The 40,631-nt window shown below is 34.6% G+C and carries 35 protein-coding genes; 4 read left to right on the plus strand and 31 right to left on the minus strand.

Annotation, left to right across the window (positions count from 1 at the left end; all coding sequences use genetic code 11):
* Positions 1–218 precede the first annotated feature (218 nt).
* The 22 genes from AACZ41_RS16560 to AACZ41_RS16665 all read right to left on the minus strand — a co-directional run bounded on the left by AACZ41_RS16560 (position 219) and on the right by AACZ41_RS16665 (position 24,943).
* Positions 219–1,244 carry an adenosine deaminase gene (locus AACZ41_RS16560; RefSeq protein ID WP_339629719.1) on the minus strand — a complete coding sequence of 342 codons (1,026 nt, stop codon included), beginning with the start codon at positions 1,242–1,244 and terminating at the stop codon, positions 219–221.
* Between the two features lie 113 nt (positions 1,245–1,357).
* Positions 1,358–1,741: a DUF3037 domain-containing protein gene (locus tag AACZ41_RS16565; protein WP_339629720.1), complete on the minus strand. Its 384-nt coding sequence runs from the start codon at positions 1,739–1,741 to the stop codon at positions 1,358–1,360.
* A complete protein-coding gene (locus tag AACZ41_RS16570; RefSeq protein ID WP_339629721.1) occupies positions 1,731–2,510 on the minus strand; it encodes a HipA family kinase in 780 nt (259 codons plus the stop codon). Before AACZ41_RS16570 ends, AACZ41_RS16565 begins: the two co-directional genes overlap by 11 nt.
* A 44-nt stretch (positions 2,511–2,554) precedes the next feature.
* A complete protein-coding gene (locus AACZ41_RS16575) occupies positions 2,555–2,890 on the minus strand; it encodes a hypothetical protein (RefSeq protein WP_339629722.1) in 336 nt (111 codons plus the stop codon).
* A 37-nt stretch (positions 2,891–2,927) separates the two neighbouring features.
* Entirely contained in the window at positions 2,928–3,608 is a 681-nt protein-coding gene (locus tag AACZ41_RS16580) for a hypothetical protein (RefSeq protein ID WP_339629723.1), read from the minus strand.
* A gap of 181 nt (positions 3,609–3,789) precedes the next feature.
* A complete protein-coding gene (arsB, locus tag AACZ41_RS16585) occupies positions 3,790–4,836 on the minus strand; it encodes an ACR3 family arsenite efflux transporter (protein WP_339629724.1) in 1,047 nt (348 codons plus the stop codon).
* A gap of 2 nt (positions 4,837–4,838) precedes the next feature.
* Entirely contained in the window at positions 4,839–5,471 is a 633-nt protein-coding gene (locus tag AACZ41_RS16590; protein WP_339629725.1) for a protein-tyrosine-phosphatase, read from the minus strand.
* A gap of 38 nt (positions 5,472–5,509) precedes the next feature.
* Positions 5,510–5,842, minus strand: coding sequence for a metalloregulator ArsR/SmtB family transcription factor (locus AACZ41_RS16595; RefSeq protein ID WP_339629726.1), 333 nt, complete (start codon positions 5,840–5,842; stop codon positions 5,510–5,512).
* A gap of 132 nt (positions 5,843–5,974) precedes the next feature.
* Positions 5,975–6,532 carry a GNAT family N-acetyltransferase gene (locus AACZ41_RS16600; protein ID WP_339629727.1) on the minus strand — a complete coding sequence of 186 codons (558 nt, stop codon included), beginning with the start codon at positions 6,530–6,532 and terminating at the stop codon, positions 5,975–5,977.
* Between the two features lie 15 nt (positions 6,533–6,547).
* Positions 6,548–7,504 carry an alpha/beta fold hydrolase gene (locus AACZ41_RS16605; RefSeq protein ID WP_339629728.1) on the minus strand — a complete coding sequence of 319 codons (957 nt, stop codon included), beginning with the start codon at positions 7,502–7,504 and terminating at the stop codon, positions 6,548–6,550.
* A gap of 688 nt (positions 7,505–8,192) precedes the next feature.
* Complete coding sequence (locus AACZ41_RS16610; RefSeq protein ID WP_339629729.1) at positions 8,193–9,473, minus strand: amidohydrolase family protein; 1,281 nt, start codon at positions 9,471–9,473, stop codon at positions 8,193–8,195.
* A gap of 85 nt (positions 9,474–9,558) precedes the next feature.
* Positions 9,559–10,191: a CatA-like O-acetyltransferase gene (locus AACZ41_RS16615; protein WP_339629730.1), complete on the minus strand. Its 633-nt coding sequence runs from the start codon at positions 10,189–10,191 to the stop codon at positions 9,559–9,561.
* A 221-nt stretch (positions 10,192–10,412) separates the two neighbouring features.
* Positions 10,413–11,279, minus strand: a complete 867-nt coding sequence (locus AACZ41_RS16620; RefSeq protein WP_339629731.1) for a DUF5694 domain-containing protein — start codon at positions 11,277–11,279, stop codon at positions 10,413–10,415.
* Between the two features lie 606 nt (positions 11,280–11,885).
* The gene (locus tag AACZ41_RS16625; protein WP_339629732.1) at positions 11,886–12,467 is read right to left on the minus strand and encodes a hypothetical protein; all 582 of its coding nucleotides are present in this window, start codon (positions 12,465–12,467) and stop codon (positions 11,886–11,888) included.
* Positions 12,468–12,684: 217 nt separating this feature from the next.
* Positions 12,685–13,839 (minus strand): hypothetical protein, encoded by a 1,155-nt coding sequence (locus AACZ41_RS16630; protein WP_339629733.1) that lies wholly within the window; start codon positions 13,837–13,839, stop codon positions 12,685–12,687.
* Between the two features lie 1,220 nt (positions 13,840–15,059).
* Entirely contained in the window at positions 15,060–17,027 is a 1,968-nt protein-coding gene (locus AACZ41_RS16635) for a heavy metal translocating P-type ATPase (RefSeq protein WP_339629734.1), read from the minus strand.
* Between the two features lie 44 nt (positions 17,028–17,071).
* Entirely contained in the window at positions 17,072–17,488 is a 417-nt protein-coding gene (locus tag AACZ41_RS16640) for a transcriptional repressor (RefSeq protein ID WP_339629735.1), read from the minus strand.
* Between the two features lie 393 nt (positions 17,489–17,881).
* Positions 17,882–18,853 carry a succinylglutamate desuccinylase/aspartoacylase family protein gene (locus AACZ41_RS16645; RefSeq protein ID WP_339629736.1) on the minus strand — a complete coding sequence of 324 codons (972 nt, stop codon included), beginning with the start codon at positions 18,851–18,853 and terminating at the stop codon, positions 17,882–17,884.
* A 248-nt stretch (positions 18,854–19,101) separates the two neighbouring features.
* Positions 19,102–20,121, minus strand: a complete 1,020-nt coding sequence (locus tag AACZ41_RS16650; protein ID WP_339629737.1) for a glycoside hydrolase family 43 protein — start codon at positions 20,119–20,121, stop codon at positions 19,102–19,104.
* A gap of 3 nt (positions 20,122–20,124) precedes the next feature.
* Complete coding sequence (locus AACZ41_RS16655) at positions 20,125–21,576, minus strand: glycoside-pentoside-hexuronide (GPH):cation symporter (protein ID WP_339629738.1); 1,452 nt, start codon at positions 21,574–21,576, stop codon at positions 20,125–20,127.
* A gap of 15 nt (positions 21,577–21,591) precedes the next feature.
* Positions 21,592–22,743: an endo-1,4-beta-xylanase gene (locus AACZ41_RS16660; RefSeq protein ID WP_339629739.1), complete on the minus strand. Its 1,152-nt coding sequence runs from the start codon at positions 22,741–22,743 to the stop codon at positions 21,592–21,594.
* Between the two features lie 25 nt (positions 22,744–22,768).
* Positions 22,769–24,943, minus strand: coding sequence for an alpha-glucuronidase family glycosyl hydrolase (locus AACZ41_RS16665; protein WP_339629740.1), 2,175 nt, complete (start codon positions 24,941–24,943; stop codon positions 22,769–22,771).
* Positions 24,944–25,451: 508 nt separating this feature from the next.
* On the opposite strand from AACZ41_RS16665, the gene AACZ41_RS16670 reads away from it, so the two are divergent.
* The gene (locus AACZ41_RS16670) at positions 25,452–26,207 is read left to right on the plus strand and encodes a sulfite exporter TauE/SafE family protein (RefSeq protein ID WP_339629741.1); all 756 of its coding nucleotides are present in this window, start codon (positions 25,452–25,454) and stop codon (positions 26,205–26,207) included.
* Positions 26,208–26,245: 38 nt separating this feature from the next.
* Positions 26,246–27,439, plus strand: coding sequence for a DegT/DnrJ/EryC1/StrS family aminotransferase (locus AACZ41_RS16675; protein ID WP_339629742.1), 1,194 nt, complete (start codon positions 26,246–26,248; stop codon positions 27,437–27,439).
* Between the two features lie 4 nt (positions 27,440–27,443).
* On the opposite strand, the gene ribB is transcribed toward AACZ41_RS16675, so the two are convergent.
* From ribB to AACZ41_RS16715, 8 genes are all read right to left on the minus strand, one after another.
* Positions 27,444–28,580 (minus strand): 3,4-dihydroxy-2-butanone-4-phosphate synthase, encoded by a 1,137-nt coding sequence (ribB, locus tag AACZ41_RS16680; RefSeq protein ID WP_339629743.1) that lies wholly within the window; start codon positions 28,578–28,580, stop codon positions 27,444–27,446.
* A 10-nt stretch (positions 28,581–28,590) separates the two neighbouring features.
* Complete coding sequence (locus AACZ41_RS16685; RefSeq protein ID WP_339629752.1) at positions 28,591–30,072, minus strand: LptF/LptG family permease; 1,482 nt, start codon at positions 30,070–30,072, stop codon at positions 28,591–28,593.
* A gap of 26 nt (positions 30,073–30,098) precedes the next feature.
* On the minus strand, positions 30,099–30,743 hold the full coding sequence (locus tag AACZ41_RS16690; RefSeq protein ID WP_339629753.1) for an outer membrane lipoprotein carrier protein LolA: 645 nt from the start codon (positions 30,741–30,743) through the stop codon (positions 30,099–30,101).
* Between the two features lie 13 nt (positions 30,744–30,756).
* Positions 30,757–33,120, minus strand: a complete 2,364-nt coding sequence (locus AACZ41_RS16695) for a DNA translocase FtsK 4TM domain-containing protein (RefSeq protein WP_339629744.1) — start codon at positions 33,118–33,120, stop codon at positions 30,757–30,759.
* Between the two features lie 63 nt (positions 33,121–33,183).
* The gene (locus AACZ41_RS16700; protein ID WP_339629745.1) at positions 33,184–33,549 is read right to left on the minus strand and encodes a diacylglycerol kinase family protein; all 366 of its coding nucleotides are present in this window, start codon (positions 33,547–33,549) and stop codon (positions 33,184–33,186) included.
* A 15-nt stretch (positions 33,550–33,564) separates the two neighbouring features.
* Complete coding sequence (gene tpx, locus AACZ41_RS16705; RefSeq protein ID WP_339629746.1) at positions 33,565–34,068, minus strand: thiol peroxidase; 504 nt, start codon at positions 34,066–34,068, stop codon at positions 33,565–33,567.
* Positions 34,069–34,509: 441 nt separating this feature from the next.
* Complete coding sequence (nhaC, locus tag AACZ41_RS16710) at positions 34,510–35,994, minus strand: Na+/H+ antiporter NhaC (RefSeq protein WP_339629747.1); 1,485 nt, start codon at positions 35,992–35,994, stop codon at positions 34,510–34,512.
* A gap of 74 nt (positions 35,995–36,068) precedes the next feature.
* Positions 36,069–37,289 carry an aminotransferase class I/II-fold pyridoxal phosphate-dependent enzyme gene (locus tag AACZ41_RS16715; RefSeq protein ID WP_339629748.1) on the minus strand — a complete coding sequence of 407 codons (1,221 nt, stop codon included), beginning with the start codon at positions 37,287–37,289 and terminating at the stop codon, positions 36,069–36,071.
* A gap of 150 nt (positions 37,290–37,439) precedes the next feature.
* On the opposite strand from AACZ41_RS16715, the gene AACZ41_RS16720 reads away from it, so the two are divergent.
* Both AACZ41_RS16720 and lpdA read left to right on the plus strand, forming a co-directional pair.
* Entirely contained in the window at positions 37,440–37,898 is a 459-nt protein-coding gene (locus tag AACZ41_RS16720; RefSeq protein WP_339629749.1) for an Lrp/AsnC family transcriptional regulator, read from the plus strand.
* A 48-nt stretch (positions 37,899–37,946) separates the two neighbouring features.
* Positions 37,947–39,353, plus strand: coding sequence for a dihydrolipoyl dehydrogenase (gene lpdA / locus AACZ41_RS16725; RefSeq protein ID WP_339629750.1), 1,407 nt, complete (start codon positions 37,947–37,949; stop codon positions 39,351–39,353).
* A 91-nt stretch (positions 39,354–39,444) separates the two neighbouring features.
* Here the strand turns inward: lpdA and AACZ41_RS16730 are convergent.
* A partial coding sequence (locus tag AACZ41_RS16730; RefSeq protein ID WP_339629751.1) for a heparan-alpha-glucosaminide N-acetyltransferase domain-containing protein occupies positions 39,445–40,631 on the minus strand: 1,187 nt, incomplete at its 5' end.

Below are 40,631 nucleotides of genomic sequence, written 5' to 3' on the forward strand. Positions count from 1 at the left end.
GAAAACTGTTGAGGGTCACACCTCCGGGGGTTCGAATCCCTCTTTCTCCGCAAAAAGTAAAGCTCAATATCGAAAGATATTGAGCTTTTTTTTATTTTATGACATTTTGAAAATATAGTTTTAGAAATGTGGGTAAACAGAGAACTTCAGGATTTTATAGTTAAATTGAAGTTTTTATTCCCTTAGCTAATTAGAGAATAAAAAGAAGGGTTAGGCTTTTAATTTTTCAATGAATTGAAATAATCTCTTACTTCTTTAATTCGTTTTTGTTTGGCATCAGTATTTAACCAACATGCTTCAAAAGCATTGATGGCCAATTGCATTAAATGGTCTTTATTTAAATTAAGGGCTTTTGCCGTCTCAAAATAATTCTCATTCATATAACCGCCAAAATATGCAGGATCATCTGAGTGAATGGTTGCTATAATTCCTTTTTCGAGCATTTTAGCAACAGGGTGCTCTTCCATATTCTGTATTACTTTTAAAGCCACATTACTAGTAGGGCAAAGCGTTAATGGAATTTTTTCTTCTACTAACCTTCGAACCAATTTTTCATCATCTAAACAGCGATTGCCGTGGTCTATGCGTACGACTTTTAATAAATCTAAGGCTTCCCAAATATATTCTACAGGGCCTTCTTCACCGGCGTGGGCTACTAATTTATATCCGTGTTCGGCAGATACTTTAAACACATTTACAAACTTATTGGGCGGATTACCCATTTCGGAGGAGTCTAAACCGACACCATCAATTAAATGCTTGAATGGGAGGGAAGCTTCTAATGTTTTAAATGCGGCTTCTTCACTTAAGTGTCGCAAATAAGACATAATAAGTTTACAGGAAATATTTAATTCTTTATTGGCTTTTTCTAAGGCCCTGTGAATTCCATTAAAAACAACTTCAAAAGCAATACCCCTATCGGTATGTGTTTGTGGGTCAAAAAATACTTCTACATGAACTACATTCTGGTTATGTACTTTGGTAAGGTATGCCCATGTTAAGTCGAAAAAATCTTGCTCGTGAATCAATACTTGGGCACCTGCATAGTAGATATCTAAAAACTCCTGAAGATTGTTGAATTTGTATGCTTTCTTTAACGACTGAATAGAATCATATTTTAAAGTAATATTGTTTCTTTCCGCTATTTTGAACATAAGTTCTGGTTCAAAGCTCCCTTCAATATGTAAGTGAAGTTCAGCTTTCGGAATTCCTTGAATAATTTCATTTAGTTCAGATGATTCCATTTTGTAATGTTTATAAAACTATTGTTTTTGCAAATTACATAGGACATCCGAATATCCTATCGTAATATGACCCGTTTTAAAATTTATATATCAGTAGAATATTTAATCATTTCTTATAAAACATACTTATTAAATATATCTTCCAATTCTTTTTTAGGTTCAAAGCTAAGTCCGGAACGAGTGGTTGAGCTTTGTATTATTGTACTTCTACAGGCTGTTAGCCATCCGAAGCGATCAGGTAAATCTAACTTGCCTATTGGTCCACCAGAAGCGTTTCCATCACAAATTAACTTCCACGCTTTTAAATAATCATTAATGATATCTTCTTCAATTTCTGGGGCAAAGGCTTTTAATTTGTCTGGATCAATTTGATATTTTATATCAAGAAATTTAATCCGCTTACAAAATAGAATAACGCCTACATTAAAGAATTCTTCACGTTCAACCTTTGGTACCAATCTAATTATGGCATACTTGAATGTGTATCTATCTTGCATCTTCAGCTTCTTTAACTAATATATCTATCATAGATAATTTAGTAGTTATAAATTGAATATACGCTGCTCTTTTTTCATCTGCATTCAAAATGTCCGATTCACTCATAAGCCAGTCTTCAGGAATTTTGTACACAATTTCGATAATCTTATCTGGTGTAATTAAATTTTGAATTTCTTTTGCTGCTTCGGGTAGGGCGGTTGCTTGTTGCAAAAGTACATGGTCTTTTATAAAGGGGAATGACCTCATAAGGTGACTCTCCCAAGTTTCCCAGTTATGGTGAAAATAGAAACTAGCGCCGTTATCGATCACCCAAAGTTCATTATGCCAGTAAAGTAAATTAGCATTCTTAGCTGTCCGGTCTATATTGCTGATAAGACTATCTAATACTACTATTTTTGATGCTATTAGTGCATCTATTTTTGAAATTAAAGGGTCGAATGTAATTGCGCCAGATAAAAAGTGTAATCCTAAATTTAGGCCAACACTAAACTTAAGTAAGTCTTGAATTTCTTCATCTGGTTCTGTATTGCGAAACGAATCATCTAGATTCATAAAAACCAACTCTGGAACTTTTAAACCAATGGCGCGTGCCAATTCTCCGCCAATAAATTCAGCAATAAGAGATTTTTTTCCTTGGCCAGATCCTCTAAATTTTAATACATATAAAAAGTCGTCGTCAGCTTTTACAATGGCAGGCATAGAACCTCCTTCTCTTAACGGTTGTAAATACTGAACAACATCAACTGTTCTAATATCAATTGTATTCATTTTGCTAAGATAGAGTTTGTAGCACTTTCATTAGGTGTTTGGGTTTAAATGACATTGGCAATTTCTTCAAGAAAGTAATGAGTTGCCCCAACTATAATAGCTAATCCGATAATAATAAATAAACGAATTAGTAGTGCTTTGCTATTATTTTTAAGTTTTGTATTTAAATAAAAAACATCCAATAAAATAAAAAGTGAGGCAATTATGCAACCTATAATAGCCCCTACATACACTAATACAAAATCATGTATGCCATTTAAAAATGTAAGACTGCTAGTATCGGATTTTGAACCAGGACCTAAAACTATGCGCATATGCAGAAACCCAAGAAGAATAGCAATGAGCAACCAACCAAAGTAATTTAGAATTCTTTTAGCCATAGGTAATCAAGCATACAATTAGTTATATTTTCTCTTGTTATTCAATTTCTTTTGGTAAAGGTGAAAGCATGATATGTGCTCTGTGTGTACCAGCATTCATAAGCCAAGGATGATTTGGTGCCGTAGGTGATTCGGGTATACCAATAGTTTCTGAAGTAGCCCAAGGAATATATGTTACATAACGCAATTGTGCGCCATCAACAGCTGCGGTTTCTGGGTCGTACATAGTATTTGGCCCGTAGTAGATATGTAGTGTGGAACCGGGAGTTATTTTAAGTTTTCCTGATTTCATTTCTTCTTCACGGATAGCAAAAATTTCTTCAGCAGATTTCCCCTCTGATCTTAATGCTCTTCCTCTCGCCATAAAGGGTTCTAGGTTTTTGTGATAACATGCGGCATTAAAGCCATCTTTTGTTGGGTCATCTGCAAGCACGATAAATTCATTATCACCCTCTCGCAACGTCACAAATTCACCCGCCATATTATAGCCGATAACTTTAGATGTTGACCTACTTTTTTCGGGAGCAGCCATTAATGAAGTAACAATTAGATCTTCATCGGTTTCAATAGCTTTTAAATTTTTATTGATGTCTTTTGATGCACTTTCTGTAGTAGGCTCTAAAGTTGAAGCTTCTTGTGTGGCATTTTTTGTTTTGTCCGAGGTGTTACAAGAAATCAGAATTGCCGTGAAAATGAATGCTGTAAGAATATGTTTCATAATTTGTGAATTTTTAATGTGTCTTTGTTAAGATAAGAAATATAGAAATGTAAAATGCTATTTTTATTCTTCCGTGCATTATACGGAAGCTATTTTCTTTATAGTATCTGGCAAAACCTGAACTCTAAAGCTATCTTTATCGTATCTTCATTAAAAACAGAAAAGCAATTACTATGTACATCTACCCACTTACTTTACCATAATATTTTTTCTTTAACCAAAAAGAAACCCGTACTAATAGTATTAATGCCGGTACTTCTACTAACGGACCAATAACTCCTGCAAAGGCCTGTCCTGAGTTTAATCCGAAAACAGCTATGGCAACGGCAATGGCCAATTCGAAATTATTACCTGCTGCCGTAAAAGCTACTGATGCGGTTTTGTCGTATGAGGCACCAGTTGCTTTAGTGAAGAAAAATCCAATGACGAACATTAACGTAAAGTAGATAAGTAAAGGCACTGCAATAATTAAAACGTCCATTGGTATTTGAACTATTAACTCTCCCTTTAATGAAAACATAACTACAATGGTAAATAACAGTGCAATCAATGTTATTGGCGAAATGGTAGATATGAATTTGTTGGTATACCAATCTTCGCCTTTTAGTTTAACCAAAATTAGTCTACTCAAAATTCCCATTACGAACGGAATACCTAAATAAATGGCTACACTTTCTGCTATAGTGCCAATAGATATATCTACAATAGCACCTTCAAACCCAAAGTAGGGTGGAAGCACTGTAATAAAAAGCCATGCATAAAAACTGTAAGCAAAGACTTGAAATATACTATTTAAGGCTACCAAGCCTGCGCCATATTCACTACTACCTTCGGCGAGGTCGTTCCAAACCAAGACCATTGCAATACATCGTGCTAGGCCAATTAAAATTAGGCCAACCATGTATTCAGGATAATCACGTAAAAATGTAATTGCCAAAATGAACATTAAAACGGGGCCAATTATCCAATTTAGGATAAGGGAAATAGAAAGGATTTTTGTGTTTCTGAAAACTTTTGGTAGTAGCGAATAATTTACTTTTGCCAAAGGCGGATACATCATTAAGATTAAACCAATGGCAATAGGAATGTTCGTAGTGCCACTACTAAATGAATTAATAATATCGGGGAATGTAGGTATGAAATAGCCAATCGCAACGCCAAATGCCATAGCTACAAATATCCAAAGTGTTAGATTTCTGTCAAGAAAACTTAATTTTTTTGATGCCATTTTTATAAGTTTATTTGAGAGAAAACGTAAAATAATTCCGTTGCAATTTGCAGACTTCTTTCTTTATATTTTTCTGATTGTTGTGGTGTGTTGTCAAAAGCTTTAGGATCTTCAAAAGTTATCGGAATCCTTTTTTCTGCACCAGGCACAAACGGGCAAGCTTCATTTGCCGAATCGCAAGTCATAATCGCTGCAAACTCAGATTTAGGATTAAAATCATCATCTAATTTTTTTGAAAATCCTATAATCGGATGCTCGTTATCAGCATATTTAATAGTGTATACGGGATTTTCATTTTTTGAAATAGTTTTTATCTGAAATCCTGAATTTCGTAGGGTTTCTGCAGCCATTGGAAAAAGTGCTGTAGCTTCTGTACCACCAGAATAGCAAAAGATATTTTTAATATGGAAATAATGAGCCATAGTTTGTGACCAGACTTGCGATAAATGACTTCTTCGTGAATTATGTGTACAGATGAAATTTATACGTATTTCTTGACTTGTAGCAGCTTTTGATTGTATAAAATCAATTAACGGTTGTAATATTTGTTTTCGTTCTTCAACAATGCTATCGATGTTTAATGAGCTAATTACCTTTTCGATTTCGGTAAATAATGTCGTTTTGGTTGTGGTCATATTTAATACAGGTTTATTGTGATTTTTAAAAAGAATTTTTAACAACAATTTTCATTCGTAGCTATATCTTGGTTAAGAAATTTCAACATGGTTTCTTTCATTTTTGTCCAATTTCCGGTGTGTATGCAGTAGCAAACGCTCGTACCTTCTACGTTACCTTTTATTAAACCTAAATGCCTTAATTCTTTTAAATGTTGTGATATGGTAGGCTGTGATAATCCGATTTCGTTAACTAGATCTCCACAAACACATGCGTTTATCTTAAATAAATGCTGTAAAATCGAAACTCTTGCAGGGTGCCCAAATACTTTTGCAAAAAGAGCAATTTCGTTTTGTTGGTCTGTAAACATTTCTGTTTTGGCTAATCCCATTTTGTTTAATATTAATTAATCGCAATGTAACGATTAAAGGATTTAGAATTCAAATTAAAGTTGAGATTTGTCTATTTAATTTTTAAAGGACTAGTGCAATTTTATAAGGTTAATTTTAGAGTGCAGATACTATTACAATTGTTTAATTCTTTTGTCAGTTTCTAGAATCGAATATTGAAAATTGTCTGACCAACCAGATTTTAAAGGTAATATTTGTCTAAGGCGGCCTTCTCTTACCATTCCTGATTTCTCTAAAACTTTAATAGATCCAATATTCTCTACAGCACACCCAGCTTCAATTCGATGTAGTTTAAGCGTATCGAAACCAAAATCTAATATTGCTTTTAAGGCTTCGGTAGCAAAACCTTTTCTCCAATAGTCTGAATGTATTTTATACCAAACTTCAGCTCTATTATATTTCTGATGACCGATTTTTAGTCCGAACAAACCCATGAATTTTCCATTCGATTTGTTGTCAATTGCAAACGTATAATTTTTTAGCTCTTGCAATTGATTCTCTTTTATCCAAGGTTCGATGTTAGCTTTGGTTTCTTCAATACTATTAGGAATACCCAATGCATTGTATTTGTCGGTTTCGGGCAAAGAATGCAGCGTATGGATTGAAGTTAAGTCGGCTATGTCAATCAATCGTAATCGTATTCTTTTAGTTTCTATTGCAGTCTTGTTCATTATAATTAACCCCTATTATTCGTTAAATCTATCTATAAAAGCAGTAAATGATTGAATAAAGTGCTTTCTAGGTTTTTCCATAAAAGCAGCATGGTCACCACCAGAAATTACTACCCAACTTTTATCGGCCGTCTTTAATCGCATGAATAATTTTGCTTGGTTTACTGTTGGGGCCAATGGGTCGAATTCTCCTTGAATAAGTAATATCGGTGTGGTAATTAATGCAGGGTCAATGCTATTATATTCACTTTCATGTCTCCAATCAACTCGTATGGGGTCATACGCTAAAGCCATCTTTACATAAGTATCTACTGCCTTTTTACTAATACTACCAGGTATAATAAAATCACTCGCTGCATTTTCTGCTGTATTTATACTTTTCAATAATTTCTTTTCACTTGTGTCTTCTGGTATTTTAGAATCTAAATCTTGCCAATACCCAAAAACCGTTAAGCTTGCTATATTTTTAGATTCTTTTTGAGTCGCAAGTAGCGATAATGTTGACCCCATTGACCAACCGAATAAATGAATCTTTGTCTTATTATTTTCTTCCGATATCCATTTTATAATATTCAGAATATCATTTGAAGCTATTTCTGGTGATGACCATTCTGTAGCATCTCTAGGTGTTTTTCCGTATCCGCGTAAATCAATGGCATAGGTTGAATATTCTTGTTCTACCAAACCATCCATTAAAGACAATTCTTCACCTTCTACCTGTAAATCAAAATCTGGAACACCGCTCCAAGTTCTACCATGAACAAAAAGAATATGTCCTTTAGGATTTTCAACTTTTTTCGCCCAAACCGCCATTGGGTGTCCGTTCGATAAAACGATGTGTTTTACTAAAGAATCTTTAACCGGAATAGCGGTTGTATGGCTTTTCTTAATGGGTTGATTGTCAGCTTTACAAACTATAGTCGTTACCAATAAAAGAACTAGTAAGCTTTGTTGTTTTATAAGATAGGTCATGAGATTACTATTTTAGATAAATGAAGGTAATGTTTAAACTTTTCGTTTCCGTCTTCCAACAAAGCTAAAGCTTATGGATTAATTTTATTTTTTGTCCAAAGCTAAATCCAAAAGGTTTAGTAACATCATAAATATGCACTGACTTTTTGGTTTTGCCCTAAAGTCCGCATTACGTTTAGGTTTGTTGTAAAACGTATTTTTTATAGGTTGTGAATCTGTCCTTTTAATTTTTTCCGATTGAAGGAACTAACTATTACTAAGTCTTGCTTATTTATTATTTTATATGCAATCACAGGTACGAGTAAAAATTCACCAATAATGAAAATCACATAAAGATTCCTACTTCCAGTAAATATTGGACTTATAAAAAATAACATAAGCGGTGTGACAAATAAGAAAAAAAGCCCAGCACCAATTTTCGCTAAATTCTAGTCTTTTGCGTTTAGTTTGTCCACGTGAAATTCCGTTGTTCGTCAGTAATTTTTACAAGTCAGTTTTTTATTCCCTCCGTCTTGCATTGTAAAATCCACTCGAGTATTCGTATTTGTTGAATATCCGAGTTCATTATTATATTTAGGATATTTTACGTAAACTTTCATCTATTTGAAACGGTCTTTTAATATGTATTACAATGGTTAGTATATGTCATGTTTCAATATGATTTATAGAATGTTAGTTTCCGTCTTTTCTATTTAATCGTCTTAATTATTTTCCCACCTTTCATTACAAATTCTACCCGAGTTAATTCAGTAATATCATCAATAGGATTTTTTTTTGTGGCTATAATATCTGCCAATTTACCGACCTTAATACTGCCAATTTCCTTATCCATCATAAGTAACTCTGCATTTACCTTAGTTCCCGCCAGTATTGCTTGGAGGGGGGTCATTCCTATTTGAGTAAGAAATTCGAATTCCTTGCCAGCAAAATTAGGCGGGAAGCCTACATTGTCTGAGCCAACCCCTACTTTCACACCTCTTTTTATCGCTTTCTCATACATTTTCGAAGAAGCTTGGCGATGCTTTTTGGTTAATTCATACATTTTTGCCTGCGCTTTACTGTTCTTCCAAGTTTCGAGACCATATTCACCAACACTCAAAGTAGGGATTAGAAAAGCGTCATGCTCTAAAAATAGATCAATGCTTTTATCGTTTAAGAAGGTGCCATGCTCTATGGATCTTGCTCCAAACTTAATGGCTTTATTGATACCTTCAGTAGCATGGGCGTGAGCCATGACAGGAACACCCCTTCTTTTTGCTTCCTCTATGGCTGCAATAATCTCTTCATCGCTAAATTGAACATTTTGTGGATTGTCCCCTTCAGACATAAAAGCACCCGTAATTAAAAGCTTGATCCAGTCGCTCCCAAATTTTATTTCGTTTCTAATAGCCTTTTGAATTTCGTCTTTACCATCAACAACTAGTCCATCAGCAATAACCGATTGTTCAGGTGCTATAAAATTGATATCTCCACCACCACCTGTAACGGATAAATAATGCCCTGCACCATATATTCTAGGGCCGTCAAATAGACCGGTGTTTATAGCATCTCTTATTTCAAAATGGGCATATTGTGTATCGGCATCACCAGCTACTCTTATTGAGGTCCAACCTTCGTCAAGCCAATTTTGAACTACTTTTAGCCCCCTGAGTGCATTAAAGGCCGATGAGCCTTTCACATGATTTACTTGGTAGTCGTCTCCATATATTAGGGGATGTACATGTGCATCAATTAATCCGGGCAATACTGTATATTCCGTTAAATCTATTATTTTGTAATCTGATTTTATAATATCCTTGGTGCCAATTTGCACGATTCTTTCTGCATCGACGATAATTACCATATTAGTATAAACCTTATTATCTTCAGCAGTTATAAGCTTGCCACAAATAATGGCGGTTTTATATTGAGCATTAAGTGCAAGTGAAAACAAAATTATTAAAAGTGTTGAGCTAAATACTTTTTTCATTTTTAATATTTTAATTTTAGGGTGAAGCTAATAGTCTGGTATACGAGCCGTTTTAATGGCTTATATACTTTTTAAGTTTGATTCTTTATAATTTAATATTAAGTTGATTTTGAAATTCACTTAAATATTTTGCTATATGAATACCATCAACTAATCCGTGATGGGCCTCTATTGAAATCGGTAACATTTTTTTTCCATCTCGAATTATAAATTTTCCAAACGTGATTTTTGGTACGGACTCTTTTTGATCAAAATTTGTAGGATGTAAAAATCCGCTAAATGAATTCCAAGGAAATGTTGAATGACGTATTAAATCTCTTTTAATATCATCATTATTTAGTCTTAAACCTGAACAGTTTTTTACTGCTAAAATTTCACTCTTTAATTCAGTATTGAAAGTTTCGAAATCAGAAGAAAAATTCACAAAACCAAAACCGAATGTTTCATCTTCTCTTCCTATTGTAATTCCTGCATGTATTTTTTCGAATTCTATTATTTCTTCATCTATGATTCTATATTTTAATTCATCTACAGAATTAACTGCAATCATTGATTTATGTAAATAATTTGCGAAAAATGACTCTCCATTTACTTTGGAATTCTTAAAGCATTGGTCACAATTTACCTCAGTAACTATTCCGAAAGTTGGACTTTTCATTTTTGAAAAAAAATCAAAATGCTCTTTTCTTTTCCATGCAGCTAAGTCAATTTTTTTCATTAAATTAATTTATCTCAGTTTTGGTTATAATTATTGACAACAATTGTATAAAGTTATTGGTAGCTATATTTCTATTTTACCACCAATTTAATAATTTCCTTTTTAAGTGATGTTTTACCTAGATGTTTTTGTTTAGGTAGGTTTAAGAGGTTGAATAATAAAGGTCAATAAATTATTGGTGAGATTTATTTATCGTAATTATAATGAGTTTGTTATATTTTTTATTTTAAGTACTTAAGAGTATTTACCATTTCAAATTTCGGACTTCGATTCATAAATTCACGTAACATTGCCGTATGGGCAGAACCCATTAAAACAAGAACCCTATCGTTCTTATTCATCTTAATTCGGTTTAAGTTAGAATATATTTTCATGTTGCGATGGTAAAACAAGGCTGCTTGATCAGCTCCTACAAAATTCTCATCTATACCAACGTAAAAAAGTTTGTCGGCGTTTGCGTTTAATGAATAATCTAACATTATCGGATTATTGATTAATGCTAATTTTTCTAAAAGAGATAAATTATCAAAATTGTTGTTTCGCTTTTCCATTTCTGGATATGCCTTTAATGGATTGTTGGTAATTTCTAAATAGGTTACTGGGTCAATTGCATTTGTTAATTCCGGGCTATTTTCGATATAATCTCCCACACTATAATTATAGCCCATATGATTATCGATGCCATATACTTTATGGAGTCCGCTCAATCTAGCAACATCAAAACCAACCATGCTCAATTCGCCATATTGGGTGTTAAGCTCACTAGGGTTTTTTGAAAAACCCTGATAGGCGGTATTTATTTCATTATCAATTTCAGGTAGGTATTCTAGACATATGATGGTGGGTTTGAAATTCGCCAATAGGATAGACAGTTGACGAATTTCTTCTTGCTCTTTAGCATTGTTTTCATCAAAATCTACCTTTGTAGCATCGCTAGTGGTACCAAAATGAAAAAAGCCGACATTTAATACTTGAATTTTATCTGTTTTTGTCGACTCTATGGCGGCAGTTTCTTTAGTAGTTTGGTTGCTGTTTTTATTGGTACAACCTAGTAAAACAATGGAAAGGATAATTAATAGTCTTCTCATATAAAACTGTATTTACTTTTAATTAGAATAATATAATTTAAGTGGTAACATTAAAGCTTCCCATAAAAATTGAGTAAATGTAGTAATTGGTTATAACTGTTTAATGAGCAAAATGATAATTATATGTTGAGTTACAGTTTTATTAATAAATGGTAATGGTGGTAAGTGCTGCACTTATAAAAAGGCCTATTTATTTCAGATAGGCCTAATTACAAACAACTTAAACTAAATAAAATTATTAGAACGATGTCTCCCATTCATTAGGGTAATAGATATAACTAAAGGTGTAACAGGGTGTGACATAGGAAAACACTTAGAGATGTTACATAATGGTCATCGCCAGAAATAGCTTTAAATGATATTATGAATATTTTAAATTGGATTTCGGAAGAAAATAATAAGTAGAAGGTTCATTTATTCGGTTGGTGAATGGGGTCAAAATTATCCCTACTGGTAACAAAAAAAAGCTAAAAAATATAGCGAACGAAGTTTTATTTTGTGTGCTAAATTTCATTTCACCAAGTAAGCCGGCATGCTTTCTAAACCTTTGTTGTATAACTGTGCCTATTTTCAATTAACCTAGTGCCCTAGATCTATATTTTTTGCTCAGATTAGTTTGTTTGATTCTTCATCATAAGTGCTGAATTCAATTTCTGTTCTTACCATATGTGTATAGAAATCAATCTCTTTTCTCTTTCTTCCTGAGTAATTTACTATTATGTCAAGCCCCGTCCAAAACATAAACCACCCGGCAGGCTCGAAAAGGATAAGTAGAACATGGGTATAATATGATTCTGATTTTAGAAATGAGATGTAACTGGCTATGATCATTAGTAAAATACCAACTGTTGTAAACAAGAAACCCTTTCGATTGGTATTTCTCTTTTCTTTGAGAAGCTTTTCATGGTTTTTTTGAAAGTAGTTATGAATGTGGTCAGAAATTACTTTTTCGTCTTGCTTGTTCCTAACGGATTCGGCTAGCAAGATTTTAAGTGTCATTTTCTTACGATATCGGTTCTTGGCAACTTTTCTAATTTGTAAAATAAAATCATCTGATACAGTGCGTTTCGAGTACGGCCTTGGATCAAAGTCAGAAAACATTTCATTGTAGGAGTCAAGCCATAAACTTATAGTTATGTGTTCGCTATTAGGTTCTTTAAAACTCGAACTTGTTGTTGAATTTATCATTTCTATTTAGTAATGTCATCATACTACGAGAACAAAATTATCTTTTTCAATGGCATTTCACGTCCTTATGCCACGGTAACTGTTATTTTGTGTTTCATATTGTAATGGGGTATAGATAAAATTTTTATAAATACTTGGACAGCAATAGATATAAAAAATCCGGTTCTTAAATAAGTGAACCGGATTTTTATTCTTTAGGTGTTTTTAATAGGGTAATTTATCCATTTGGTCCATTTCCATGATTTCCACCACCATTACCACCGTTTCCACCTCCACCGCCACTGTTTCCGCCTCCTTTGCCATTTTTTGGCACTAGTTGCACATCTATGTAGGTAAGGTTGTATTCATGAAGAATTAGAGCGGTGCCGCCTCCCAAATCAGGTTCTTCGGCCACTATAATTTGCTCCTCCTCCTCATTGAGAAGAATAATGGTATTGCTATCAAAAGAAGTATTCTTTGTTCCAGTGAAATTATTGTCCAGAACAAAAGTAAGCCTATAGGTGCCAGGCCCGTCCCCAATTTTTCTGGTCACCCAGTTGTAGCCATAAATTACTTTTCCCTGCACGTTGGTTTCTGCACTATACCCAGAGGGGCCGTCTACATTCTCCCATACACCGCCTTCAAATATTGGTAAACTAACGTCTCCTTCCCATTTAGAAAGATTGGAGTCCCATGTTAGATCCGGAGTTTCGTTTTCGGGTATTTCGTCAAGCTTCTGGATAACCATTTTAGCCATACCGGAATATACGGTTGCCAACTCTGATTCAATGGTGACGCCTACCGGTCCTTCAGGACCATTTTCAGTTTTGGCGCCCCAGACTTCGCTTAATCCAGATTGTGACTCATCCTCAATTTTCATTTCATAACCCAACATAGCGTTCGTCAACTCTTTGTATAAAACAACTTCTACCCTAATCTGGGCACCAAATGGCCAAGCCCTGGCTTCAAGGTTGTCACCCCAGTCTATACTGTTTATGTTGACTTCAAGAGCATCGATTGGATTGGTAGGAACGCCAGGAGTAGCTTGGGTGGGGTCAAATGATTCTGCTTGCCAAATATTGCCTGGATCGCCCTGTGTGTAATAGTCAAAAGTACCTCCTTCCGCATCTGTTGCGGTAAAATAAAATCCACCAAAGGATTCTTCTCCAAAAGTACCTGGTAGTGTTTTGGATATGCCATCAGACCAAATAACGGGAAAGGATAAGTTGTTGCCTACTTTTTCCGCAGTGGGCGGTTTGGCTTTGGCAGTAGTGCCGACCAAAGTGTTGGCCTCCATGTTTTTAAGATTGATATCTTCTTTTTCACACCCTGTGAAAAAGATTAAAAGTAATGCCAAATGGGCAATTCTTAAGGTTAAATTATAATTTTTCATCTTACAAATATTTTAAAGGTTATAAATTTTGCCCATAGCATTCAACTTAAAATATGATTGCATGTTAGGTTGGAGTATTTCCGTTCAATTTCTTGGGGTCAAGAAAACTAAGGACTTTGCCCCTCGAAATAGATCATTAGTTCTTTTTGGAAAAGGAGAAGGTCAAAGTTTTGTATCAACCTATTCAGAAATTCCAATTCCAATAAAAATAGACTTATGGTTAACATTAATAATTGAATTTTGTTTGTTGAATATTTGAAAATTAATGGATCGTATACTATCGTGGAATGACCTAGATCATTAGTACTTATTTTTGATACCATTGTTTTAATAAACCTATGAAGTAGGATACAAAGGGTCTTGAAAAGAATCATAATCTATCTAAGCTTACCAAAGGTTATTTTGGTGACAGCGGTAAAAAGAGTATCAACTTGGTCGTTTTATTCAAGCTTTGTTAGGTTACTTGAAGAACCTTATCAAGGATCGTAACCTTATGTATTATTATTCTATGAACTGGGATATCCTTTATTTCATAGGTTACGACATCGAAGAGGAACTACCGTTACAATGTACCCTGGACTGGATATTTTATCTTTATCCAGAGTCGGTTTTTATACAAGTGTTTAAAAAGGTTTTATAGATGTGCCTTTCTTAAAAAAAAACACCTCGGATAAAATACGTCAAGTGGAATTCCCGTTTTCTGAGGGTCTCAAAGTTTATTTTTATTGCATTACGGGATAAAGAAGTTCAAGTAAGAAAAACAAACAGGGGCGGTCATACGCAGAAGTGAATACGCATTTGTAATCTTGGCATTACATATTTAATTGGTTTTGTACACATGTGAAGGCAATATGTTATGGTCGGTTATTTTGTTGCTAGCTAGTATGCCAATTTTTTTATGTATACTGGTTTTGTCATGACCTTAAAACGCAAAAAGAAAAGGAAATGCGTTATTCCAATACTTGGCAAAGATGATTGTTGGTTTGTTTCTCCAGGGAAGCCAATAGGCAATATCTGGAAGATGCTGTACTTGAACAAAAGTAAGTAGTGCTCAATTCAATTAATAACGATAGTACCCTTATGATTTGCGGTTCTTTGGCCATGCAGCATAATGTTCTTAAAATTTCGGAGACAATTCTTCACGTAAATGGAAGCATCTCTTTTAATGGGTTTGAACAAAGCGAACAACTAAAAACAGATTGTTATTAGGTGAATAAGTCTTAGCGCCATTGCATTCTTTGTAATCTTACCGAATTTAAAATTGCCAATAGAGCGACGCCTACATCTGCGAAAACAGCTTCCCACATTGTAGACATTCCACCTGCCCCTAGAGCTAAAACGATTACTTTTACCCCGAATGCTAGGGCAATATTCTGCCATACAATTTTACGGGTCGATTTACCAATCTTAATAGCGATAGCAATTTTTGAGGGTTGATCCGTCTGTATGATTACATCTGCTGTTTCAATAGCTACATCACTACCTAAACCTCCCATGGCTATACCCACATCACTGGTAGCGAGTACGGGCGCATCATTAATGCCATCACCAATAAAAGCAATTTTTGTCTTTTGCTGTTTTTTTAGCTTTTCAACTTCTTTGAGTTTATCTTCTGGCAATAATCCGCCTTTAGCCCAGTCAATGCCCAATTGTTTTGCAACTTCTTTCGTAATGGAATCTTTGTCTCCAGAGAGCATAATAATTTTTGTGATTCCCGCAGCCCGTATTTCCTTTATAGCTTGGTAGGCATCATCTTTTAGTTCATCTGCAATTGTTACGTATCCAGCAAATTTTCCATCTATAGCAACTAAAACAATAGATTCTACAATGTTATCCGTATTTGATGGAACTTCAATCTGATTCGATATTAATAAGGCTTTGTTTCCTGCTAAAATAGTTTTACCGTTTACGATACCTTTCAATCCTTTTCCTGCAATTTCTGAAACATCCGTCGCCTTAAAACCCACACCTTCTGCCTTGTATTCTAAAATTGCTTTGGCGATTGGGTGGGTAGATTGCTTTTCAATGGCGATCAAGTACTTCATGAATTCAACTTCGGTAATGATCTGATCTGTAACAAGATCCTGGATCTTAAAAACACCTTTTGTTATGGTACCTGTCTTATCCATGACTACCGTATTTATTTTAGTCATGCTATCTAAAAACGAAGCGCCTTTAAACAGTATTCCGTTTCGAGATGCAGCTCCCAGTCCGCCAAAATAGCCTAATGGAATAGAAATGACCAATGCACATGGGCAAGAAATCACGAGGAATATCAGCGCTCTATACAACCATTCCCTAAATATATAATCATCAACGAAAAAGTAGGGAAGTAGTGTCAGTCCTATGGCAAGATATACTACTATAGGTGTGTAAATACGTGCAAACTTGCGAATGAACAGCTCAGTTTTTGATTTTCTTACTGTAGCATTTTGGACCAAATCTAGAATACGGGCAATAGAGCTATCCTTGAACTCTTTTGTAGTTTTTATTTCAATTACACTATCTAGATTTATACTTCCGGCAAATACCGATTCTCCTTTTTTAAGTGTATCCGGTTTACTTTCTCCAGTTAACGCTGCAGTGTTAAAAGAGCCTTTATCAGACAATAATATACCATCCAATGGTACTTTTTCACCAACGCGAACTTGAATTTTCTGACCTATTTCAACCGATTCTGGAACTGCCGAAATAAAATTGTTATTGTGAAAGACCAATGCTTCATTAGGCCGTACATCAAGTAAAGCCTTAATATTGCCTTTGGCCCGCTTAACTGCAGCACTTTGAAAAAGTTCACCAACTGCATAAAACAACATTACGGCAACACCTTCGGGATATTCACCTATTGCAAAGGCCCCTATGGTCGCTATACCCATTAAAAAGAACTCAGTAAAGAAATCTCCTTTTTTAATGCTTTCCCAGCCTTCTTTTATCACAGGAAATCCTACGGGAAAGTAAGCGGCTATATACCATATAATGCGTATCCATCCTTTGAAAAATGAGAATATCTCAAAATAATCTAATGAAATACCTATCAACAGTATTATGAAACTGAATATGGCAGGGAGGTAGGATTTTATATTTGATGTATTATCTGCGTGATCATGGTTATGACCATGATCATGGCTATGCCCGCCTGAATGTCGTGTTGTTTTAAGATCTCTAAGGTTTATTTTTTTCTTCTTCATAATTCTTGCAAGTTCGAAAAATTATGAATGCAACTGTAGTGCATTTAATGGTGAGTGCAGGTATCGCAGATACCCTTTATAACTAAATTTGCATCTTCGGCTATATACCCACTGGGTAAATTAATATGTGGAATTTTATGCTCGGTCAAGCAAACTGTTTTGTCGCAGTGGGTACAGTGAAAATGTAAGTGAAGATCCTGGTCGATTTCACAATTGCAACCAGGTTCGCACAGGGCAAATTTTGAGATATTGGTGCCATCGTCTATTTGGTGTACAATTCCTTTTTCATCGAATGTTTTAAGGGTACGGTAAAGAGTACTACGCTCAGCTTTTTCAAAAGCATTCTCTATGTCGGCCAATGCTACTGCAGTTTTTTTACCGACCATAAATTTATAGATAAGTATGCGCATTGCTGTAGGTCGTATGCTTTTATTATCTAATGTTTTCTCTATCTCGGTCATTCAAATAATAGGTTTAAAACAGCCTTAACGCTAAAGTAATCAATGTTGTAATGGATTTCAACTAGAGGAGATCTTTAACTTTGATTTATAAAAAATAGTAGTAGGAAAATTGTTGAAATTTTACTTTTGGCTGAAGGAAATATAAAAAATATTGTTAGAGGTATAAATATTTTGGTGTTCTTGGTTAGGTATTAGGTAGCCTGTGCTTTTTATGCTCCAATTTTTCAATTTTAATGCACTTTTAATTATCTATTTATGTCTAGTTTGGCTAATTGAATATTGATTATATAAATGTGATAAATATCCTTTAATCAGTGTAATAGCGGATTTTAATTGGTAATGATCTTTAATCTTCGTTGATGTTGATAAGTCGTTGTTCTGATGGCTAAAGGTTTATTCTATATCATGTGCTATATGAAAAATAGCATCACCTTGGTTTACAATGGGCGACTCATTGATACATATAATGTATCCAGAATCGCTGGCCTTCATTTTGCGTTCGAAATATCCGAATGGTCCCGAGATGTTACCCAATTCGGTACCTTTTTCAACTTTTTGGCCCACTTTTACAATAGGGTGAAACATGCCAGAGTGTTTCGCCCTTAACCATTTAGATGCATTTACCAATTTTGGTGTAATAGGCTTTGAATTCATTTGTTTTAGTTCTTTATCGAAATCACGCATGCCCAAATGATGCATTAAGCGTAATGCGCCAGCAATACCGGTATCTGTAATATCACCATTTATGTGAAGTGATTTTCCACCTTCATATAACAATACTTTCTTGTCAAGTTGATGTAAGGTCTCTCTAAACGATTTTTCTCTCCCAACAGATTTTACAATGAACTCTGCACCAAAAACTTTGGCTAAGGCAAGGCCATCTGAATCATTCTTGTCTATTCTGATTTGCGGTGCATTGAAACGACTGTCACCACCCGTATGGTAATCTATACAATAGTCGATAACCGGAGCGATATCTTTAACTAAGTAATATGCGAACCTACTAGCCAAAGAGCCTCGCAAGCTTCCTGGAAAAACCCTGTTTAGATCTCTTCCATCAGGAAATTGTCTTGTTTGATTCAGAAACCCAAAAATGTTTACTACAGGAATGCAGATAACCATTCCGTATTCTGGTTGGTTATACTTTTTAGATACCAATTGGCGTACTATTTCTACACCGTTGATTTCATTACCGTGAATTCCACCTGTTATTAATAGGGTAGGACCATCTTTTTTGCCACGTTGTACAATTACCGGTACTTCTATTTTAGTTCTTGTGTGTAGTTTGGCAATATCTAAATTGAGTTGAGCTCCTTTTCCTTTTTCAATGGTTTCGCCTAAAACTGTATATTTTTTATTCGACATTCTGTTATATGTAACTTATGAATTTCCTATTGTAAAACCTAAAGGGTTGCAATTTGTTATATTTCAAAGTATGAAATTACTACTTAAATCATTAGTACTTGAACAAAATATCTAGCAGTCAAGTCAAAAAGATTTCTAGCCTTATGTATTAGATTGAAATTACTTTTACCACAACGAAAAAACATGATAAAATGAAACCGAATTGAATCATTTTATCATGTTGAAAATTATCTTTTAGCTATCTTAAATTACAAACGATAGGGGGTTAATGTTTTTATATGGCCATCTTCTTGATGCTCAATTTCAGCCATTTTTACTGAGCGTAAATGTGTAACTCCTTTTGATAGACTACTGTCATGATAAAACAAATACCATTTGTTAGATACTTTACAAATGGAATGATGGGAGGTCCAACCAACCACAGGTTCTAAAATTCTACCACCGTATGTAAAAGGACCGTATGGATTATCTCCTATTGCATAGCAAATAAAATGAGTGTCGCCTGTGCTATAAGAAAAATAGTATTTACCGTTGTGTTTGTGCAACCATGAGGCTTCAAAAAATCTACGTTCATTATCACCTTCTAATATTAAGCTTCCATCTTCATCTATTATCTCGATTTCTTTTGGTTCCTCGGCAAATTCTAAAAGGTTATCTGTCAACTTAGCAACAATAGGTAGCAAGGCATTTTCTTCAGGTTTTGGTAGTTCATTTTCTGAATTATAAACGTTGTCTCTGTATTTTTGGAGCTGTCCGCCCCAAATACCACCAAAATACATGTAGTAGCTGCCATCCTCATCTTCATAAACAGCTGGGTCAATACTATAACTGCCCTTTATTGCTTCTGGTTGAGGCTTAAAAGGACCGGTAGGATTATCAGAAATAGCAACCCCAATTTGAAAAATGCCGTCAGCTTTCTTCGCAGGAAAATATAAATAGTACTTTCCATTTTTATGGGCCGCATCGGGCGCCCACATTTGTTTTTCTGCCCATGCAACATCATTCACATGTAATGCAACACCGTGATCAATAGCTTCGCTATTTACATTATCCATTGAAAGCACATGATAATCTTCCATAGCGAAGTGACTTCCTAAATCATCAAAAGGGATTTCTGATTCAATATCGTGAGATGGATATATATAAATTTTTCCATCGAAAAAATGGGCAGACGGATCCGCGGTATAAATATGGGATACTAAGGGTTTTGAAATCGCTTTATCATTTAAATTTTCAAAATCAATATGATCAATACTATCTTCTGGCATCGTTTAGGCTTTTCGTCTTGTTATTAAATCTTCTTCTATTTGGGTTTCCATTTTTTTATTGATTTCATAAAAAAACAATAAAGCAATCGCTAAGGCAAACGCAATTGCAGGGTAGATACTTACGAGTAACTTTGTACCTTCTATGGCGCTTTCTGGTTGTGTAACTATTTCTGATGTAGATAATTTCTTTGGAATGTAATTGTAGAGCCCTAAAATCCAAGTAACGAAAGAACTACCTATGGTAAGGCCCAACTTTAAGCCAATCATCATAGCTGAAAAAATTATAGCGGTGGCCCGTCTATTATTTTTCCATTCCGAATAATCTGCCACATCAGCAATCATGGCCCATAATAATGGGATGGTTATGCCATAGAAAAATCCGTGTAAAATTTGTGATAAAAACATTAGTTCAACAGAGGTAGGGGCAAAAAAATAAAATACGGCAATAAACAAAGTTGATACGAATAGTGCCCAACCAAAGACATCACGTTTACCAAATTTATCTGCTAAACCTTTAGATAAGGATATGCCAATAATCATGAAGATTATTCCGCCTGCATTAAAGAGTCCAAACCCTGCAGAGGTTGGGTTGTCACCGAAGAAATTAATGCCAATATTTTTTAGACCATTTAATATTGGGCCTATGAAGTCTGCCAAGCTCGAAGCTTCGACATAATTTTCAAAATAATATACATAGGAACCACCTTTCATTGCCAAGGTAATAAACACTAAAGTAGTCAGGACTAACATTATAATCCATGGTCTATTTTTAACCAAATCACCTAAATCTTCTTTAAAACTTGATTTTTGTTCTAACGTTGGAATAACTCTTTCTTTGGTCGTGAAAAATGTTATGAGGAGCATAACTGTACCGATAATAGCCAAATAAGTCATTACTATTTCTATACCAACGGCCTTATCACCACCACCTGCATATTCAATTATCGGCAACATAAATACTTGAACAAAGAATTGAGCGAACATAACGGCTACAAATCGGTATGAGGAAATACTATTGCGTTCTTTCATACTACCTGTAATAACGCCGCTTAATGCAGCATATGGCAGGTTGTTTGCCGCATATAATAATAGGAGCAATGTATATGTAATTGCAGCATATACCACTTTACCTGCATAATCGAAATTTGGCGTACTGAATGCGAGTAAGGCAACGATACCTAAGGGTATTGAGGTAAATAAAATCCAAGGTCTAAATTTGCCCCATTTACTTCTTGTTCTATCCGCTAGTGCCCCAATAATAGGATTGAAAGCAAAAGCTGCAATCATGCCTACTATGAAAATTATCAACGAGGCATCGTTGGTTTCAAGACCGTAGATATCGGTATAGAAATAGGCTAAATAAGTTACTAATGTTTGAAAAACTAGATTTGCAGATAAGTCTCCTAAAGAGTATCCGATTTTTTCTTTAAGAGAAACTATATGATTGTTGTTCATTTGAAATTAGTTGATTTAATTAAGGCTGTCATTAGCAATTTTCAAAACACTATAGTATGCTGCTTTTGGTTTGTATCGTCTATCAAATAATAAGGGGTAATTGGTTCTGTTTCTTATAGGCCAATTGTTGAGCCAAGATTGACCATCATTGACACCCCAAAAAGTAACTCTACTTATTTTGTCTTCGTGTTTCTTGAAAATTTGGAAGATATCTTGATATCGCTTTGCAAGTTGGTTGGAAATAGAATCTGGTAATTGGGTAGGGTACGGATTCATAAATTCGCTACCTTCAAAATTCTGATTTACTTCAGCTCCATGTAAATCCCATGGGTTCGGTATAACGGTAATGTCCAGTTCGGTAATCATAACCTGTAATCCTAAATCTGAATATGCTATTATACTTTCTTCTATTTCTTTCAATGATGGCCCTTCAAGATTCCAATGGCCCTGCATGCCAATGCCATCTATTTTCGTCCCATTTTCTTGTAACATTTTAACTAGCTTTATTGCTCCAGCTCTTTTTTCTGGATTAGCCATATTATAGTCATTGTAATAAAGCTCAACATTAGGGTCAGATTCTTGCGCCCATTTAAATGAATTTATCAAATAATCTGAACCAAGTTCCTCAAGAAACAAAGAATTGCGCAAGGTTCCATCTTCGTTCAAGGCTTCATTAACTACATCCCAACCATATATTTTACCTTTGTATCTAGATACAATTGTTTGTATGTGATTTTTTAAGCTTTCAGATAATGATTCTTTGCTTTCTATTTTAGATACCCATTCTGCCAATTGACTATGCCATACTAAATTATGGCCTATGAATAACAAATCATTTTTAGCGCTGAAATCAACATACTGATCTGCCATTTCGAAATTAAAAATCCCTTTTTCAGGCTCCATGTACATCCATTTCATGGAGTTTTCTGGCGTGATGGTGGTATATTCTCTCTTTACAAGTTGTTCGCCTATACTATCTTTCCCTAATATTAAATTATCATTTACTGCAGAACCAATTAAGAACTCTTTTTTAAATCCATTTTTTAGGGAAGGTTCTATATTTATATCTGCAACTTTATTTTGCTCGTTACAGCTAATGAGAATGATGAATAGTGTATTTAAAAATAAAAAATATTTTAGTAATCTTATTTTAATGAAAAAAATCATCTTTTATATAGATTTTGATTGTTGATTAATCCCATTGTGGACGAATACCGGGAGCAAATGGAAATTTAAGTGACTTGTAGTATTCTAAATTTTGGGTCGGTTTTTCAACACCTTCGGGCAATTCTTTTTGCGAAAATGTTTGAAAATATAATAAGCATGCATCTCGCCACCATTTAGCTTCCTTTAATTGAATTTGTAAAAGCATTTTCACTTCGTTATACTCACTTTCAGTTACATAAGGTTTTGCATCATCCCAAGTATAAATCATATTATTCACATCATTGACACCTTCTTGATATTTGAGAGCAATACCGTCCCATAAGGTATTTCCGTTCTGTAATTTATAGTCCCATGAAACATGATGAAACCAAAGTAGATATTCTTCGGGAATAGTGTTTACATCATTAAATGTTTTCTCTAAATATGTGGCGTATTGCTCAGTAGCATTACTGCCAGATGGTGTACGGTCAAAACCAATACCATTTGTATCTGCTTTATGATAGTAAACAGGATTCCAATCTGGTCTGCTTAAATTATCTACCCATGGACCAGGACCGTAATGATGGCCAGTGTCAAAAATATGATGTAAGCCTAAGGGGTTCATATAATTAACTACGGTCTCTCGAGAAGTAAGCATTAGTTTTTTTACTGGTTCAATAAAATTTTGATTATTACTATAGGTAGCTTTTAACCATTCATTAGCAATTTTTTCAGAACTTAAATAAGGATTCCATGCCAAACGACCAAAGCCGTACCAATTAGCTTGGGCAAAAGGATGTCCTGTCCAATTTAAATCAGTTCCAATATTGGCGACACCTGCTATACCAGTCAACGAATTACCATACAAACTTCCATCAATAACCTTTGATACTGTAGAACCTTTGCCTTTCTGATATGTATCTGAATCTAAGATTTCTTCAAAAAGTTTCGGCAAGAATACCAAATGGCTACTAAAGCCTAAATACTCTTGTGTAATTTGAAATTCCATTACTAATGGAGTTTTTTTCATAGCTCCGAACATGGGGTGAAATGGTTCTCGAGGTTGAAAATCTATTGCTCCGTTTTTTACCTGAACTAAAACATTGTCCATAAACTTACCATCATAAGGTAAGAATTCATCATAGGCCTGTTTTGCCCTATCGGTATCATCGTGCTCAGAATAAACGAAAGCTCTCCATATAACATTACCACCAAATGGTTTTAATGCAGTGGCCATCATATTAGCGCCATCTACATGATTGCGACCATAGTTTTGTGGTCCTGGTTGACCTTCTGAATTGGCTTTAACCAAAAATCCGCCAAAATCAGGAATTCGCTTATATATTTCAGCTGCTTTATCTGACCACCATTTTTGAACCTGTGGATTAAGTGGGTCGGCAGTTTCTAATTTGCCAATTTCGATAGGTGCAGAAAAGCGAGCAGTTAAATAGACTTTAATTCCATATCCTCTAAAAACGTCGGCTAGGGCTTCAACTTTTTCTAAATACATAGGTGTGAGCACTAAGGCATTGGCGTTTACATTAGTAAGAACTGTTGAATTAATGCCAATAGATGCATTTGCTCTTGCATAATCGATATAACGTTGATCAATATATTCTGGTAATTTTTGCCAATTCCATAAGGAAAAGCCTGCATAACCACGTTCTACACTACGATCAAGATTGTCCCAATGGTTCAACATTCTTAAATCTATTTTAGGACTGTCTACTAAGTCTATAGAATTTAATTTTTGATGTGTTTGCATTAAATGTAAAAACCGAAACGTAGCATACAGTATTCCTATATCTTTTTTTGCACTTATAAGCGTAATCGATTTTTTTTTATACGTCAATGATTTGATTAAAAATCCTTCGTCCGATAATACCTCAATATCTTTATGAATCAAATCTTTTAAATCTTTTGGTAGATTTTGATATACCTCAATAATTAGTGAGTTATCTGAACTTATGCTATTTGAGTACTGTACTTGCTTATTTAGCATTTGAGGTACCGCAAGGGAAAACTCTTTCTTTGTATTTTTTAAAATATCGCTAGCATCTTTAAAACATACTGAACTTACTATTTTGGCATAATCTCTACGTAATTCAGTATTTTCTATTTTATCATATTTCAACCAAAGCTTATAGCCATCTGCCTGCTGACCATGTAGCTTAGTGGCTATAAGTAGAAATAGGATTATGAATATGTTTATATGTTTCATGTTAGAGGTTTTTGTAAGCACAACACCTTTAAAAATAGGGTAATTCTATTGATATGTGTGCATTTAAATTAATGTACTAACCAATATCTATTGAAAAGAAAAGCGAAATTAATTTTTAAATTACCTGGAGTAATAAGGTTTTAATGACCTATAGCTCTATACGGTTATAAGGATGAATGGTAATTTTAGTTACTAAAACCCTTTCGTTAATTCCGAATTGTATAAAGTCTTTATTTTAGTCTGTGATTAAAAAAGTTTCATTTTCCCCGTCTTTATAATCCAAATAGTCTAAATAACGCAATGATATCGATGACACATTCATTTATTGTTTGTCAGAATAAGACCTACAAGTTAGCGGTTAAAATAGTGAAGGAGATATTTAATTTGGTATAATATGTTATTTATCAATGTCTTGGATAGATGTGTTATAAGTTAATTTTTAATCCGCCTTTATAATGAACTTCATTTTGTAATATTTCAATAGTGAATTTGTATTTACCTTTGTTCTATGGAAGAATGGTATGCCTATCCTTTATTGGTTGTCGTTGGCTTTATCGTTGGTTTTATTAATACCGTTGCAGGTGGTGGTTCTCTACTTTCATTACCTATTCTAATCTTTCTTGGATTACCATCAACTTTAGCAAATGGAACAAATAGGGTAGCGGTTATTTTTCAGACAGCTATAGCTACTGCTGGCTTTAAAAGCAAAGGAGTTTCAACGTTTCCATTTAATTTATACTTGGGTTGCTCTTCTTTTATTGGCTCTATAATTGGCGCCAATTTAGCAGTTGATATTAGTGGTGCTTTATTTAATCGAATATTAGCAGTTGTTATGATATGCGTAGTGCTAATTATAGCATTTGGTCCAAAAATAAGTACCAACGAGGTTCAGGAACGACTAACAGGAAAATATTTGTGGTTAGGTGTCATTGCGTTTTTCTTTATAGGAATTTATGGAGGTTTTATAAATGCGGGTATTGGTTTTATTATAATTCTATTTCTTCATTATATAAATAAGATGACGTTAGTACGTTCTAATGCCACCAAAGTAGCTGTTGTTTTTATGTACATGGTATCTGCTTTAGTAGTTTTTGCTTGGAATGACCAGGTGAATTGGAAAATCGGATTAATATTAGCTATTGGTAATGGAAGTGGTGCTTGGTTTGCTAGTCGAGTTTCAGTAAAAAGGGGAGATGGTTTTGTGAAAAAGTTTCTCATTGTTATGGTATCTATACTAGCAATAAAACTTTGGTTTTACCGATAATTTAAACAAGATTTGTATAACTATTAATACTAGAAAGAATGCCAGGATTTGAATTATTTGGTGAAAGTGAAAAAAGTCAAGTACAGGATGTATTAGATTCTGGTGTGCTCATGCGTTATGGTTTTGACGGTATTCGAAATAACCATTGGAAGGCTTTAGAGCTTGAAAATGCGTTGGCAAAGAGAATGGAGGTCGAACATGCGCAAGTGGTAAGTAGCGGTACTGCAGCGCTTACAGTGGCATTGGTAAGTGCAGGAGTAGGGGCAGGCGATGAAGTTATTATGCCAACATTTACATTTGTAGCAAGTTTTGAATCTATTTTAGCAATTGGCGCTGTACCAATTTTAGTTGATGTAGATGAAACGTTGACCTTAGACCCTTCTGCTGTGGAGCATGCTATTACTAATAAAACAAAAGTGGTTATGCCTGTTCATATGTGTGGTTCTATGGCAGACCTTAGAGCTTTAAAGTCTATATGTTATAAACATAACCTACTGTTATTAGAAGATGCCTGCCAAGCAATTGGCGGTAGTTTTGATGGAAAGCCTTTGGGCAGCTATGGTGATTTAGGATGTTTTTCTTTTGACTATGTAAAAACTATTACTTGTGGCGAAGGCGGAGCAATAATAACGAACAATGAAAAGTTTAAAATAAATGCAGATCATTATTCTGATCATGGTCACGACCACATAGGGAATAATAGAGGTACGGAAACTCATCCGTTTTTAGGTTATAATTTTAGAATATCTGAATTGAATGCAGCGGTCGGTTGTGCTCAAATTAAACGTTTAGATGATTTTGTGACTATTCAGAAAAACCATTATTCTAAATTAAGAAATAGTATAGATTCTCTTTCTAATATCACTTTTAGAAGAGTGCCTGATGGTGGTATAGAGAACTATTCATTTTTATCGTTTTTCTTACCAACAGAAGATTTAGCAAAAAAGGCCCACACGGCTTTAAGTGAAGATGGTGTTGATGCTTGCTTTTATTGGTATGATAATAATTGGCATTATTATAAAAAATGGGAGCATTTGACTAATATGAAATCCTTAGGAAAACTTCCACAGGAAGTTGTAAACCAATTACCAGACTATTCAAAATCAGATTTTTCTAAATCTGATGCATGGGTAGGTAGAACTATTTCATGCCTAATAAAACTTAGCTGGACGGATGAACAGGTTGCTGAACGTGGTATTAAAATGAAAGAAGTTTTATCAAAATTCGCATAGAATTTTAGTAGGCGACATTTTCTACAATTTCTAAACCATAACCTACAATACCAACACGTTTTGCTTGGGTGCTATTGGTCATGAGCTTCATTTTATGAATACCCAAATCATGCAATATTTGAGCTCCTATACCAAAGTCACGGTTATCCATTTCTATTTTAGGAGCTTTCATAACGCCTTCTTTTTGTAGCTCCTTAAGTTCTTTTAATCTCGAAAGAAGATTTAACGATTCAGAATCTTGATTGATAAACACTATAGCGCCTCTACCTTCTTGATTTATTTTTTTGAACATATCCTCTAGTTTCTCGTCAGGGTTATGTGTTAAGGTTCCTAAAATATCATTGTTGATAAGCGTAGAATTAATACGCGTTAAAATTTTATCTTCAGAAGACCATGAACCTTTGGTAAGGGCAATATGAACATGATTATTTGTAGTCTGTTTATAGGCTCGTAACCTGAAGTTCCCAAATCTTGTTACAATGTCAAAATCAGTTTCCTTTTTAATTAAACTATCATGTTCCATTCTATAGGCAACAAGATCTTCAATAGAAACAATTTTTAAATCAAATTTTTTAGCCACTTTCACCAATTGAGGAAGTCGTGCCATGCTACCATCTTCGTTCATGATTTCGACTATTATACCAGCAGGTTGTAATCCTGCCAATCTTGCAAAATCAATGGCGGCTTCTGTATGCCCTGTACGTCTTAGAACCCCACCTTCTTTAGCTACCAATGGAAAAATATGTCCAGGTCTAGCAAAATCGTGTGGTTTTGTGTCGGTTTCAGTTAAAGCAATAACGGTTTTAGACCTATCACCAGCCGAAATACCCGTAGTAACACCTTTACCTCTTAAATCAACGGAAACTGTAAAAGCCGTTTCTAAAGGATCGGTATTGTTGCTGACCATCATATGTAATCCTAGATCTTTACATCTTCCTTCGGTTAAAGGAGCGCAAATAAGACCTCTGCCATGAGTGGCCATAAAATTTACGGTTTCTGGTGTAGCTAATTCTGCCGCAGCTAAAAAATCACCTTCATTTTCACGATTTTCATCATCAACAACAATAATTACTTTTCCTAAGCGGATGTCTTCAATCGCTTCTTCTATAGTGTTCAATTGTATTTTCTTAAGATCAGTCATTTTTAAACAATCAGCTTTTATCTTTTTTACTAAATATTTTTTTGAAGAAATCTGCTATAAATCCAAAATTCACCATTCCCTTGTCCTCGGTTGCTCTTTTGGTAAGAAAAACACCTAACGGTAGCATTATCAATGTAGAAAGCCAAGCACCTATCATTGGGTGAATGTTACCCTCTTTAGCATAATTACTAGCAAAAACCCCGATGAAATAGTAGATTAGGAAGAGTACTATCGCAATGACCATTGGTAATCCCAATCCGCCTTTTCTAATGATGGCACCGAGGGGAGCCCCAACGAAAAATAATATAATACACGAAAAGGCCAAGGCATACTTATTATGAAGCGACAGAATATGCATGTTGTAGATTTTATATCTTTTCTGCATTTCTTCTTTTTTACCGCTTACTGTGCCCAGAATACTACTAGTGCCATTTTTGGCGGTAGTTAATATTTGTATCTGTTGCCAATCGGGGAAAAGAACAAGAAAATTCTCCTTTATGGAGTCTTGCAAGGCAATATTCGCCTTAGCCTTAATTGCTTTATCGGCTGAAATGGAATCTTTTTTTGATACCATGTCAGCTTTTGTAGAATCAGTATTCTTTGTTATTAATGGAACAAATATGCCGCTTCTGCTTTCAATATTTTTTGAAAATGCACGAACAATATTATAATTATCTCCGCGCAAAGAGTCAATATCTTTAGTAAGACGTGAGATATTTTTCATCTTGTCCGTACTAATATCGCGTTCTTCTTCTAACTCATCATTATTTATATCGGGAATTTCGATATTCATAGTATACGTATCGAAATTGGCTTGTGCAAAAGGAAATTTCATTTTGCTATCATTGCTTTTTGTTTCAACATCATTATAATAATGGCCATCCCGTAATACAAGTTGAATTAAGTCAGATTCTTCACTACTAATTAATTCACCAGTCTTAGCTTTTATTACTGTAATATTAAGATTTGACTTGGATTTTTCATGTATGATAACATTCTTTAAAAAACGATCATTATCACCATATTTTTCATCAACCTTAATATTCATTCCCTCAAAATCGCTAAATACACCCTCTGAAACTACAGCAGCTGGTTTTACCTTTGCAATATTTCTTCTAAGATTATATATTTTTCGTTGTGATAAAGGGATAACGTTATTAGCGAAAAAGAACGTTACGCCTCCAAGAATAGTTACAAACACTATTAAACTTAACATTGACCGTTGTAACGAAATACCCGAAGCTTTCATCGCAGCAAATTCATAGTTCTCCGCTATAGATCCAAAAGTTAAAATTGAAGATAAAAGTACCGTTAAGGGTAATACTTTCTCAGTTAGATCTGGCATTAAATAAAACAGGAACTTGCCGATAATTACAATATCCAAACCTTTACCTGCTAGGTCATCAATAAAAAGCCAAATCGTTTGGAATATGAAGATGAACATCAATATTACAAACGAACTGACAAAATTAAAGACGAACCTTGATAGGATATATCGGTCTAGTATTCTCAATAGTTCTAATTTCTTAGAATGAAATAGCCTTCATCCTTATATTTAGCTTCATCAAAAGTAAATAAGGTTTTGGACAAAACTTCGTCTGTTTTAAAAGAATTAACAGTGATTGTAGTCTTAGTACCGTTCTTGCCTGTTTCAATTAATTTATAAATATGCATGGTGCCCATATCTATACCTAATAGTCTTGACTTAATTTCGGTGTCAGAATCGATAGGTGTCAATTTCACATATTGAATTTTTCTTCCTTGAACATCTTGTAAAATGTCCCAGGCATAATTATGGCCTTCTTTGTAAAAAGTCAACATTTTTGAAGGTGTCATTGCATCTTCATCATCAGATTTGTCTTCGATGGTGACTTCTTCATTTTCTGGTACAATAGTATATACTTTCTTACCATCGTACAATTGTTGAGATCCTAGGTAATTGAATATGTATTTGTTGCCTGCAAGTGTTACATCACCTCTGGTTTCTTGGTTAATACCTGCTTCAACATTCTTTAAATCGAATTTGAAGTCAACAAAGATGTTATCATAACTTTGAACTTTGTTGTATACTTCATCAAGTAAAGCTTTTGCTTTTGCAGAATCTTGAGCTTGAGCAAAGGTTACTGAGAACATAATCGTTAATACAAAAATAATTTTCTTCATCTCTTTTTTAATATTATTCATTATCCAATATTTGTTGAAGGGCGACCATGTCTGCAACATAAACCTGTCTTGCTTTACTACCTTCAAAAGGACCTACTATTCCTGCAGCTTCCAATTGATCAATAATTCTACCGGCTCTATTATACCCTAATTTCAATTTACGTTGTATTAAAGAGGCCGACCCTTGTTGGGCTATTACGATTACTTCAGCTGCTTCACGAAACTTTGAATCCCTTTCAGACACATTATTATCAAGACTTGTGCCAGAATCTTCTCCGCTATATTCAGGAAGCTCATAGGCGTCTGGGTATGCGCGCTGACTACCAATATATTCAACAATTTTGGCTACTTCAGGTGTGTCAACAAATGCGCATTGAATTCTAGTTACATCATTACCTTGAGTGAACAACATATCGCCACGGCCAATTAATTGGTCGGCGCCAGAAGTGTCTAATATTGTTCTAGAATCTATTTTAGAGGTAACTCGAAAAGCCAGTCTCGCTGGGAAGTTGGCTTTAATTATACCCGTAATGACGTTTACCGATGGTCGTTGTGTTGCAATTATCAAGTGAATACCAATGGCTCTAGCTAATTGTGCAAGTCTTGCTACCGGTGTTTCTACTTCTTTACCGGCAGTCATAATTAAATCGGCAAACTCATCAATTACCAGGACTATGTATGGTAAGAATTTATGCCCGTCATTGGGATTTAATTTACGGGCCTTGAATTTTGTATTGTATTCCTTTAAATTACGAACCATCGCTAATTTCAAAAGTTCATAACGGTCATCCATTTCAATACAAAGTGAATTTAGGGTATGAATCACCTTTGTATTATCAGTTATAATAGCTTCTGCGGAATCAGGAAGTTTAGCCAAGAAATGGCGTTCAATCTTATTGTACAGCGTTAATTCAACTTTCTTTGGATCTACCAATATAAATTTAACTTCCGCGGGATGCTTTTTATATAATAAGGAAGTTAATACCGCATTTAAGCCTACGGATTTTCCTTGACCTGTTGCACCTGCCATTAAAAGGTGGGGCATTTTGGCTAAATCGACAACAAAGGTTTCATTACTGATAGTTTTACCAAAAGCTATTGGTAATTCCATTTCTGCTTTCTGAAATTTGCTCGAGGCAATTACAGAACGCATTGAAACTATAGTAGCATTCTTGTTCGGTACTTCTATACCTATGGTACCTTTACCAGGAATTGGTGCGATAATACGAATACCTAAAGCAGCTAAAGACAAAGCAATATCATCTTCTAGGTTTTTAATTTTAGATATTCTCACTCCCGCATCAGGTACTATCTCATATAAGGTTACGGTAGGGCCAATAGTAGCTTTAATTTGGGCAATCCCAATTTTGTAATTTTTGAGGGTCTCAACAATTTTATTCTTGTTTTCCTCTAATTCTTCTTGATTTATGGTGATGCCACCGGTAACACCGTGTTGGTCTAAAAGCTCTATAGTAGGGAATTTATAGTTGCCCAATTCTAAGGTAGGGTCGAACTCACCGAAATCATCTACCAATTTATTTGCGAGAATGTCGATTTCTTCAGGTTCCTCAATTACTTGCTCAACTTCCATAGCAAGAGTTTCCTCTGGTTCTGGAGTGTTTATTTCAAAATCTTTAAGGCCGTCTTCCTTTTCTAAATGCGGAATTTCTGTTTTGTGAGTGTAGGTATCTAAAATTATAGGTACGTCATCGTCAAAAGAAGTACTAAGTGTATCTTCGTCCTTTGCTGCTTTACGTTCTTTGCTAGCTTTAAATTCAGTTGAAATTGCCTCTTTTCTTGAATTAAAAAATGATGAAATTCCCTCAGGTGTAATTTCAAACAATCGTACTAAAATGAATATGAGTCCGAAAACTAATAACAAGAGCACACCAATTTTACCAGCATAGTCTTGTAGAAAATCATTCATTTCAAAACCTATTAATCCGCCTAATAGAGGACTACTAGTTGCGAAAAACCCTAGGGCAATAGAAATCCATATAATGAAAAGTAAGCCCCAAATCCACTTTTTAAATAAAGCTTTTAAGGGTAGTCCTAAAAACAAATAAATTCCTGTAATACAAATTAAAAATGGAAGTATAAGTGAAGCTAAGCCAAAGCCTTTGTACATGAATATGTGACTAATGCTTGCACCGAATTTGTTCAATAAGTTTTTGGCTAGCTCATTACGATCCTTGAATTCAGAGAGAAGACTTTGATCATCTTGCCAATTGAAATAAAAAGATATAAATGAAAAGAACAGTGCGATACTAAATAGCATCAGCAAACTACCCAAAATGATTTTATTCTGTTTGGATAATTTAAACGTTGATCCTTTTTTAGTAGGTTTTGGCTTTGATTTAGTTGCCTTCTTTGCCATTAAAAATTAATTCTTGTGCTAAATTACAAATTTACTATGAGCTATAGGAAACAATGATGCGACCTATAAAATTTTGGGTATGTAAATGATTAAACCGATAATAGCTGCTGCTATTGAAACCAGCATAACGGCACCAGCGGAAATATCCTTAATGAAACCGATTTTTACATCGAATTCTGGTTGTACGAAATCAGATATTTTTTCAATAGCCGTATTCATACCTTCAATACCAAGTACCAATGCAATAGCGAATATTTGAAAAATCCATTCTGTATTGGATATTTCGAAATAAAAACCTGCAGCGGTCATAATTATGGCAATAAAAACCTGAATTTTTATGCTTGCTTCGGTACGTATCAGCAAGAAGGCACCTTTTAAGGCAAAACCAACACTTTTAATACGATTGACCAAAAAAGATTCTTTGGGCATGAGTGTCGTTTATAATTAGTTCATTAACGCCTCAAGAGCAGCCTTATAATTTGGCTCTTCAGTAATTTCAGCAACTTGTTCGGTGTATAATACCTTTCCTTTTTCATCCACAACCACTATGGCTCTTGAATGTAATGGAGCTAAAGGTCCATCAGAAAAATCAACATAGTAAGATTTTCCAAAATTACCATCTCTGAAATCAGAAAGCATTTCAACGTTTTCAATACCTTCTGCTCCACAAAATCTCGCTTGTGCAAAAGGAAGGTCTTTAGAAACACAAACTACGATGGTGTTATCTAATTCTGCAGCCTCTATATTGAACTGTCTAACCGATTGTGCACATGTACCTGTATCTACACTTGGGAATATATTTAAAACCACTCTTGAACCTTCATAATCTGAAAGTTTTAAGATAGATAAGTCATTTTTAGTGAGTTGAAATTCAGGTGCTTTTTCGCCAGTTGCTGGTAAAGAACCTAAAGTGTGTATTGCATTTCCTTTCAATGTAACCGAAGCCATATCCTTAATGTTTATATGATTTAAAGCGTGAAATTATAAAATATTAAGATGAAACGTGAGCTTAATTGAATAAAAAAAGTCCTTTCATATGGAAAGGACTTTTTTTAGTTGTACGGTATAATTTAGTTATCTATAGAGTCCATAACCCGCTGCATGAAATTGTTTAAAGCTTCTTTTTTAGGCATGCCTTGTTGTGCTGCTGCTTGCTACATCTAATGCTCCGTACATATTTGAAATAAGTTCTCCTATTACGTCGAGTTCTTTATCTTTTAAAGAGGGTTATAAGACTTTCTAAATTAGAATTTTCAATAGAATACTAACTATTCTGAATAGTCAATAGAATATACCTATTTTAATGCGAATGGCTTAAAATATTATATGGATTATTGTAAACATGGCAGGCTAACTTGATGAATAACTTAGTATCCATAAAAAAATAAATTAGGCTTCTTTTTTAACGAGCTGTCTTATTTTTATATTGAAGGCTGCGAATATTAAAGTCATTATTGGGCTCAACCAATTGAATACGGCATACATAAAATACTCTCCTACGCCTACACCTAAAACTCCGCTATGATAGGCGCCACAGGTATTCCATGGTATTAATACTGAAGTTACGGTTCCTGAATCTTCAAGGGTTCTACTCAAGTTTTCAGGAGCTAAACCTCTGTCTTTATATGCTTTTGAAAACATTTTTCCTGGTACCACAATAGCAAGGTACTGATCAGATGCCGTTACATTTAAAGCCAAGCAGCTTGCTACTGTACTTGCAAAAAGCCCAAATGTACTTTTTGCCATACTTAAAAGTGCAGCACTTATACGGGACAAGGCACCAATGCCGTCCATAATACCACCAAAGACCATAGCGCAGACAATAAGCCAAATTGTGCCTAGCATACCTGCCATTCCTTTGGCAGAAAATAAATCGCTCAAGGCTTTATTATCTGAAGGTACGGTGGTTTCTACAGTAATAGCTTTCATTATACCTTTATATCCAGATTCAAAAGTTAATTCATTTGCATTGGTAATACCTGCCACAATACCTGGCTGAAAAATTAAAGCGAAAATTGCTCCCAATAAAGTTCCAATAAGTAAGGCGGCCAAAGGAGGCGTTTTTTTGACGATTAACAATATAACTACTACGGGCACAATAAAAAGCCATCCACTTATATGAAAACTAGATTCTATCGATGCTAGAATATTATCAGTATCCGCAGAGCCAGATGTTTCTAAATTTAAACCTACAATTATAAAAAAAACGAGAGTGACTATTATTGTAGGTATAGTAGTAATAGTCATATATTTAATATGACTAAAGAGTTCTCCACCGGCCATTGCGGGTGCTAAATTGGTAGTATCGCTTAAAGGAGAAAGTTTATCTCCAAAATAGGCGCCAGAAAGTACTGCCCCTGCAGTCATACCTAATGATATTCCTAGAGCTTCGCCAATGCCAACTAAGGCAATACCGACTGTAGCAGATGTAGTCCAGCTGCTTCCGGTAGCTATAGAAATGATGGCGCATATGATAACACATGCTGCAAGAAATATTGTAGGGTTTAAAATCTGAAGTCCGTAATAAATCATTGCAGGTATAATTCCACTTATGAGCCAAGTACCTGCTAAAGCACCAACCATTAGCAAAATGAGCAAAGCACCTGTTGTAGATTTTACATTTTCTGCAACTTCGTCTAGCATTTGGGTGTAAGAAACTTTATTTAAAAATCCTACAATCGCTGCTACTGCACCACCTAGTAATAAAATGAACTGATTTGACCCGCTTAAAGCATCATCTCCAAAAACAAAAACATTGTAAGCTAGCATTCCCACAAGAACAAAAACCGGAATTAGTGCCTCCCATATATTTAGTTCCCGGTTTTCGACAATGTTTTCGTTTTCCCTATGCTCATTCGTATTCTGGTTTGACATTTGCAATGCGTTTGGTTAATACGTAATATTACGATTTATGCTACGGATGTGCAAACCGTACCTAAATTTGAATACTATGAGTTTACGCCAATGATTTCCAGTATTTTAAGGTCCAATAGGCATTGTTTCATTAAAGAGTACGTTCTTTTAATATCATCATCTAACCCAATTGAGAAACGAATTAAGCCGTTGCCTAGGCCCATTTCTTTTTGCTCATCTAAAGGAATTTCAGAAGAAGTAGAACTTCCTGGTGCACTGAAAAGAGTTTTATAGAACCCTAGACTAACTGCTAAGTACCCCAACTTTCTCTCTTGCATTAATTCCATTAGCGCATTGGCATTTTCTAATGTCCCAACATCCATAGTAACCAATCCTCCATAACCATATTCAGGATTCATTTGATCTTCCATAATCAAATGACCAGGATGAGAGGGAAGCCCAGGGTATACAACTCGTAGTCCATCCTTTTCAAAATTCTCAGCTAAGAACATAGCATTCTCGCTATGCTTTTTCATACGTATGTGTAGCGTTCGCATGTTCTTCAAAATCGAGGCTGCGCGCAAACTATCTAAAGTACTACCTAACAACATACCAGCACCATTATTCACATCTTTAAGGCTAAGACAAAACTCTGATGTACCGCAAACTACACCAGCAACGCAATCGCTGGTTCCGTTTATAAATTTGGTGAGACTGTGAATAACAATATCAGCGCCTAATTTCGCTGGGGTTACCGAAAGAGGTGAAAATGTATTATCGACGACCAAAGGAAGTTCATTGTTCTTTGCTATACGTGAGAGTGCAGAAATATCCGCTACCTCTAATAAAGGATTACTAACACTTTCACAATAGATCATTTTCGTTTTTGAAGTAATAGCTTTTGATACCGCATCAAGATCTGTGATATCTAAGAAGGTTGTCTTAATTCCGAATTTTATTAAAAAATTCTTCATAAAAGCATATGTGCCTCCATAAATGGTTCTACTACTAATAATGTGGTCACCTGCGTTACAAAGTTGTAGTATAACGGCAGTAATAGCGCCCATGCCACTAGCAGTAACGTTTGCACTTTCGGTACCTTCTAATGCAGCTAGAGCTTCGCCTAAGTATAAATTGGAAGGTGAAGAATGTCTACTATATAAATAACAACCTTCGGTATTCCCCTCGAAAGTATCGAACATGGTTTTTGCCGATATAAAAGTATAGGTAGAGGAATCTGATATGGATGGGTTTACACCACCATATTCTCCGAAATATTGTAAGTCTTGTAAATCGTTACTAGTTTTTTGGCTCATGGGTTGTAATTTTAAGTAAATCTAACTTTTGATAGAGATATTGTCAATATAAACTTCATTAATTGGTTTTTTAAACTACTATTTGTAATTAAATAGATTTATTTTCTACTAATGATTAAATTTGATAAACTATTTAGAATCATAATCACTATGAAACTTGACGAAACTGATATTAATTTACTAGTGCTTTTACAGGCAGATAGTAAAAAAACTACAAAGGAATATGCCTTAAAACTTGGCTTATCGACAACGGCTATTTATGAGCGTATAAAAAGATTGGAAAGAACAGGTGCAATTAGAAATTACGTTGCATTGGTAGATAAGGCAGTTGTTGATAGGAATTTTACGGTATTTTGTCATGTAAAATTGGTGCAACATGTAAAAGATAATATTGCCCAATTTGAAGCGCAGGTTTTACGTTTACAGGAGGTAGTGGAATGTCATCATTTAAGTGGTGATTATGATTATCTGTTGAAAATTCATGTTCAAGACATGGAGGCCTACCGTAATTTTATGGTCAACAAACTAACAGCTATGAATCATATTGGTAGCACACAAAGTTCTTTTACGATAAAAGAGGTCAAGCATTCTACCGCTATACCGCTTTAAAACTAAAAATAGTATTAATTTTGTATCACATTAGAAAACAAATATTTTATGGATCAATATGATGTAGCCATTATAGGCTCAGGACCTGGAGGATACGTAGCAGCAATACGTTGTGCACAACTAGGAATGAAAACAGCAATAATTGAAAAATATTCTACCCTAGGTGGAACCTGTTTAAATGTTGGGTGTATACCATCAAAGGCAATGTTAGATTCTTCTCATCATTATGAAGATGCTATTAATCATTTTGAAGAACATGGAATTGAAATTCCTGGTGAGATAAAGGTGAATTTGGAAAAGATGATCGGCCGTAAACAAGGCGTGGTAGACCAAACTACCAAGGGCATTCAGTTTTTAATGGATAAAAATAAGATTACTGTTTTTGAAGGACTTGGAAGCTTTAAAGACGCTACGCATGTTAGTATTAAAAAGAACGGTGGTAAAACAGAAGAAATACAGGCGAAAAATATAATTATTGCTACAGGATCTAAACCATCTACCTTACCTTTTATAAAAGTGGATAAAGAACGTATAATTACATCTACCGAAGCTTTAGAGCTTAAAGAAGTGCCAAAACATATGATTGTTATTGGTGGAGGTGTTATTGGTTTAGAATTAGGTCAAGTATACAAAAGACTTGGCGCTGATGTAACTGTTGTTGAATTCATGGATCGTATTATTCCTGGTATGGATGCTGCGCTTTCAAAAGAATTGACCAAAGTGATGAAAAAGCAAAAAGTAAAATTTGCATTATCACATAAAGTAAAATCAGTAGAAAGAAAAGGTGATACTATAATCGTAAAGGCTGATGATAAAAAAGGTCAGGAAGTTGTTTTTGAGGGTGACTATTGTTTGGTTGCCGTAGGTAGAAGACCTTACACCGATGGATTGAATGTTGGTGCTGCCGGTGTAAAATTAGATGATAGGGGAAAGGTAATAGTTGATGATCACTTAAAGACAAATGTTAGTAACATTTACGCTATTGGCGATGTAATAAAAGGAGCTATGTTGGCTCATAAAGCAGAAGAGGAAGGTACTTTGGTTGCTGAGCAGTTAGCAGGTCAAAAACCTCATATCGATTATAATTTGATACCAGGTGTAGTTTATACTTGGCCAGAAGTTGCTGCTGTTGGTAAAACAGAAGAGGAGCTTAAAGAGGCCGGTGTTGATTACAAGGTAGGGCAGTTTCCTATGCGTGCATTAGGACGTGCTAGGGCAAGTATGGATACCGATGGTTTCGTGAAAATATTGGCAGATAAAAAGACAGATGAAGTCTTAGGGGTGCATATGATTGGTGCCCGTTGTGCCGATTTAATTACTGAAGCAGTAACGGCAATGGAGTTTAGAGCGTCTGCTGAAGATATTTCTCGAATGAGCCATGCTCACCCAACTTATGCTGAAGCAGTTAAAGAAGCGGCATTAGCAGCAACTGGTGATCGTGCTTTGCATATTTAAAAGTGTATAGACATATATAAAAAAGCAGCCTTTTGGCTGTTTTTTTTGTTTTAATAATTTTCACTTAGCGTTTAACGAGAAAGAAATTTCATTAGTTTTTTATTAAGCCTAAAACTCTTAATAGTTTTTCGGTTAGCGTTCTTGCGATTTCAAAAGCGATAAGTGCAGCTTGTTCTAAATACATTCTTGTAGAAGATAAAAATGAAATCACGCCAGATTTAATTTCCGCTTTATGGCTTTCATATTTTAAGGCCAAGAAGGTACTTGCAATCATAAATAGTATTGCGCCAAATATTGCTAACCATGGATTTAAAGAATGATGGAAAAAGCGATATAGACCTATACCCGTAAAACTTCCGTAAAGAATAATGAAATGAATGATGTAAATCGATAAAGTACTTTGTCCTATTTTTAACCAAGTACTATTCATTAAAAATTTTCGTAATATGATGAATATTGAAAAAACGATGAGAACATCACCCAAACGAATGAATAGATAGTTGTTATTGAAAATTGATTGGAATAGTTGTATGCCTGTTACTTCATAAATGGAATAGAAAAAATCTGAAGAAAAAAAGATTAAAACTGATCCGATTAGTATATAAATAGGAACAGTGTAGGTATATAAATTTTTGTTGCTCTGATATTTATAGAATAGTACCGACATGAAACTACCTATTGTAGCATAGCCCAACCAAGGTATTATTGTAAATACTGAACCATTGGATTTTGATAGGTAATTCGCTATAAACCGTGGTAAATATTCGAAACTAGATGCCTTATATATAGGTTCGAATAAGAATAATAAGAACGTTGTTGATAACAGTATGGTAGGGAAAATCCATTTTTGTTTAGCAAAAGTCAGTAAGTAAAACCCAGTGATAAACAATAAAGAGAGTCCTATACAATGTAATACATCTACTAGGTAAAATGAGTCGTAAATCTCCCCTTTAAAAACACCGAACAAATTCATTCTTAAAAGATATCCTATGGCTAAAAGTTCCAATCCCCTTTTAAGTCCTTTTTTTACACGAGGGTTGTCCCAACCAGTCTGTGGAGATTTTATCAATAGAAAGGTAAAGATGAAGCCAGATACCGTAAAGAATACAGGAGCAGTAATTCCTCTAAAATATTTCCATGTATTGAACAGAAAATTAGAATTATCTCTAAAGGCATTATCTAATAATCCATCAACGAAATGGCCTTGTAACATCATTAAGATTGCCCAAGCTCTTATGGCATCTAAAAAAAACAATCTTGACTTAGAGTTGCTCATTA

The sequence above is a fragment of the uncultured Maribacter sp. genome (genome assembly GCF_963974015.1).
Lineage (GTDB): Bacteria > Bacteroidota > Bacteroidia > Flavobacteriales > Flavobacteriaceae > Maribacter.

What these genes read in the sequence shown, in the direction of transcription:
- AACZ41_RS16560 (WP_339629719.1), bottom strand. Translation starts at nt 1,244, where the DNA reads ATGGAATCATCTGAACTAAATGAAATTATTCAAGGAATTCCGAAAGCT.
- AACZ41_RS16565 (WP_339629720.1), bottom strand. Translation starts at nt 1,741, where the DNA reads ATGCAAGATAGATACACATTCAAGTATGCCATAATTAGATTGGTACCA.
- AACZ41_RS16570 (WP_339629721.1), bottom strand. Translation starts at nt 2,510, where the DNA reads ATGAATACAATTGATATTAGAACAGTTGATGTTGTTCAGTATTTACAA.
- AACZ41_RS16575 (WP_339629722.1), bottom strand. Translation starts at nt 2,890, where the DNA reads ATGGCTAAAAGAATTCTAAATTACTTTGGTTGGTTGCTCATTGCTATT.
- AACZ41_RS16580 (WP_339629723.1), bottom strand. Translation starts at nt 3,608, where the DNA reads ATGAAACATATTCTTACAGCATTCATTTTCACGGCAATTCTGATTTCT.
- arsB (WP_339629724.1), bottom strand. Translation starts at nt 4,836, where the DNA reads ATGGCATCAAAAAAATTAAGTTTTCTTGACAGAAATCTAACACTTTGG.
- AACZ41_RS16590 (WP_339629725.1), bottom strand. Translation starts at nt 5,471, where the DNA reads ATGACCACAACCAAAACGACATTATTTACCGAAATCGAAAAGGTAATT.
- AACZ41_RS16595 (WP_339629726.1), bottom strand. Translation starts at nt 5,842, where the DNA reads ATGGGATTAGCCAAAACAGAAATGTTTACAGACCAACAAAACGAAATT.
- AACZ41_RS16600 (WP_339629727.1), bottom strand. Translation starts at nt 6,532, where the DNA reads ATGAACAAGACTGCAATAGAAACTAAAAGAATACGATTACGATTGATT.
- AACZ41_RS16605 (WP_339629728.1), bottom strand. Translation starts at nt 7,504, where the DNA reads ATGACCTATCTTATAAAACAACAAAGCTTACTAGTTCTTTTATTGGTA.
- AACZ41_RS16610 (WP_339629729.1), bottom strand. Translation starts at nt 9,473, where the DNA reads ATGAAAAAAGTATTTAGCTCAACACTTTTAATAATTTTGTTTTCACTT.
- AACZ41_RS16615 (WP_339629730.1), bottom strand. Translation starts at nt 10,191, where the DNA reads ATGAAAAAAATTGACTTAGCTGCATGGAAAAGAAAAGAGCATTTTGAT.
- AACZ41_RS16620 (WP_339629731.1), bottom strand. Translation starts at nt 11,279, where the DNA reads ATGAGAAGACTATTAATTATCCTTTCCATTGTTTTACTAGGTTGTACC.
- AACZ41_RS16625 (WP_339629732.1), bottom strand. Translation starts at nt 12,467, where the DNA reads ATGATAAATTCAACAACAAGTTCGAGTTTTAAAGAACCTAATAGCGAA.
- AACZ41_RS16630 (WP_339629733.1), bottom strand. Translation starts at nt 13,839, where the DNA reads ATGAAAAATTATAATTTAACCTTAAGAATTGCCCATTTGGCATTACTT.
- AACZ41_RS16635 (WP_339629734.1), bottom strand. Translation starts at nt 17,027, where the DNA reads ATGAAGAAGAAAAAAATAAACCTTAGAGATCTTAAAACAACACGACAT.
- AACZ41_RS16640 (WP_339629735.1), bottom strand. Translation starts at nt 17,488, where the DNA reads ATGACCGAGATAGAGAAAACATTAGATAATAAAAGCATACGACCTACA.
- AACZ41_RS16645 (WP_339629736.1), bottom strand. Translation starts at nt 18,853, where the DNA reads ATGTCGAATAAAAAATATACAGTTTTAGGCGAAACCATTGAAAAAGGA.
- AACZ41_RS16650 (WP_339629737.1), bottom strand. Translation starts at nt 20,121, where the DNA reads ATGCCAGAAGATAGTATTGATCATATTGATTTTGAAAATTTAAATGAT.
- AACZ41_RS16655 (WP_339629738.1), bottom strand. Translation starts at nt 21,576, where the DNA reads ATGAACAACAATCATATAGTTTCTCTTAAAGAAAAAATCGGATACTCT.
- AACZ41_RS16660 (WP_339629739.1), bottom strand. Translation starts at nt 22,743, where the DNA reads ATGATTTTTTTCATTAAAATAAGATTACTAAAATATTTTTTATTTTTA.
- AACZ41_RS16665 (WP_339629740.1), bottom strand. Translation starts at nt 24,943, where the DNA reads ATGAAACATATAAACATATTCATAATCCTATTTCTACTTATAGCCACT.
- AACZ41_RS16670 (WP_339629741.1), top strand. Translation starts at nt 25,452, where the DNA reads ATGGAAGAATGGTATGCCTATCCTTTATTGGTTGTCGTTGGCTTTATC.
- AACZ41_RS16675 (WP_339629742.1), top strand. Translation starts at nt 26,246, where the DNA reads ATGCCAGGATTTGAATTATTTGGTGAAAGTGAAAAAAGTCAAGTACAG.
- ribB (WP_339629743.1), bottom strand. Translation starts at nt 28,580, where the DNA reads ATGACTGATCTTAAGAAAATACAATTGAACACTATAGAAGAAGCGATT.
- AACZ41_RS16690 (WP_339629753.1), bottom strand. Translation starts at nt 30,743, where the DNA reads ATGAAGAAAATTATTTTTGTATTAACGATTATGTTCTCAGTAACCTTT.
- AACZ41_RS16695 (WP_339629744.1), bottom strand. Translation starts at nt 33,120, where the DNA reads ATGGCAAAGAAGGCAACTAAATCAAAGCCAAAACCTACTAAAAAAGGA.
- AACZ41_RS16700 (WP_339629745.1), bottom strand. Translation starts at nt 33,549, where the DNA reads ATGCCCAAAGAATCTTTTTTGGTCAATCGTATTAAAAGTGTTGGTTTT.
- tpx (WP_339629746.1), bottom strand. Translation starts at nt 34,068, where the DNA reads ATGGCTTCGGTTACATTGAAAGGAAATGCAATACACACTTTAGGTTCT.
- nhaC (WP_339629747.1), bottom strand. Translation starts at nt 35,994, where the DNA reads ATGTCAAACCAGAATACGAATGAGCATAGGGAAAACGAAAACATTGTC.
- AACZ41_RS16715 (WP_339629748.1), bottom strand. Translation starts at nt 37,289, where the DNA reads ATGAGCCAAAAAACTAGTAACGATTTACAAGACTTACAATATTTCGGA.
- AACZ41_RS16720 (WP_339629749.1), top strand. Translation starts at nt 37,440, where the DNA reads ATGAAACTTGACGAAACTGATATTAATTTACTAGTGCTTTTACAGGCA.
- lpdA (WP_339629750.1), top strand. Translation starts at nt 37,947, where the DNA reads ATGGATCAATATGATGTAGCCATTATAGGCTCAGGACCTGGAGGATAC.